The sequence below is a fragment of the Desulfovibrio subterraneus genome (assembly GCF_013340285.1).
Classification (GTDB): domain Bacteria; phylum Desulfobacterota; class Desulfovibrionia; order Desulfovibrionales; family Desulfovibrionaceae; genus Halodesulfovibrio; species Halodesulfovibrio subterraneus.
Genome location: NZ_BLVO01000001.1, coordinates 1 through 57,671, shown reverse-complemented (window position 1 = coordinate 57,671; position 57,671 = coordinate 1). Strand labels below are relative to the sequence as shown.

General features: G+C 58.1%; 47 protein-coding genes (1 of these 47 running past the window's edge). 25 read left to right on the top strand and 22 right to left on the bottom strand.

Annotation, left to right across the window (positions count from 1 at the left end; all coding sequences use genetic code 11):
- The 4 genes from HUV30_RS00235 to HUV30_RS00220 form a co-directional block, all read right to left on the bottom strand.
- On the bottom strand, window positions 1-441 hold the 5' end (the start) of the coding sequence (locus tag HUV30_RS00235) for a methyl-accepting chemotaxis protein (RefSeq protein ID WP_174403396.1). The gene continues 1,695 nt to the left of window position 1, outside the view; the window shows 441 of its 2,136 coding nt (coding positions 1-441); the start codon lies at window positions 439-441; its stop codon lies off the left edge, out of view.
- Between the two features lie 408 nt (window positions 442-849).
- Entirely contained in the window at window positions 850-2,508 is a 1,659-nt protein-coding gene (locus HUV30_RS00230) for an FAD-dependent oxidoreductase (protein ID WP_243452019.1), read from the bottom strand.
- 296 nt (window positions 2,509-2,804) lie between these two features.
- Window positions 2,805-4,286 carry an inorganic phosphate transporter gene (locus tag HUV30_RS00225; RefSeq protein ID WP_174403394.1) on the bottom strand — a complete coding sequence of 494 codons (1,482 nt, stop codon included), beginning with the start codon at window positions 4,284-4,286 and terminating at the stop codon, window positions 2,805-2,807.
- A 12-nt stretch (window positions 4,287-4,298) separates the two neighbouring features.
- Entirely contained in the window at window positions 4,299-4,949 is a 651-nt protein-coding gene (locus tag HUV30_RS00220) for a DUF47 domain-containing protein (RefSeq protein WP_174403393.1), read from the bottom strand.
- Between the two features lie 233 nt (window positions 4,950-5,182).
- On the opposite strand from HUV30_RS00220, the gene HUV30_RS00215 reads away from it, so the two are divergent.
- A complete protein-coding gene (locus HUV30_RS00215) occupies window positions 5,183-7,312 on the top strand; it encodes an EAL domain-containing response regulator (protein ID WP_243452018.1) in 2,130 nt (709 codons plus the stop codon).
- A 316-nt stretch (window positions 7,313-7,628) separates the two neighbouring features.
- Window positions 7,629-9,155: a methyl-accepting chemotaxis protein gene (locus HUV30_RS00210; protein WP_205245180.1), complete on the top strand. Its 1,527-nt coding sequence runs from the start codon at window positions 7,629-7,631 to the stop codon at window positions 9,153-9,155.
- Window positions 9,156-9,226: 71 nt separating this feature from the next.
- On the opposite strand, the gene HUV30_RS00205 is transcribed toward HUV30_RS00210, so the two are convergent.
- A complete protein-coding gene (locus HUV30_RS00205) occupies window positions 9,227-10,981 on the bottom strand; it encodes a glycosyltransferase family 2 protein (RefSeq protein ID WP_174403390.1) in 1,755 nt (584 codons plus the stop codon).
- 298 nt (window positions 10,982-11,279) lie between these two features.
- Here HUV30_RS00205 and hemW point away from each other — a divergent pair, with 298 nt between their 5' ends.
- The 4 genes from hemW to HUV30_RS00185 all read left to right on the top strand — a co-directional run bounded on the left by hemW (window position 11,280) and on the right by HUV30_RS00185 (window position 17,692).
- The gene (hemW, locus tag HUV30_RS00200; protein WP_174403389.1) at window positions 11,280-12,641 is read left to right on the top strand and encodes a radical SAM family heme chaperone HemW; all 1,362 of its coding nucleotides are present in this window, start codon (window positions 11,280-11,282) and stop codon (window positions 12,639-12,641) included.
- Between the two features lie 2 nt (window positions 12,642-12,643).
- The gene (locus HUV30_RS00195; RefSeq protein WP_174403388.1) at window positions 12,644-15,136 is read left to right on the top strand and encodes an ATP-binding protein; all 2,493 of its coding nucleotides are present in this window, start codon (window positions 12,644-12,646) and stop codon (window positions 15,134-15,136) included.
- Between the two features lie 82 nt (window positions 15,137-15,218).
- A complete protein-coding gene (locus tag HUV30_RS00190) occupies window positions 15,219-16,334 on the top strand; it encodes a sensor histidine kinase (protein ID WP_174403387.1) in 1,116 nt (371 codons plus the stop codon).
- A 113-nt stretch (window positions 16,335-16,447) separates the two neighbouring features.
- Window positions 16,448-17,692, top strand: coding sequence for an L-serine ammonia-lyase (locus HUV30_RS00185; RefSeq protein ID WP_174403386.1), 1,245 nt, complete (start codon window positions 16,448-16,450; stop codon window positions 17,690-17,692).
- A gap of 504 nt (window positions 17,693-18,196) precedes the next feature.
- On the opposite strand, the gene HUV30_RS00180 is transcribed toward HUV30_RS00185, so the two are convergent.
- Entirely contained in the window at window positions 18,197-19,666 is a 1,470-nt protein-coding gene (locus HUV30_RS00180; RefSeq protein WP_174403385.1) for an aminotransferase-like domain-containing protein, read from the bottom strand.
- A 334-nt stretch (window positions 19,667-20,000) separates the two neighbouring features.
- Between HUV30_RS00180 and HUV30_RS00175 the strand changes: the two genes are divergently transcribed.
- The 4 genes from HUV30_RS00175 to HUV30_RS00160 all read left to right on the top strand — a co-directional run bounded on the left by HUV30_RS00175 (window position 20,001) and on the right by HUV30_RS00160 (window position 23,637).
- Window positions 20,001-20,741, top strand: coding sequence for an AzlC family ABC transporter permease (locus tag HUV30_RS00175; protein WP_174403384.1), 741 nt, complete (start codon window positions 20,001-20,003; stop codon window positions 20,739-20,741).
- 12 nt (window positions 20,742-20,753) lie between these two features.
- Window positions 20,754-21,086, top strand: coding sequence for an AzlD domain-containing protein (locus HUV30_RS00170; protein WP_174403383.1), 333 nt, complete (start codon window positions 20,754-20,756; stop codon window positions 21,084-21,086).
- 132 nt (window positions 21,087-21,218) lie between these two features.
- On the top strand, window positions 21,219-22,805 hold the full coding sequence (locus HUV30_RS00165; protein WP_174403382.1) for a peptide chain release factor 3: 1,587 nt from the start codon (window positions 21,219-21,221) through the stop codon (window positions 22,803-22,805).
- A 175-nt stretch (window positions 22,806-22,980) separates the two neighbouring features.
- Window positions 22,981-23,637 carry a flavodoxin family protein gene (locus HUV30_RS00160; RefSeq protein WP_174403381.1) on the top strand — a complete coding sequence of 219 codons (657 nt, stop codon included), beginning with the start codon at window positions 22,981-22,983 and terminating at the stop codon, window positions 23,635-23,637.
- 130 nt (window positions 23,638-23,767) lie between these two features.
- On the opposite strand, the gene HUV30_RS00155 is transcribed toward HUV30_RS00160, so the two are convergent.
- From HUV30_RS00155 to HUV30_RS00130, 6 genes are all read right to left on the bottom strand, one after another.
- Window positions 23,768-24,349 (bottom strand): mobile mystery protein B, encoded by a 582-nt coding sequence (locus tag HUV30_RS00155; RefSeq protein WP_174403380.1) that lies wholly within the window; start codon window positions 24,347-24,349, stop codon window positions 23,768-23,770.
- Window positions 24,346-24,801, bottom strand: coding sequence for a mobile mystery protein A (locus HUV30_RS00150; RefSeq protein ID WP_174403379.1), 456 nt, complete (start codon window positions 24,799-24,801; stop codon window positions 24,346-24,348). Before HUV30_RS00150 ends, HUV30_RS00155 begins: the two co-directional genes overlap by 4 nt.
- Window positions 24,802-25,040: 239 nt before the next feature.
- Complete coding sequence (thrC, locus tag HUV30_RS00145; RefSeq protein ID WP_174403378.1) at window positions 25,041-26,492, bottom strand: threonine synthase; 1,452 nt, start codon at window positions 26,490-26,492, stop codon at window positions 25,041-25,043.
- Window positions 26,492-27,097 (bottom strand): glycerol-3-phosphate 1-O-acyltransferase PlsY, encoded by a 606-nt coding sequence (plsY, locus tag HUV30_RS00140; RefSeq protein WP_174403377.1) that lies wholly within the window; start codon window positions 27,095-27,097, stop codon window positions 26,492-26,494. The genes thrC and plsY overlap by 1 nt, the downstream gene beginning before the upstream one ends.
- Before the next feature lie 38 nt (window positions 27,098-27,135).
- On the bottom strand, window positions 27,136-29,211 hold the full coding sequence (locus tag HUV30_RS00135) for a ribonuclease catalytic domain-containing protein (protein ID WP_174403376.1): 2,076 nt from the start codon (window positions 29,209-29,211) through the stop codon (window positions 27,136-27,138).
- 234 nt (window positions 29,212-29,445) lie between these two features.
- Complete coding sequence (locus HUV30_RS00130; protein ID WP_174403375.1) at window positions 29,446-30,720, bottom strand: IMP cyclohydrolase; 1,275 nt, start codon at window positions 30,718-30,720, stop codon at window positions 29,446-29,448.
- 319 nt (window positions 30,721-31,039) lie between these two features.
- On the opposite strand from HUV30_RS00130, the gene HUV30_RS00125 reads away from it, so the two are divergent.
- On the top strand, window positions 31,040-31,453 hold the full coding sequence (locus HUV30_RS00125) for a hypothetical protein (protein WP_174403374.1): 414 nt from the start codon (window positions 31,040-31,042) through the stop codon (window positions 31,451-31,453).
- Here HUV30_RS00125 and HUV30_RS00120 read toward each other — a convergent pair.
- Window positions 31,373-32,812 (bottom strand): MltF family protein, encoded by a 1,440-nt coding sequence (locus HUV30_RS00120; protein ID WP_174403373.1) that lies wholly within the window; start codon window positions 32,810-32,812, stop codon window positions 31,373-31,375. The genes HUV30_RS00125 and HUV30_RS00120 overlap by 81 nt on opposite strands.
- Window positions 32,813-33,152: 340 nt before the next feature.
- Here HUV30_RS00120 and HUV30_RS00115 point away from each other — a divergent pair, with 340 nt between their 5' ends.
- Window positions 33,153-34,433 carry an adenylosuccinate synthase gene (locus HUV30_RS00115; protein WP_174403372.1) on the top strand — a complete coding sequence of 427 codons (1,281 nt, stop codon included), beginning with the start codon at window positions 33,153-33,155 and terminating at the stop codon, window positions 34,431-34,433.
- 14 nt (window positions 34,434-34,447) lie between these two features.
- Window positions 34,448-35,380 (top strand): DNA polymerase III delta subunit-related protein, encoded by a 933-nt coding sequence (locus tag HUV30_RS00110; protein ID WP_174403371.1) that lies wholly within the window; start codon window positions 34,448-34,450, stop codon window positions 35,378-35,380.
- A 108-nt stretch (window positions 35,381-35,488) separates the two neighbouring features.
- Here HUV30_RS00110 and HUV30_RS00105 read toward each other — a convergent pair whose 3' ends face one another.
- The gene (locus tag HUV30_RS00105) at window positions 35,489-35,743 is read right to left on the bottom strand and encodes a DUF3955 domain-containing protein (RefSeq protein ID WP_205245179.1); all 255 of its coding nucleotides are present in this window, start codon (window positions 35,741-35,743) and stop codon (window positions 35,489-35,491) included.
- Window positions 35,744-35,910: 167 nt separating this feature from the next.
- Here HUV30_RS00105 and HUV30_RS00100 point away from each other — a divergent pair, with 167 nt between their 5' ends.
- The gene (locus tag HUV30_RS00100; RefSeq protein WP_243452017.1) at window positions 35,911-36,723 is read left to right on the top strand and encodes a response regulator; all 813 of its coding nucleotides are present in this window, start codon (window positions 35,911-35,913) and stop codon (window positions 36,721-36,723) included.
- Entirely contained in the window at window positions 36,702-38,141 is a 1,440-nt protein-coding gene (phrB, locus tag HUV30_RS00095; protein ID WP_174403370.1) for a deoxyribodipyrimidine photo-lyase, read from the top strand. The genes HUV30_RS00100 and phrB overlap by 22 nt, the downstream gene beginning before the upstream one ends.
- Here the strand turns inward: phrB and HUV30_RS00090 are convergent.
- Window positions 38,134-38,421 (bottom strand): DUF4911 domain-containing protein, encoded by a 288-nt coding sequence (locus tag HUV30_RS00090; RefSeq protein WP_174403369.1) that lies wholly within the window; start codon window positions 38,419-38,421, stop codon window positions 38,134-38,136. The two genes, phrB and HUV30_RS00090, sit on opposite strands and share 8 nt — an antisense overlap.
- Before the next feature lie 226 nt (window positions 38,422-38,647).
- On the opposite strand from HUV30_RS00090, the gene HUV30_RS00085 reads away from it, so the two are divergent.
- The gene (locus tag HUV30_RS00085) at window positions 38,648-39,619 is read left to right on the top strand and encodes an ABC transporter ATP-binding protein (protein ID WP_174403442.1); all 972 of its coding nucleotides are present in this window, start codon (window positions 38,648-38,650) and stop codon (window positions 39,617-39,619) included.
- 121 nt (window positions 39,620-39,740) lie between these two features.
- Complete coding sequence (locus tag HUV30_RS00080; RefSeq protein ID WP_174403368.1) at window positions 39,741-40,241, top strand: hypothetical protein; 501 nt, start codon at window positions 39,741-39,743, stop codon at window positions 40,239-40,241.
- Between the two features lie 433 nt (window positions 40,242-40,674).
- Here the strand turns inward: HUV30_RS00080 and HUV30_RS00075 are convergent, their stop codons facing one another.
- Window positions 40,675-41,607: a tRNA (adenine-N1)-methyltransferase gene (locus HUV30_RS00075; protein ID WP_174403367.1), complete on the bottom strand. Its 933-nt coding sequence runs from the start codon at window positions 41,605-41,607 to the stop codon at window positions 40,675-40,677.
- Window positions 41,608-42,080: 473 nt separating this feature from the next.
- On the opposite strand from HUV30_RS00075, the gene HUV30_RS00070 reads away from it, so the two are divergent.
- The 3 genes from HUV30_RS00070 to HUV30_RS00060 are packed head-to-tail and all read left to right on the top strand — an operon-like array spanning window position 42,081 to window position 45,141.
- The gene (locus tag HUV30_RS00070; protein ID WP_174403366.1) at window positions 42,081-43,064 is read left to right on the top strand and encodes a radical SAM protein; all 984 of its coding nucleotides are present in this window, start codon (window positions 42,081-42,083) and stop codon (window positions 43,062-43,064) included.
- A gap of 47 nt (window positions 43,065-43,111) precedes the next feature.
- A complete protein-coding gene (locus tag HUV30_RS00065) occupies window positions 43,112-44,581 on the top strand; it encodes an Rne/Rng family ribonuclease (RefSeq protein WP_174403365.1) in 1,470 nt (489 codons plus the stop codon).
- 2 nt (window positions 44,582-44,583) lie between these two features.
- Window positions 44,584-45,141, top strand: coding sequence for an epoxyqueuosine reductase QueH (locus tag HUV30_RS00060; RefSeq protein WP_174403364.1), 558 nt, complete (start codon window positions 44,584-44,586; stop codon window positions 45,139-45,141).
- Window positions 45,142-45,227: 86 nt separating this feature from the next.
- Here HUV30_RS00060 and HUV30_RS00055 read toward each other — a convergent pair whose 3' ends face one another.
- The 3 genes from HUV30_RS00055 to hypD form a co-directional block, all read right to left on the bottom strand.
- Window positions 45,228-45,893: an HAD-IB family phosphatase gene (locus HUV30_RS00055; RefSeq protein ID WP_174403363.1), complete on the bottom strand. Its 666-nt coding sequence runs from the start codon at window positions 45,891-45,893 to the stop codon at window positions 45,228-45,230.
- Window positions 45,894-46,367: 474 nt separating this feature from the next.
- The gene (locus tag HUV30_RS00050; RefSeq protein WP_174403362.1) at window positions 46,368-47,255 is read right to left on the bottom strand and encodes a hydrogenase expression/formation protein HypE; all 888 of its coding nucleotides are present in this window, start codon (window positions 47,253-47,255) and stop codon (window positions 46,368-46,370) included.
- 18 nt (window positions 47,256-47,273) lie between these two features.
- Complete coding sequence (hypD, locus tag HUV30_RS00045; RefSeq protein ID WP_174403361.1) at window positions 47,274-48,359, bottom strand: hydrogenase formation protein HypD; 1,086 nt, start codon at window positions 48,357-48,359, stop codon at window positions 47,274-47,276.
- A 221-nt stretch (window positions 48,360-48,580) separates the two neighbouring features.
- Here hypD and HUV30_RS00040 point away from each other — a divergent pair, with 221 nt between their 5' ends.
- The 4 genes from HUV30_RS00040 to HUV30_RS00025 all read left to right on the top strand — a co-directional run bounded on the left by HUV30_RS00040 (window position 48,581) and on the right by HUV30_RS00025 (window position 52,447).
- Window positions 48,581-49,225, top strand: a complete 645-nt coding sequence (locus HUV30_RS00040; protein WP_174403360.1) for an HD domain-containing protein — start codon at window positions 48,581-48,583, stop codon at window positions 49,223-49,225.
- Window positions 49,182-50,102: a D-alanine--D-alanine ligase family protein gene (locus HUV30_RS00035; RefSeq protein ID WP_174403359.1), complete on the top strand. Its 921-nt coding sequence runs from the start codon at window positions 49,182-49,184 to the stop codon at window positions 50,100-50,102. The genes HUV30_RS00040 and HUV30_RS00035 overlap by 44 nt, the downstream gene beginning before the upstream one ends.
- 14 nt (window positions 50,103-50,116) lie before the next feature.
- Window positions 50,117-51,388 (top strand): 3-deoxy-D-manno-octulosonic acid transferase, encoded by a 1,272-nt coding sequence (locus tag HUV30_RS00030; protein ID WP_174403358.1) that lies wholly within the window; start codon window positions 50,117-50,119, stop codon window positions 51,386-51,388.
- Window positions 51,389-51,535: 147 nt separating this feature from the next.
- A complete protein-coding gene (locus tag HUV30_RS00025; RefSeq protein WP_174403357.1) occupies window positions 51,536-52,447 on the top strand; it encodes a hypothetical protein in 912 nt (303 codons plus the stop codon).
- 116 nt (window positions 52,448-52,563) lie between these two features.
- On the opposite strand, the gene HUV30_RS00020 is transcribed toward HUV30_RS00025, so the two are convergent.
- From HUV30_RS00020 to dctP, 3 genes are all read right to left on the bottom strand, one after another.
- The gene (locus tag HUV30_RS00020; protein ID WP_174403356.1) at window positions 52,564-53,868 is read right to left on the bottom strand and encodes a TRAP transporter large permease; all 1,305 of its coding nucleotides are present in this window, start codon (window positions 53,866-53,868) and stop codon (window positions 52,564-52,566) included.
- Between the two features lie 8 nt (window positions 53,869-53,876).
- Window positions 53,877-54,347 (bottom strand): TRAP transporter small permease, encoded by a 471-nt coding sequence (locus HUV30_RS00015; protein ID WP_174403355.1) that lies wholly within the window; start codon window positions 54,345-54,347, stop codon window positions 53,877-53,879.
- 98 nt (window positions 54,348-54,445) lie between these two features.
- On the bottom strand, window positions 54,446-55,522 hold the full coding sequence (gene dctP / locus HUV30_RS00010; RefSeq protein ID WP_174403354.1) for a TRAP transporter substrate-binding protein DctP: 1,077 nt from the start codon (window positions 55,520-55,522) through the stop codon (window positions 54,446-54,448).
- A gap of 498 nt (window positions 55,523-56,020) precedes the next feature.
- Between dctP and trpB the strand changes: the two genes are divergently transcribed.
- Window positions 56,021-57,247 (top strand): tryptophan synthase subunit beta, encoded by a 1,227-nt coding sequence (trpB, locus tag HUV30_RS00005; RefSeq protein ID WP_174403353.1) that lies wholly within the window; start codon window positions 56,021-56,023, stop codon window positions 57,245-57,247.
- Window positions 57,248-57,671: the final 424 nt, after the last annotated feature.

Here is a 57,671-nt window from a genome sequence, read left to right as displayed (position 1 = left end):
CTTGTCCATATCCTTGCGGGCGTCAAGAATGCCGGTGCTGGCCTGCTCGGTCTCATTCATGAGGTTTTCATAGGTATCCATGTTGGCTTTGAGTTTTCCAAGCCCGTCACGGAGTTTGCTCAGCGCCGGTTGTTCGGTGATCAGATTCTCCGCCTTGCGAATACCTTCTCTGACCTTTGTCAGGTAGTCCTGCCCCTCTTTAAGATATACGGGGTTATCGGAAAGTGAATAGCCCCGCATGGAATACATGGTGAGCAGCACGTTGCGTTCCAGCTCATTGATTATCACCACTTCCGGAACATAGGCGTGTGCCATGAGCTTGGCCTTGTCCTCCACCCGCCACATGCTGGTGATACCGACGATGCCGAGGATGCAGGTGATGAGGACGAGAAGACTGTAGCCCCCGCCGATCTTTGCTGACAACTTGAGGTTCTTTAACATGGTAATCTCTCTCTTGTCGGTTTCGGGCCTCATTCGCCCGATTCCGGATTTTGCAGGGGGATATAAGTCTGTGCTGTGGGTTGTTGTATTCCGTGTTCCGGGCAGTATGGAGACCATTGGCCGGGGTCCGGATGAGGTGGCGGTCATTCTTCTGTGAGAGATGGTATGGCTCTGTGTTGCGGGAATGACACCGTGCTCATATGTTTATCATTATGTGTTTTTGGTTTTTTATATCCAGTATATCATTACGCGCGGGGTCGTTTTGTATTGATGCAACACACTCGTTTGGCGTGCGTATCGGTCAAAGCCCGTATTTCATAAGGTTGTTGTTGAAAAAACGCAAAGATTTGCGCGTGCATATCATTAGCCGCTGCGCACGGAACATTTTGCTCCGTGCGCAGCGGTACGTTATGCTCTCTTTTTCCAGTAGGGGTTCTGGATGTCTTCAAAAGCGGAAAGAGCCGCTGTGGCCCCCTCGCCCACGGCGGTGACGATCTGGCGGACCCCGCCGGTCACATCGCCCGCAGCGTAGACACGGGGGATATTGGTGCGCATGCCCCGGTCCACCTTGATGGTGCCGTCTTCATTGAGGTGCACCCCGATATCCGATGCCAGTTCCGTATTGGCAATATGCCCTATGGCCACGAAAACGCCGTCGCATTCATGCAGGGTGTCTTCGCCCGTCTTCAGGTTGCGCAGTTTTACACCCTTTATCCGCTCTGCATCACCGTAGATTTCTTCAACGGTGCTATCCCAGATAACCGGAATCTTTTCACGGTTCAGCGCATCCTGCAGGGCTTGTTCCGCACGGAAGTTGTCGCGGCGGTGCACCACGGTGACTTGCACGCCGAGGTTCTTGAGGTGCAGCGCATCGGTCAGGGCGCTGTTGCCGCCGCCGATCATGAGCACCTTTTTGCCCTTGAAGGCGTAACCGTCGCACGAGGCGCAATAGGAGACGCCATTGCCGAAGAACTGCTTTTCTCCCGGCACCCCCAGGCTGCGCCACTGGGCTCCGGTGGCCAGAATCAGGGCCTTGGCGCTGTATACACCCTTGGCGGTGTATACCTCGATGCGTTTGCCGATTTTTACCTCATCAACAGTCTCGTTTTCGCGGACATTGGAATATTCCCGTGTATGCGCCGTAAGCACTTCCACAAGGTTCATGCCGCCCACATTCTTGAAACCGGGATAGTTCTCCACATTGGGGGTGACGGCTACCTGCCCGCCGATGATGGACTTGTCTATGACAATGCTCTTCAGGCCGGATCGTTCGGCATAAATGCCTGCAGTAAGGCCTGCGGGACCGGCACCGAGTATGACAACGTCATATTCCTTTGCCTCTGTTCCGTGCTCGTGGGACGGCTTTGCCTCCATTCCCCGGTCGCTCAGCGCCTGCTCGGCATCTTTCAGCGCGACCAGTTCAAGCACAAAGCGTTCTTCCGGCATCATGCCCACGCCTGAAAAGCTGTCGGTATACTGCGTATGTGGTACCGAGCCCACTTTGTATTTTGCGGAAAGATCAGGGAACTCGTCGGAATCCACGCATTCGGCTGAGACAAGGTCAGGCTTGGCAATGGCGCACTTCACGGCATTCATGAACTGGCCGGGGCAATAGGGGCAACTGGGCGAGGTGAACACGCGCGGGTTGCGGGGTTCTTTCAGTTCCTCAAGCAACTGCTTGGACGCGGCGGAAAGCCCGCTCTGTCCCATGGAAACGAGAAATACCGTCTCTATGAGCGCCCGTGCCTCTTCGCCCATGGGGGCTCCGGTGAAGCGGATGCGGTACTGCTCGGGGTTTACCAGCAGGGTGGGGGTGAGCTTCACATCGTACTTGGTGGCGGCTTCGTCTTTCACCGTATGAAATTCCGCATGTATCTTGGGCGAAAGCAGCGCAAGTTCTTCGGCAAAACGGCGGATGTAGGTGTCGAACTCGTTTTTCTGATCGCCGGACGTGAACGCTACAAGGTGGACATCCCCCTTCAGTCCCTTGAATATATCTTTAAGGTGCTTCTGCCCTTCTTCGGGGATGAGCCACTCGCGGGATTCCTTGTTCTTTTGTGCAGTCATGTCAGTCTCCGGGTATGTTGTCCGATGCATTCAGATTGTTGCATGGGATTTTGACGATTGGGAGAAGCATAGCACACAGCGGTTGCTATATTCAACGCTCAGTTGAAGAAAGATGGAAATGTATGCGCACAAAGACGGGCCTATTGCCCGCACGAATGATGCGGCGCTCCGTTTGCCAGGTCCGGCCCTCGCCATGCGGGCGGAGAGGGGGTCGGGAATATGAAAAGGGCCGGAAGGAATAATTCCTGTCCGACCCTGTATGGTTTTGCAAGCTGGCTGCAGATTGCCGACAGCGTCTATTCAGAGCCGCTTCGCAGTATATCAAAAAGATACTTGAGCTTGCGCTGACGCTCTTTGTTGAACTCGGGATCATCAGGCTTTTTGCGCCATGCGGCCGAATATTCTTCGAGCACTTCCACAAAGCTCCAGCGATGGGTGAATGCCTGGCCGACAAGAGACTCCACAGCGTCCATTTCTTCTTCGGTCAGATAGGTGTGGTCCACATTGTTCACGCCTTTTGCCGTGACGCGGAAGGAATCGAGCTCGGCGTAGTCCATGATGAGCGGAACCAGCGGAGAGTTTTGGCCAAGCCGTTGCTCCAGAGCGGTTCTGAACGCCTTGGCGTTGGGGTAGCGCTCTATCCACATGTCATCCAGCGCTTCGTGGGTGGCTTCGCTCGCCCCCGGCAGGGTGGTTATGCGGTCCCACACCATGGGGGTCAGTTCATATTCAACAGGCCGGTAGGTCTGCTGGTTGAACACGTTTTGCAGAAAGAACAGTGAAACGAAGCAGAGCACCGTGGCGAGTATGGGGGTGGTGACCCAGCTTGAGGCAATGCCGCCAAGCGTGCGCCAGCGGATGCCGCCCCCGCCCTTGAGCAGGCCCACGCCGATGACCGCGCCCACTATTGCCTGCGAGCTGGAAACCGGCACAAGGGGAATGCGGGGCAGGCCGAGGCTGTGCAGGGTGTCAGAAAGCTCCTGCGAGGAGAAGACAAACAACACCAGCGAGTGGGCCGTAACCACGATAAAGGCCGCAACGGGGCTTAACCGCACAATGCCCTCGCCCACGGTCATCATCACCTGTCTGGAGTAGGTGAACACGCCCACAGCGATGGCAAGGCCCCCCAGAAAGAACAGCTGTTGTTCGGGGGAAAAGGTGATGGTCTTGAACAGCGTTATGTCATGAAAGGGCGCAACAGGCACAAACACACCCATGACGTTTGCAATGTTGTTGGCACCCAGCGCATACGATCCGAAGGCCCCGGCAAGGATGAGTCCCCAGCGCGTCATGGTATCCAGCGTGAGGATGTGCAGGGGCAGCCGTTTGATGGCATAGGCTATGGGAATGTACATGCTCACGGCAAAAAGGGCGGAAAGCAGAGGGCAGGCCACCCACGTCATCATGATCTTGGTGAGTGACGAGGGATCGGTTATGGCGCCGGTGAACAGGTTCCAGCCTATGATGGCACCGACTATGGCCTGCGAGGTGGACACCGGATAGCGGGCCACGGTCATGAGATACACCGTGAGCGCAGCGGAAAGGGCAACCATGAAGGCCCCGGCCAGCGCATTTACCGCCCCCAGTTTGCCCAGCGTGTGCGAGGCCCCGGCACCGCCGAACACTGCGCCGATGATGACGAAGACAGAGCAGATGATAGCGGCGGTTTTGAACTTGACCATGCGCGACGCAACGGCGGTGCCGAAGACGTTCGAAGCGTCATTTGCGCCGAGAGACCAGCCCAGAAACAGGCCGCTGGAGAGAAAAATGGGCAGCATGTCGGGCTTCCGTTACAACATGCGTTTGATGGCGTAGATGCTCAGACGGTCTGCCACGTCCTCAGCCCTGTCCGCAATCTTGGAAATGCGGCGGACAAAATCCTTGAGCTGTGCTTTGTGGCACAGGCTCAGGTCGTCGCGGCGGAATATGGCCATCAGCATGCGGGTGGAAACCTTGTCCGACTCCGTTTCCCAGTAGGATACCTTGTGGATGTGGTCGGCGAATTCCGGACTGGTGCGCAAAAACGCGCGCGTGGAGCGTACGATGGCCTCGACCGATTCCGCGGAGTGCGAGGTCAGGTCGCGCAGTTCTCCATGGGCTTCTTCCGGAAAATCGGGAAGTTCTATCTTGAACTGCCAGAGCATGGCCTTGCAGCTGTCGAGCAGGGTATCAAGGCGCTCCAGAAGCTGCAGCACGTCGCCGCGCGATTCGGGGATGAGCGTTTTGATGTAAAGCTTCTTTTCGATGTCGCGTCGCATTTCATCGCCGCGATGTTCAATATGAGTGATCTGTTCAAGCTTTTCATCAAACGCTTCTTCACGTTCGGAAAGATACAGATCCACGCCCTGACGAAGCAGCAGCGACGCTTCGCTGACCTGGTTGAGAAATTCATCCAGTTGCTTCTGTAAGCCGAGCTGCTTCTTGAGAATGCCGAATGCCATGACTCTATCCTGATTGTGTTGTGGTGATGGATTATCGTTGACATCTTACGGGGATCGGGAATTGTAGCATATATCGGCATGCAGGGTCACGTCCAGAAGTCTTGAAAGGGAATTCCAATATTTTACTGGCAAAAACGTTGATCTCTTGGCATGCTTTGTGACGGTTGGATTAGCCGGTATGATTGGTCAAATAAAGGGATAGGACATACATGCAGGACGCTCCCGCACTAATCTTGACGATTGATGACGACCTGACGGTTCGCGAGAATATCGTTGCCTATCTGGAAGATAGCGGATTTGAGGTATGTCAGGCTGAAAACGGAGCGCTTGGTCTGGAAGTATTTCGCGCCAGGCAGCCCGACCTTGTGCTGGTGGACCTGCGCATGCCCGTTATGGACGGCATGGAAGTTGTCCGTCGCATGAAGGTAGAGGCCCCTGCCGTTCCCGTTATCGTGGTTTCCGGTGTGGGGGTGCTTGAAGAAGCGGTGGAAGCCCTGCGCATAGGCGCGTGGGATTTTGTTACCAAGCCCATTACGGATATGCTGGTGCTTGAGCACGCCGTGGGCAAGGCGCTGGAGCGTGCCCGCCTGCTTGAAGAGCGCAACCGCTATCAGGACAGGCTTGAGCAGGAAGTTTCCATGCGCACCAGCGAACTGCGCAACGCCAATGCCCGTCTGCTGGAAGTGCAGGCCCTGCTGCAGGAGAAGAACCAGTTCCTCGAAACGCTTATTGAATCCATCCCCAATCCCATTTTCTACAAGGATCTCAACGGCCTCTACCTCGGCTGCAACAAGGTGTTCAGCGACATGCTGGGCGTGCGGCAGGAAGATGTGGTAGGCCAGTCCTCCCACCGGCTGCTGCCGGATGAGGTCGCCTGCCGGATGTCGGAGATCAACAGTCAGGACGGTATGCTGACCAACTGCCTGATGGAGCTTTCCGCGCCGGACGGGTCCCTGCATAATTTTGTTCTCTACAAGAGCTTCTTTTTCGACCGGGACGGGGCGCGCTCCGGCGAGGTCGGCACCTTCCACGACATTACCGAACTGAAACGCAAGGAAGCCCAGATAACCTATCAGGCGCATCATGACGAACTGACCGGACTGCCCAACCGCCTCAAGATCAAGCAGGAAATAGCCGCACTGATAGCACGGTATGCAGAAACCAATCTGCAGTTCGCCGTCCTTTTCCTCGATCTCGACAATTTCAAGACCGTCAACGACAGCCTTGGCCACAAGGTGGGCGACAGGCTGCTTACCGAGACTGCCGAGCGCCTGCTCGCTCTTACGGGAGAACGCGGTATGGTCGCCCGTCTCGGTGGTGACGAATATGTGGTACTGCTGCCTCACATCATGGACGAGACAGAGGCGGGGCACTGGGCGGAAACCGTGCTCAATGCCTTCCGCAATCCTTTCATGATAAGTGAGCATGAGCTGTACCTGAGCACCAGCATAGGGGTGACCTGTTATCCCAAGGACGGCGCGGACCCCGATACCCTGATCAAGAACGCCGACATCGCCATGTACCGTGCGAAAGCCCGTGAACGGTCGAGCTGGCAGCGGTTTGATATTGCCATGGTGGAACAGGTTACCAAGCGTCTTGCCATAGAAAAGGATATCCGCAAGGGGCTTGAGAACAACGAATTTATTCCCTACTACCAGCCCCGCGTGGATATCAGAACCGGCCGGGTTGTGGGTATGGAAGCTCTGGTACGCTGGCACAAGGCAGACGGCACTGTGGGTAATCCCGGCGAGTTTATTCCCGTAGCGGAAGAAACCGGCCTTATCGTGCAGCTTGGCGAGCGCGTGCTGCGCGAAGCCTGCAGGCAGACCCGTATCTGGCATAGTGCAGGCATGGACGGACTGCGCGTTTCCGTTAATATTTCCGCGCACCAGTTCCGCGCAAATCTCGTGGATATGGTCTTCAACGCGCTGGATGAGTCCGGCATAGACCCGGAGCTGCTGGAACTGGAAATCACCGAATCCACCATGATGAGTGATCTCGGTCAGACCGTATCCCTGCTTGAGCGGCTGGCGGGAAGAGGCATTCTGACCGCCATCGACGATTTCGGCACCGGCCACTCATCCCTGTATTATCTCAAGACCTTCCATATCAACACGCTGAAGATTGACCGCTCTTTTGTGGAAGACATTCTCAACGATGAGAACGATGCCAACATAGTTTCCACCGTTATCAGCATGGCCAAGAACCTGTCTCTGCAGGTTGTGGCTGAAGGGGTGGAAACGCAGGAGCAGCTTGACCGCCTGCGCGAATACGGTTGCCCTGAAGTGCAGGGCTTCTTCTATTCCCGTCCGGTGCCTGCCGACGACTTTGAGATCTACGTGCGCAAGACGAACGGCTGGTGAAACCCCGTTCGTAAACTTAACGAACCGTAAAGCAAACGAACAGGCCGCCCCGCTGCAAGCAGGGCGGCCTGTTCGTTGTTTAGGCTGTTAAATCAAGTTGTTTCAGACTGTTGAGGGATGTCCTCTGTGTTGTAAGATTCCGGCACGATGTGTGCTTTGGTAGTGGCGGGTCTGTACTTGAGGGAGGGCCACTACCATGACGATGAAACGAAAGTTGTATCTGCTGCTTGCTGTGTGTCTGGCCGGATACCTGGGAATTTTTTGTGCGGGATGGTATGGCGAGCTGGCAAAAGGCCGGCTTGTACGGATGGAGGAAATGGCCTCCCAGGCACATCTTGATGTGCTGCAGGCCCGACGGCAGGAGAAGAACTACGTCCTGCGCGGGGGCGATAAATACATCAGTCAGGTGGCCAAACACCTTGAGGATGCCCGTGCAAATGTTAACGGCCTGTGCGAAATTTTTCCCGGTCACAGAAGGGCGGGCGATGCGCTGCTGCGCAAGATAGACGACTATCAGGCTGCGTTCCTTGCGCTGGATGCGCAGACAAGGCAGGAGTCTGATGCGCTTATTCAGGCAGGGCGTGCGCTGGAACCGCAGGTGACCGAATTCCGGGCCACGGCGGTTAAAGAGTACCATGCCACCAGCATGCGTATAAACATGCTCATTGCCGGTACGGAAGTGGCGCTGGCCCTGCTGACCGCGCTGTTCACGCTGTTTGTCATACGGGATATCACCCGCTCCATGCGCTCGTTGCAGGGCTATTCTTCGGGTATTGCCGCAGGGCGGCTTGCTACGCGTCCGCCGGAAGGTTTGCAGGGTGAATTTGCTCTGCTCGGCAGGGACGTGGCTGAAATGGTGCGCTGTATCGTGGAACGGATGGACGCAGCCAACGCCAGCGAGCGCGAAGCACGTGCTCTGGCAGAAGAAGCGCGGGCTGCCAAGGCCGAGGCCGACGTCAGCGCCGAGCGTGTACGCATTCTTCTGGACAGGATTCTTTTGGTGGCGACTGATGCCAGAGGCGTTGCCGACGACCTTGCCAAGGCTTCTGCAGATCTTTCTTCTCAGGTTGCACAGGTGACCAAGGGTGCCTCCGTACAGCGTGACAGGCTGGCGGAAACCGCTGCAGCGGTAACGCAGATGAATGCATCAGTGGGCGAAATTACGCGTAGTGCGGGAGATGCCTCCGAGGCGACACAGGGCACTTCCGAACGGGCGCGCAACGGCGCGGACGTGGTTCGTCAGGCCAGTTCATCCATGAACGCGGTCCACGATATCGCGTCTCGCCTACGACAGGACATGCATGCCCTGGGGACGGATGCCCGTGCCGTAGGTGATGTCATAACGGTGATCAACGAGATTGCCGATCAGACCAACCTGCTCGCGCTGAATGCCGCAATCGAGGCTGCGCGGGCAGGTGACGCCGGACGCGGGTTCGCCGTGGTGGCGGACGAGGTGCGCAAGCTGGCGGAAAAGACCATGCAGGCCACCCGCGAAGTGGAAGAACGCATTGCCGCCATACAGGCTTCTTCCAATCGCAATATACACGGCATGGACGAGGCGATGCAAGCCGTGGAATCGGCAACACAGCTCTCTTCCCGCTCCGGCGAGGCGCTGTCTGCGATTCTGGAGTTTGCCGAGGAATCGGCCGAGCGGGTGCGGGCCATTGCTGCCGCCACGCAGCAGCAGGCCGTTGCCACAACCCAGATTGCCCGAGCCGTGGAAGAAGTGAACCGCGTGGCCGACAGCACCGCCGAAGGTATGAATCAGTCCGGCGGAACAGTGCGCCGTCTGGCGAGCATGGCAGAGAATTTGAACAAATTGATGCACCAGTTGCGGAACTGATGAGGGGGTTCCGAACTGAAAAAGGCCGGCGCGCAGGGGCGTCGGCCTTTTGTCTTTAATGAAGGAATCCGCTAGCCGAGCAGCCCGCACTGGGCGAAAAAGGTCTTGGTGCGCGGCGTAAGTTCGGGCAGCGCCTCATGCACGCATTGTCTGAAAAAAGCATCGTCCAGCGCCTGCACCTGTCTGTCTACCTGCGCAAGGCTTTCACCGGATATTTTCATTTCCATCTTCATGTGGTTGCCCCACACATGGCCCCAGCCTGCTTCGGTGCGCGGGGCGGCCCGTCCGGCATCCTGCCGGTGCACCACGCAGACGCGTCCGTCGTATAGCACGGTTCCGCCGGAAAGCCACACCTGAATGTCGTGTTCCAGATCATCCACCTGAGAAGGGGTGAAGCGCACGTCAAAGCCCGGCACGTTCAGGCTTTCGCAGGCACTGCGGTTGAACAGATGGCAGCAGCCCATGACGGAGAGGCATGGCCGCCGGTATGTGTATTGCTGCATGTCCATGAACAGCGGGGCGTTGTTGGTGAACCTGATCATGTTGTTCGCCGTCTGTGAAAAGAAGCGGGCAACGTACTGGATGGTGGGAATGGTACCGGGGTTCACCACACGCGGGCCTATGACTGTTGCTTCGGGAAATTCGGCGGCATCCTGCAGGAAGCAGCGCAGCCAGTTCTTCGGCAGATACACGTCGTCATCAAGAAATGCGGTATAGTCTGATGCGCGCGATGATTCCATCTGCCACAGCCAGTTGCGGGCGGCGGGTGCACCTATGTTCACGGGCAGCTGGACAACCTCCACCTCTCTGCCCTGGGCCACGCCGGCAACCGCTGCGGCAAAGTCGTCCTGCGTGAAGGCTGTGGAGCCGTTGTTGAGCAGGGCGATGTGCGCGTTGCCGATGTCGGATTCCAGCAGGCTGCGCAGGGTATCCATGGTCACATCGAGTTTGTTCCATGTGTAGAACAGAACGCTGACCCGCTTGTCGGATGCAAGGGCATCCAGCGATGCGGGCTGCGGGGCGGCTTGCAGTTCATGCAGGCGCAGCAGCAGATGGGTCTGCACGGGCAGGGCGTCAAGCGAGCGGAGCAGCAGGCTGCGCGCAGTGACCGTATCTCCTGCGGATGCGGCACGTTCCGCCTTCAGATTCAGGGTGAGCGGATTGATGAGCGCACGGGAAAGCAGCCCTTCGCACAGGGCAGGTTCACCTGCGGCAAGTGCCGCAAAGGCGTAAAATCCGCTGATGAGCGGGCCTGCCTCGGAGGATGCGATGGCGCAGGCGGCATCTGTGAAATAGGGCAGATTGCCGAGTTCCCACAGCTTGACCAGACACGCATGACGCAGACAGAGGGATTCGTGATTGAGGGCCGTATTGCGAAGCAGGGTCTCGTCCCGCTTCCATTCTTCGGCCTGCTCGAGTGCTTCGCCCACGAACACGTCGTTCGTGCCGTCCAGCACCTTGTTGCAGGCACCGAGCCATGCCGTATAAATTTCAGAGGCGGGGGCCGGATTGGCAAGCTGGTTCACGACACCGCGTAAGACCTTGTCAAAGGGATTGAGCAGCAGGGCCTGCCGCAGCAATCCGGCTGCCAGCGCAATGCGTTTCTGGCCTGTTTCCGGCGGCAGGGCTTCGAGTCCCTTGAGCAGTTGTTCGCCGTAGAACATGGCCAGCCCCGGTTCCGTGTATCCGTTGACGCGGTGATTGCGGAGATAGAAGGAAAAGACGGAATCGTGCATGGTGGTGTTCCTGTCGCGTGCTGTCGTATGAAGAAATACTGCCGCCGGGTTGGCCAGCGGCTTCTGCCCGAAAAGAAGTGCTGTCCGCAAGGCGAAGCGCTCGTCAAAAGGAACTGCCCGCCAAGAGACATTGCCGCCAAGTGGCGTTGTCTGAAGAGAAGCTCTGCCCGAACAATATGATACGGCCTTCATCCTTCTACTACAAAAGATGGCTCTAAGCCAGAGGCGTTATGGCGCAATGCGGCACAGGTGGCGGCACAGGTGACGATAATGTTGCCGGAGTGCCGTACCCGGCGCATGCGGCACTTGCCGATGCATGCCATAAATGGTGCCGGTGGGCGCCTGCCCTTGCTTGACGCTCAGGCCGCGGCCTTCTAATGTCGACGCCATGCTCGTATATATTCATGTTCCCTTCTGCCGCAGCAAGTGCGGGTACTGCGCGTTTCATTCCGAAGTGCCGCAGGGCGATGCCATGCAGCGCTATGTGGATGCCCTGCTGCGTGAAGTGGCATTGTGGGGGGACAGGCTCGGTAACGTGCCGGTGGAAACGGTGTTCTTCGGCGGCGGCACACCATCCATGCTGCCTGCCCGTGCCGTGGCGGTTGTCATGGACCGTATCCGCAAGGCTTTTGCCGTGGACCGCACGGCCGAGGTGAGCCTTGAGGCAAACCCCGAATCCGTCGCCAACATGGATTACATGAAGACCCTGCTGGATGCGGGCGTGAACCGCCTGAGCATGGGCTTTCAGAGCATGAATCCGGCCTCGCTGCGTCAGCTGGGACGTCCGCATTCGGTGCGCGATGCCATCCGCACCTTCGAGCTTGCCCGTACCATGGGCTTTGCCAACATCAATCTTGATTTCATCTGGGGGCTGCCGGATCAGCGGCTCAAGCTGTGGCTGGAAGACCTGCGCGCCATTGTCCGGCTCGGTCCTGACCACCTTTCCTGCTACGGCCTGACCATTGAAGAGGGTACCCCGCTGGAACTCGCCGTACAGAAAGGCAGACTGACCCTGCCGGATGACGGCGAGCAGGGAAAGATGTTCATCTACGGCGCGGATTATCTGGAATCGCAGGGGTACCTGCAGTACGAAATTTCCAACTTTGCCCGCATGGGTTTTCAGTGCCGTCATAACATGGGCTACTGGGAAGGGGCGGACTATCTGGGCATGGGGCCTGCTGCCGTTTCGACCCTGCAGGGCAGGCGGTGGACCAACCCTTGCGCGCTGGATGAATACGCCGCCACAGTAGACGCCGGTACCATAGGGCATGATGCCGAAACGCTCACCCTGATGGAACGGGTGCAGGAGCTGGTGATGCTGCGCCTGCGCACCACGCGCGGGCTGCGCGTGAAAGCGTATCGTGAGCTTACCGGCCGCGACTTCATCAGAGACAACAAATCGCTCATCCACGCCCTGCATCGCAATCAGCTGGTGCGCATCCGCAATGGCTATCTCAGTCTCACGAGGAACGGCCTGCTGGTTTCCAATGCCATACTCGAACGCTTTTTCAGCGAAATGGAAACCGTACTGGGCGATTCCCGTCCCGTTCCTGCCAAAGAACCGGAGGTGCTGGGCAATGGTTCAGGCCCTGGTTCCGCTAGCGGCCAAGGCGACGGCCAAGGTAGCGACCGAGGACGTGGCCGAGGAAATGACCGGGGAAGCGGCCAAGAAAACCGATTGTCCGGACCGGAGCAGAAAGAAGGTTCAACTGCCGCACCTGAACACGGGCAAGGCGGAGGGAGTCACTAGCCATGCGTGATGTGCTGCGAGGTAACCCGCTTCTGGTGCTGGTCATTCTGTTCAGCCTGCTGCTTGTCTCCGGCTACTTTGGCTATCGTTCTCTCATTGAAGACCGACGGCAGATAGTAAAAACGGCCTCGCTTCGTCTCAAAGACCATGTGTGGCTGCTGCAGGAGCAGACCGAGCGCCTGTTTGACGCCATAGACAGCACGTTCCTGCAGCTCGGGCTTGAACTGGAGCAGGGGCGGCTCGAATCCATGTCCGATGAGCAGGTGCGCCTTGCCGCTTCCCGCGCACTGGTCTACCTGCCCGCTCTGACAAATTTCATGGTTCTGGACGCCACGGGTGATATCCGCTTTGCCCTGCGACAGGATTCCCAATTCAGCAACCGGCAGGCAATGGACCACTATGCACGGCACTGCGCACGTGCCGACCGTGTTTCGTTTTCCACGCTTCCACCTGAAGGCTATGCGCCGGGACTGCTTATTTTCAGCCGCCGTCTCGGGGGCGTGGGCGAAGCCTGCAAGGGTATGCTGGTCGCCACCGTGACTCCGTCTTCCTATTATGAACAACGCCCCAGAAGCCGCGAAGGCGTGGATTCCGTCATGTTGCTGACCGGAGATGGTGAGCCGCTTGCAGCATGGCCTGCGACATTGCTGCAGCACGGTGGCGGGAACTTCATCCCCGCAATGGAAAAGGCCGTGGTTCCGGGGCGAAAGGCCTCTGTGACGGAAGGAGACAACTACACGCTGGTCTACGCCGCAGTGCGGTACCCGCTCAAGTTCGTGCTTTCCGTTTCCATGGAGGGGGTGCTCTCGGACTGGCAGGCGCGCAGGGACTGGCAGACGGTACTGTTTGTCATCTTCGGCGTGCTGGGCGGGTGGGGCACCTTTGCCGCGTATACCCAGAACCGTATGCTGATAAACGCCCGCGAGGCTGTCATCCGCCGCGAAAAGGACTACCGCACGCTGGCGGAGAACTACCCCTCCGGTATCATCATGCTGTTTGACCGTTCCGGGCGCATTCTCATAGCGGCGGGGCAGGCCCTGGAATCTGCAGGCTGGAGCCGGGGTGAACTGGAAGGCAGGATGCTGGAGAATGCGCTGCCGCCGGATGTGGCTTCGCTCATGGCTGCCCATCAGGGGGTTGTGCTGAGCGGCATGCGCACCACATTCACAGTTACGGTGCGCGGCAGGGTATATCAGGCGCATGCGCTGCCGCTTCTGGACGACAGAGGGCATGTGGCCTCCGGCATGGCTGTGTTTTCAGACATCACCATGCGGGAAGAGTATGAATCGGCCCTGCGTTCGGCCAAGGAAGCAGCGGAAAATGCCAATGTGCTCAAGGGGCAGTTCGTTGCCAACATCAGCCACGAACTGCGTACACCCATCAGCGGCATAATGGGCATCACCGAGGTGGCGCTGAACGAGAATCCACCTCAGAAATGGCAGCGCTATTTCGCCATTATCAAAAATGTTTCCGACGGCTTGCTGGCCGTTATCAACGATGTGCTGGATTTCTCGCGCATAGAGGCCGGCAAACTGACCCTTGTTTCCCGCCCGTATGATCTGGAAGAAGTGCTCATGGACATATGGGTCTCCATGAGAATCAAGGCGGAAGGCAAGGGCGTGCAGCTCTCGTTTGAAATGGAGCAGAGTGTCGCCCGCCGTGTGGAAGGTGACGCGGGACGCCTGCGGCAGGTGCTGGTGAACCTGCTTGATAACGCCATCAAGTTCACCGAGTCCGGCGGGCGGGTCATTCTGAGTGTTTTCATGGCCGGCGGAACAGGCGATGTGCAGCAGGTGGCCTTTTCCGTTTCCGATACGGGAATAGGCATTCCCGCCGACAGGCTTGGCGATCTGTTCGACAGTTTTTCGCAGGTGGATGGTACCCTTTCGCGCCAGCACGGGGGCAGCGGACTGGGGCTGGCTATCTGCAAGCATCTGGTCGAAATTATGGGCGGCCAGCTGCATGTGGCAAGCATATTGGGCAAAGGCAGCCGCTTCCATTTTTCCCTCGCCATGCGTGCTCTCAAACCGGAGTCTGAAATCCGGGGGGAGGCCGGGGGGGAAGAGGATTGCGCGAACCTGCCCCCCCTGCATATTCTGCTGGCTGAGGATAATGAACTGAACCGCGAATTTCTTGCCTATTTTCTGGAAGACTACGGCCATGTGGTGTTGACTGCGGCAAATGGAGAAGAGGCGCTGGAGTGTATCTTCGCCGGGCTGGTCGATATCGTGCTTATGGACGTACAGATGCCCGTGGTAAGCGGGCTGGAAGCTACCCAGCGGGTACGCGTATCGGACAGCTTTTGCCGTAATATTCCCATTGTGGCGCTTACGGCGCATGCCATGGCCGGAGACAGGGAGCGTTTTCTCAAGGGCGGCATGGATGACTTTGTGGGCAAGCCGGTAAACAAGAAGGAGCTGTTTGCCGCGTTGACTGCGGCGTGGAATATGGCTTCCAAACGTGGCTGGCAGGGAAGGAGGCAGCGGGCGGCATGATAGACCTTTTATATGAATTTCAGCAGCCATCATTGGCTAGCTGTCGATAATTCTGTAAGGTGGTTTCAAAGGAGGGCGCAAAATGGTGAATCCGGCGGGTAACACCAAAGAGGCGGCCCAGGAAATCCAACGGTTGCGGGACAAGGTGGCGGGAGTGCTTCAGGGTTTGGTTGCGCAAACCGTGCCGATTGCTTTTACCGTTCTCAGCATGAACAGGGCAGTCGTCTACGCAAATGAAGCCGCCTGCAAGTTGTTCGGGGTGGATTCCGAGGAGGAGATTCTCGGCAGACGCCCGGGTGAAATTATCAGTTGTGTGCATGCCAACAAGCAGGACGCGTGCGGCTCTTCGGTGTGCTGCGAATATTGCGGCAACGTAAAAGCCGTGCTTGGTGTGAGCACTGCGGGTGAAGCGTGCGAAGAAAGCCGTTTGCTCACGGAGCACAAGGGACGGATCAAGGCGCTTAATCTGCGCGTGCAGGCGTACCGGCTTGAGCTGGGCGAGGATGTTTTTGCCCTGTGTTATCTGACGGACATTTCACGCGAAAAGTATCGTGAAATGCTGGAAACCTTGTTCCTGCATGATTCGCTGAACGCCCTTGGCGGTATTCTCGGTGCCGTGCGGATTATGAGGGGGCAGGTGGATAGCTGCTATGCCAACCTTGCGCAGGCAGCGGAAGAGAGAACCGACCAGCTGATACGGGAAGTTCAGTTCTTTCAGACCTTCTTTGCCGCCGAGCAGGGGGAATTCGTTCCCGCACCGGAACCTATGCAGGCCGTTGGGTTTCTGAACGACCTCAAGCTTCTGGGAGGGCTGTTCCCCTGCGCTGAAGATAAACGTATTATTGTGGACGAGGCGGAAGAGGATGCCTTTTTTGTGACGGACAGGCATCTTCTGCAGCGGTCCATGGAGAATCTGCTGAAGAATGCGCTGGAAGCCTCTTCCAAGGGGGATGAGGTGCATCTCGGTTTTATGCGCAAGGGGCGCAATGTGTTCTTCTATGTCCGCAGCCGTCCATTCATGCCGCAGCATATTCAGGCCCAGCTGTTTCAGCGCACGTTTTCCACAAAACGACGCGGCCTCGGGCTGGGCACATACAGCGCCCGCATGTTCGTGACGAACTATCTCGGCGGCAGCGTGTCCTTTGAGTCTTCTCCCGACGAAGGAACTGTTTTCTGGGTTCAGATCCCTGTTGATTGATCGTACGATCTGTTTGTGCGTCTTCATAGAGACGGAATTGCATATTTCTCATACAAAAATGAAGGAAGTTGCAATTGCCGTCTCTTGTGCGTATCTGCATGCGAGGAGCACATATGGAAAGCATCAGAGAACTGTATCGGATCGGGGTGGGACCATCATCCAGCCACACCATGGGGCCGCGCATTGCCGCCCGCGAATTTCTTGAACGCACGCCGGCTGCTGCCCGCTACAGGGTGCACCTGTTTGAAAGCCTTGGCGCGACAGGGAAGGGCCATCTTACTGACGCTGCCGTGCTTTCCGTTCTCGGAGTGGAGAGGACGGATGTGTTGTGGCGTCCGGCAGACAAGTTGCCCGAGCACCCCAACGGCATGTTTTTCGAAGCTCTGGACGCACAGGGGGCGGTCATTGCCTCTGCCACCTTCTACAGCGTGGGCGGCGGTGCCATCCGTGAAGCCGGTGCAGGCGCGGCAGAGCGTTGTATAGTGTACACCCTGCCGGATATGGCCGGTATTATGGCGCACTGCGAGGACAAGGGAATCGCCTACTGGGAATATGTCCAGCAGTGCGAAGGACCCGAGATATGGGATTTTCTGCGTGAAGTGTGGCAGACCATGCAGGAGGCACTTGCGCGCGGGCTGGATACGCAGGGCGTGTTGCCCGGTTCCATAGGCCTGCGTCGCCATGCATGGAGCTTTTACCGCCGCACCAAACTTGCCTCGCAGGATATGCAGCAGACCGGGCTGCTCACCGCCTATGCCATGGCTGTATCCGAAGAGAATGCCGCGGGTGGAGTTGTGGTGACCGCGCCGACCTGCGGTGCCAGCGGGGTAATGCCCGCCGTGTTGCGCTATCTGATGGAAACCCAGCAGCTAGCTGAACGGGATATTTTGCGCGCCCTTGCCACTGCCGGTCTGTTCGGCAACGTGATCAAGCACAACGGGTCCATATCCGGGGCTGAGGTGGGCTGTCAGGGCGAAGTGGGAGCCGCCTGTTCCATGGCGTGCGCCGCCGCCACCCAGCTCATGGGCGGTTCGCTCAGGCAGATTGAATATGCTGCTGAAATGGGGTTGGAACACCATCTCGGGCTGACCTGCGACCCCGTTGACGGCCTTGTGCAGATTCCCTGCATAGAGCGTAACGCCTGCGCCGCCACCCGCGCGGTATCCGGTGCGCAGATGGCCATTCTTTCAGATGGCACGCACCGTATCCCCTTTGACGAGGTTGTCTCAGTCATGGCCAGCACGGGGCATGATCTGCCCAGTCTGTACCGTGAAACGTCCACGGGAGGGCTTGCAAGGGCTTATGCCGGACGCAAGGGTAGTGTCGGAAGGGGGCGGTGTGCGGGGTGTAGTGGGTAGGTAGTTTTGTCAGTCTGTCCGCTACAGGCATGAGCATACTTTCATCGACTACATCAAGTCCTGGCTAATATTCCCTTTTGCTGCCGCTCTGCTGTCTTTATCCGTAAGGCTCGCAGACTCGCCAACGGCTATAGCTTCAGCAGGACCAGAAGGGGCCTCAGCCGGGGCTTGCCGTCTGGCAACGTGCGTCTGTATAGCTCGTGCCTCGCTAACAGCTGCTACTCGCTAGATTGGTGGCTGTATTGCTCCTTCTTCGCTGACATCCACTGGCACCCTTTAGCAAGGCCCCCTCTGGACTCCCTCTGCCTCGCCCCTGTCTTTTCGTTGGCCGGCGATTCTGTCCTGCCGTGGAAGCGAAGCGCTTCCAATCGGCGCGTAGGGTTGGCGCTGGGCAGTCAGAAGGCGTGGTCGGGTTTTATCCCGTACGCTGGCGGTTGTTCCTATCTGGGGGGGAGTCCGGCAGGGCATGGAATCGGTATGGGGAGATAACGGCTGGGGGGGGAACTACGCCAGCTCTCCTGCCAGGGTGCCAAGTACCTTGAGCCCATGCTCCATGCGCTCGTGCCATACACCGCAGCAGGAAAGGCGGATGTAATTGCGGAACTGATCGCGTGTGGTGAAGATGGGGCCGGGGGATATGAGAATGCCCTGCGACTTGGCCTCTTTGAACAACTGCACGCTGTCCACCTTCTCGGGCAGCGACACCCACAGAAAGCCGCCACCCTTGGGGCGTGTCACGCCTGTTCCTTCCGGAAAATACGTGGCCAGATGATGCTGAATGGTCTGCATCTGGCGTTCCGTTGCCACGCGCAGCCGTTTCAGGTGGCGCTCGTACAATCCCTGCCGCAGAAATTCCGCCACCACCATCTGGGTGGGGCTGGCACAGCACACATTGGTGGTCGCCTTTATTTCCAGCGCCTTGCGCATGATCTTGCCCGGCAGCATCCAGCCGCAGCGGTAGCCGGGGGCTATGGTTTTTGAAAAGGACGAGCACAGGGTCACATTGTCCTTCCGGTCAAAAGACTTGAGCGGTGTTGGGCGGCTGGGGCCGAAATGTACATCGCCCGCCACATCGTCTTCCACAAGCGGTACGCCGCGCCTTGCTAGCATATCCACGATCTCACGCTTGGCCTCATCCGGCATCAGCGAGCCGTCCGGATTGTTGAAATTGGGTGAGAGAATGCAGGCCGCCACGTCGAACTTGGTAATGGCCTCATGCAGGGCGGCGGGCGATATGCCGTGCTCGGGGCTGGAGGGAACCTCGATGGCCCGCAAGCCCAGATTTTCCAGCAGTTGCACAAGGCAGAAGTAGGTGGGGGACTGAATCACCACGCTGTCGCCGGGGTGGGTAAGGGCGCGCAGGGTGATATGCAGCGCCTCCATGGTGCCTACCGTGATGAGCACATCTTCCGACTGCACGGCCAGCCCCAGTTCCTGCCCGCGCCATGCTATCTGCCGCCGGAGTTCAGGGTTGCCCTGTATGACTTCGTAGGAAAGCGAATCGTAGGTGGAGAGCCGCGTGACGTCCTGCATGATGCGGGCAAGCGCCTTGCCCGGAAGCAGGGCAGGGTCCGGCGTTACGCAGCCGAAGGAAATGAGGTTCTTGTTGCCTACGGCCTCAAGCACCATCTGGATGAGATTGGTGCGGTTTTCTTCCCCGATCTCCGGCGTGCTTTGTTCCGTAACAGGCAGGGGGAGCGGAACTCCGGGCTTGCGCACGAAGTAGCCCGAGCGGGGGCGAGCTTCGATTATACCTTTGCGTTCCAGTTCCATGTAAGCATGGTTCACCGTGGCAAGGCTCACCCCCATGCTGGAGCACAGAGAGCGCAGTGAAGGCAGCCTGTCGCCTGCAGCGAACCTGCCCGATTCGATCATGGCCAGAATCTGCTGCTCCACATGATGATAGCGGAAGGTCTCGTGCGGCGTTACTGTTGCCGCGCCTGCCTTTGCCGGTGTGGTCTCAGGATGGTACATGCCTGTTCTCCGCAGTGCGAAAAATCATGGTCGGTATCTGGTTACGAATCATGACTGTAAATCTGTTATGGTCAAATTTTGTAAAAACTGTGTCTGTTATGGTGACAGCTTTTATGGTTCTCTGCAAGCGGACAGGGCGCTTTCTCCTGTGTGGAGAGTGCCTTGCCCGTAGTGCGACAGCGAGTGATATTCATATGTAATGGGACCAGACCGGATGTACTGATCGGATGTGCAGGCCAGATGCACAAACCGGATGCACAGGCCGGATGCACAGGCCGGATGTACTGACCGGATATGCGGCGGATATGCCAGGATGAACAGCGTGGAACAGGTAATGACCGAATCAAAAGACCGGACAGAAGCTTCCGGCGTGTGGAAAGGCGTGCGGCAGGCACTGCCCATTGTCATGGGCTATCTGCCCGTGGGGTTTGCGTATGGTGTGCTGGCCCGCAAAGTGGGCATTTCGGAGTGGAACACCGTGCTCATGTCCGTGCTGGTCTACGCCGGTTCGGCCCAGTTCATTGCGGTGAGCCTGCTGGCTGCGGCGGCATCGCCGGTTTCCATTGTGCTGACCACCTTCATTGTGAACCTGCGGCATCTGCTCATGTCTGCCGCTCTTGCACCCTATCTGCGCAACTGGACGCGGCTGCAGCAGGCGCTCTTTGCCTTTGAGCTGACGGACGAAAGTTTTGCCCTGCATGCGCGGCGTTTCCCTGAAGGGCGCACCGGCACGGCAGAAACCTATGCGCTTAACGTCACGGCTCAGCTTTCGTGGGTTGCGGGCAGTGCCATGGGCATATTCGGCAGCAACCTCATAGGGGATGTGAAACCGCTGGGGCTTGACTATGCCCTTTCCGCCATGTTCATAGCTCTGCTTGTGGGGCAGGTGCGGAGCAACATGCATGTTGTTGTGGCTGCGCTTTCCGCAATGCTGTCTGTCGGCTTCATGCTGGCTGGCGCAGGGCAGTGGAATGTTATTCTTGCCACTGTATGCGGCGCAACCGCAGGCACCGTACTGTCTTTCCGTAACGCGGCTGGTCACAGTAGTTCCGGCCGCAGCAATTCCGCGCACTAACAGGAGCCGGACATGATTACCTCTGATACCCTTGTCTTTACCATCATTCTCGGCATGGCAGCCGTCACGTATCTGCCGCGCCTTCTGCCCGTATGGGCGCTTTCATCCCGCGAACTGCCGCCCGTGGTCATCCGCTGGCTCAGTTTTGTGCCTGCGGCCATTCTCAGCGCTCTGCTTGCGCCTGCGCTGCTGGTGCAGGACGGGGGCATTGCACTGAACATGCATAACCTGCCGCTGCTTGCCGCTGTGCCGACATTTCTTGTAGCATGGCGCACCAAAAGTTTTTTCGGCACCGTGGCCGTGGGCATGGCCTGCGTGGCGGCCGGACGCTATTTCGGGTTTTAATCCCCCTCGGAGCTCCCGCTACGCGCCGCATGGCAGCAGAGTTGACCCCGCTTTAAGCTTGAGGCATAAACGGGGGCCTTTGCGCGTTGAACAGCCTTCACGTGCGGGAGACTTTTTGCGAGGATCGGGATCATGAACAAGGAATTGAAGCGCGAAGTAGACAAACGTCGTACGTTCGGCATTATCAGTCACCCTGACGCGGGTAAGACCACCCTGACGGAAAAGCTGCTGCTGTATGGTGGCGCAATCCAGATGGCAGGTTCGGTCAAGTCGCGCAAGGCGGCGCGCCATGCCACATCCGACTGGATGGCCATGGAGCAGGAGCGCGGCATTTCCGTTACCTCCTCGGTAATGAAGTTCGAGTACAACGGGTATGAAATAAACCTGCTGGACACCCCCGGTCACCAGGACTTTTCCGAAGACACCTACCGCGTGCTCACCGCCGTGGACTCCGGTCTGCTGGTCATTGACGTGGCCAAGGGCGTGGAAACCCAGACCTTGAAGCTGATGGACGTGTGCCGCCTGCGCAACACGCCCATTCTGACCTTCATCAACAAGCTGGACCGCGAAGGTCTTGATCCCTTTGCCGTCATGGCGGACATTGAAGAGCGCCTGAAGATCGAATGCGCGCCGCTTACGTGGCCCATCGGCATGGGCAGCAACTTCAAGGGGACGTGGAACCTTTACAAGAACGAGCTGCATCTGTTCTCCGCCGTGCATGGCGGCAAGCGCCAGAAGGGTGACGTGTTCAAGGACCCGAACGATCCGCGTCTCGACGAAATTCTGGGTGAACAGGTGCATCAGCTGCGCGAAGAGCTTGAACTGCTGCAGGGAGCCGGAAACCCCTTCAATCTGGAGCGCTACCGCAAGGGTGAGCAGACTCCCGTGTTCTTCGGTTCCGCCATCAACAACTTCGGCGTGCAGGAAATGCTGGATTCCTTTGTGGAACTCGCGCCTCCGCCCCAGCCGCGTCCCACCACCACCCGCGATGTTTCCCCCTACGAGGACGATTTTTCCGGCGTGGTGTTCAAGATTCAGGCGAACATGGACAAGAACCACCGCGACCGTATCGCGTTCATGCGCATATGTTCCGGCAAGTTCACGCGCGGCATGAAGGTGAAGCACCACCGTGTGGGCAAAGACTTCACCATCGCCAATGCCACCATTTTCATGGCGCAGGACCGTACCGGCGTGGAAGAAGCCTACCCCGGCGATATCATCGGTATCCATAACCACGGCACCATCAAGATCGGTGATACCTTTACAGATAAAGAGCCGCTCAAGTTCGTGGGCATTCCCAGCTTCTCGCCGGAACATTTCCGCCGTGTGCAGCTCAGGGACCCCATGAAGCGTAAGCAGCTGCAGAAGGGCCTTGAACAGCTGGCAGAAGAAGGCGCAGTGCAGCTGTTCCGCCCCATTGCCAACAGTGATTACATTCTGGGCGCGGTCGGTTTGCTGCAGTTTGACGTGATTGTGCACCGCCTGCTGCATGAATACGCCGTGAACGCCCTGTACGAGCCGGTTTCCGTCACTACGGCCCGCTGGATTCACAGTGAAGACAAGCGCGCGCTGGATGACTTTTCCGATTACTATCGCAGCGACCTTGCCATTGATGCGGAAGACTGCCTTGCCTATCTGGCCCCGAACCCGTGGAAGCTGGAATCCGCCATTGAGCGTTTCCCCAAGATTGTGTTCAGCACCACGCGGGAAATCAGCTAGACGCGAAAAGAAAGAGACGAATGAAAAAGGCCGGAGTGGTAACGCTCCGGCCTTTGTTTTTATTAATAGTATCATAATGGTAACTACAATACAAAATTGTGGGTACTTGTTAAAATGTCGTATGCGGTTACTATGTCTTGTCTGATTCACCCAACACAGCAAAGGATAATGAACGATGAACGTAATAGCCCTGAACGGCAGCCCGCGTAAGAAGAACTGGAACACCGTATCTCTGCTGGAGCATGCGCTGGCTGGCGCGGCATCGCAAGGCGCAGAGACTGAGCTGGTCCATCTGTATGATCTCAAATTTTCTGGTTGCATCAGCTGCTTCGCCTGCAAGAAGCTGGACCGCAAGAAGCGCTGTGTCTGCGCCGTAAAGGACGATCTCACCCCTGTGCTTGAGCGTATTGCGAGCGCAGATGCGCTGATTCTCGGTTCCCCCATCTATTATGGTACGGAAACGGCCGCCATGCGGGCTTGCTTCGAGCGCCTGTGCTTCCCCTACAATCCGTATGCGGTGGACTGGAAGTGTGAGTTCGGCAGGGTTATTCCCACCGCACTGCTGTATACGATGAACATATCTGAAGAGATGATCGACAGCTTTGGCTACCGTTCCCATTTCTCCCTGATGGAGCGGACAATGGCCATGCACTTTGGCACCTGCGAAGTGATGCTCTGTACTGATACCCTGCAGTATTCAGATTACAGCAAGTATGAATCGGCAAAGTTTGACGGAGTTGCAAAGGGGAAGCGCCACGAAGAGGTCTTCCCGCAGGACTGCCAGCGTGCATATGAGCTTGGCAGCCGCATGGCCCGCCCGCTTGCCGGTTAGCATATAAAAATCCCCCGTTGCCATAAGCAGCGGGGGATTCATTGTGCTTTGCCAGCGCAGGTGCAAACAGGTCTGCCCTTGCTGTAATCCCGGCACGAGACGTGTGTATCTTGTCCCGAAGTCTATGGGCTTAGCTCCGGACAAACTCCATGAGAAGAGTGTAGTCTTCCTTGTCCGCTGCCTGCAGCGCGGCAATATACCTCTCCCGCTCGTCCCCGTGCTGCACAAGGGAGCGCCCGCCCCAGCTGAAAGGTTCTCCTTCGAGACGTTGTATCAGCAGGTCCGCCATCATTCGGGCATGCCGTCCGTTACCGTTAGGGAAAGGATGTATTGCCACAAGTCGGTGGTGAAAACGGGTTGCGAGTTCGTCGGGCGGAAAAGAATTGTGTTCTATCTGAAAAGACACATCTGCAAAGAGGTTCCTGAGTTCAACGGGAATCATCTGCCATTCTATCCCGATATTCTTGTTGCTCCTGCGATACGTGCCTGCCCACTTCCAGGTTTTGTCGAACATCTTTTTATGAAGATCACGCACAAAGAGGTCGTCGAGCAATTCGCGCTTGTGCTGCTTCAGTGCCCAGTTCAGCCCATCCAGAATGTTCTGCTGCTCCCACTCATTGAGCGCATCCTGTGTGGTGATGTGGTCGGGAATCAGGCCGGATGCTTCATCCGCGTTCAGCGGAGTCGCGCCGGGAGGATAGGTATACTTCATCGCCACAGTTCCTTGGTCTGTTTGCGCAGCAGGGTCTCTGCCAGTTCTTCTATCTGGGTACGGGTAAGTTCGCTATCAACGAACTGTTCTTCAAGCGCCATGGTGTGGCTCACCCGCAGCACGCGTTCGCGAGCCACTTCTTTGGCTCGTTTCTGCAGTGTTTCTGCAATGCCATGTTTGGGCACGAGTGCGTATTGCAGCTCGCAATCCAGAGCTGTGGCCACTTTACGAAGGGTGCCGAGGGTGATTGAGTCTGCAGCTTCTGACGCCTCAAGGCTCAGAACACCGGCACCCGTCATGCCGAGACGTGCACCGAGAGCGGCGGAACTCATGCTGAGTGCCGTTCGTATGGCATGAATCCACCCCTTGCCGGGACGCGGAGGGAGTGCAGCCTTGCGCCAGAGGGCAAGGGCTGCATCAATTTGCCGTATTTTCAGTGTGTTATAGCTCATATCATGATCCGCAGAGAAAACTTGGTCATAGTGTTTTACAAGTTATAGCTTGTAATTCTGTCATTTGTAAACAAGCTATAACTTGCAATTAAAAAATATAAAAGAAAGCTTTAGCTTTCTTTTTCAATATTTAAAAACAAGCTATAACTTTCCTTAGTGATTTTATTGTCCGAAATAAATGAAAAATCCCCCGCTGCCATGAACAGCGGGGGATTCCTTTTATGTCGAATGCGGCGCGGCTACTTGCTGGCCAGACCGAGGCGGTCGGCAATGGCCTTGGCAGCGGTAAGGGTAAACTCTTCCGGCGAGAGCTTGTCCTTGGCTTCGGCATCCACCAGCAGTTCGGGGGCGTTGGCCAGCGACATGTCGGGCGTAACACCGTATTCCGGCGGGAAGGTGTTGGTGAAGTACATATCCTGAAAGCCGGAGAACTTCAGTGCGTGGGCGGTTGCGTCCAGCACGGCGCTCTGGCCTTCCTTGATGAGGCCAAGCTCGATGGCGCGCTTGAGGCCGGCAAAGCACTCGCCGCCCTGTGTGCAGGCGATGTGGCCGTGCATGTTTGCTTCGATCATGGAATCCATGATCTGCTGCTCGGTCACCAGAATCACCTGAAAGGCATCGCGTCCGCCGATGGCTTCGAACTGTTCCGCAAAGTGCTTCACGCGGGGGAAGGAAACCGGGTTGCCGATCATGGCGGCCTGCGCCACGGAGGGCGTTACCTTCACCGGCTTGTATTCGCGTTCCTTGGGATCTTCCACGCTGTAGTAGCGGTAGACAGGGTCGGCATGGTGCGACTGCACGCCGAACACGCGGGGCAGGGCCTTGATGATGCCGAGGCGGAACAGCTTGAGGAACCCGCCCATGACGGCGGTGATGTTGCCCGCGTTGCCGATGGGAACGAAAATGCACTTGTCGGCCACGTCCCAGTTGTACCACTGGGCCACTTCAAAGGCGTAGGATTCCTGGCCCAGAATGCGCCAGCTGTTCTTGGAGTTGAGCAGGGCCACGCGGTAGTTCTCTGCCAGATGCTCAACAACCTTCATGCAGTCGTCGAACACGCCGGGTACTTCCAGCACGGTTGCGCCGGAGCCGAGCGGCTGGGAAAGCTGCTGGGGGGTCACCTTGCCGTGGGGCAGCAGCACCACGGATTTGAGCGGCTTGCCGACGTAGGAGGCATACAGCGCAGCGGCAGCCGACGTGTCTCCGGTAGACGCGCATACGGTGAGCACTTCGTCCCAGCCGTGCTTACGCACCAGCGCCTTGAGGTAGGAGAACGCGCAGGCCATGCCGCGGTCCTTGAAGGATGCGCTGGGGTTCTGGCCGTCGTTCTTGTAGGCGAACTGCACACCGGTCTTGGCAACCAGATGCTTGCTGGCTTCCACAATGGGGGTGTTGCCCTCGCCAAGGTAGACGATGTCTTCTTCTTCCACCACGGGAGCCATAAGCTCGTAGAAGCGGAAGATGCCGCGCAGTGCGGTGTTGCGCGAGCTTGCGCGCTCATCGAAAATTTCGCGCCATTCGTCGCCGGAGGTTTCCGCCAGCTTGTCGAAGGCAAGGTTGTCCAGCATGAACACGCCGCCACAGCTGGGGCAGGTGTACAACAATTCATCCACGCCGTGGCGTTGTCCGCAGCCAAGGCAGAAATATTCCATATTTCCCCTGTATCGGGGGAACACGTCCGCGTTTCGCATTATGCCTGTTCCTCGTGTTTCTTTTTCTGCCAAGCCTTTTCTTCACCACGTGCCAGACGCCCGATGTTCTCGCGGTGCGTCCAGTACACAAGCGCCATCACCACCAGTGAGAGCGGAATATAGGACCAGCCGCCGCCAAGGAAGAGCAGCAGCGGCATGACGGTTACCAGCGTGAGGGAACCGAGAGAAACATAGCCGGAACGCCAGATGACCAGCGCGCAAGCAATGGCTGCAAGCAGGATGCTGTTGAAGGCCAGCGGAATGAAGATGCCGATGGTGGTGGCAACAGCCTTGCCGCCCTTGAAGTCGAGAAACATGGAATACACATGGCCGCCCAGAGCAGCCAGCGCCACGCAGGAGAGGAACAGGGGGCTGTCGCTGACTGCCATGCCTATCCACACGGGCAGGGTGCCCTTCAGAAGGTCACAGAGCAGTGTGGCAATGCCCCAGCGGGTGCCGCACAGGCGCGCCACGTTGGTTGCCCCCACATTGCCGCTGCCGCCGGTGCGCGGGTCAATACCGCAGGTGGCTCTGGCAATGATCAGGCCGAAGGGAATGGAGCCGACAATGTACGCAATGAACAGCCACAGAATTATACCCAGCATATTCTCTCCTCTTCAGCGAATGAAGAAATTTGTATCCGTTATTCTTCCATCACATCCAGAATCTGGATTTCGTTTTCCAGCGGATGCACCTTGCCGATGCGCACCTGCAGGTGCTGACCGGGGTACACCTTGTCGCCGAACGACTTGCGCCGTCCGCGCACGAAAATCTGTTCCCGCGGCAGGGAAACGGTAACGAACATGTCGTTGTCTTCCGTGACCACGGCGTCCCACCATACCTTGTCGCCGCGCTGCTTGAAGTGCAGCAGCTTCCAGTACCGGGGGCGGAACCGCTGAATCTGTCCCACGGCATCAAGACGGGAGCTCAGCAACGGCAACATGGCAATCAATTCATCCTTTGTCCACCGTGGAGTGCCTTCATGCAGCGTGTGCAGCACCTGCGCCACGTTCACATGGTCGGGATACCGGCGCAGCGGCGAGGTGATGGGGCTGTAGCCGTCCACGCCGATGCCACGGTGCGGCTTGGGCAGCGGTTCCAGCAGGGCGGATGAAAGCGATTTCACCACGCGGGCAATGTCGTGCGGTTCGCTCCAGATACCTGCATATTCCTTGGGCACGGCCACATCCTGCGTACGGTGCAGCAATGCCACATCGTTCTGGCGGCCCCAGAGGGATATGGCAGAGTTGGCCAGAATCATCATCTCGCTGACCAGCAGCATGGAGCGCGGAACAGGATCGGATTCCTTGATATCCACCATGGTGTCTGCACCCTCACCGGAGAGCACAACCTTGGGGTCGTCGCGGTCGATGATTACGGCACCACGCTTGACGCGGCGTGCAATGAGCAGGTCTGCCAGCTCGAGTGCCGGAAGAATCTGATCTCTGTGCGCTGCGGCGGGGGTGCTGTCGCCTTCACCCTCTATCACGGCTTCGCAGTCGAGGTAGGTGAGGTTGGCGGCAAGGCGTACCCAGGTGATCTGCGGTTCACAGGCAAGCAGGTCGCCTTCGGGCGATACGCTCACATGCAGCACCATGGAGGGACGCAGTTCTCCGGCCTTGAGGCTGTAAAAATCCGTACCCAGCAATTCGGGCATCATGTTGCCGTTGCCCTCGGGCAGGTACACACTGGTGGCGCGGCGCATCACTTCTTTATCAAAGCTGCTGCCGAAGGGCCATTCCAGCGCGGGGCAGGCTATGGCAATGCGCAGGTCGTACGCGCCGTCTGGCGCACGGGTGATGCTGAAGGCATCGTCAATGTCCCGCGTGCTGGCGGAATCTATGGAAATGTAGGTGTGCTCGTCAGGTGCGGCAGCCTTCGCGGTCACGCGCTCCTGCAGGGCGGCGATGTCCGCTGCAAACTGCTCGGCCCACTTGTCCGTGGGATCGTAGCCAGCGCGGTCGAGCCAGAAATTGTGATGCGCGGGAACCAGCTTCCATGCCTGAGCCAGCTTCAGGGCCATGTGCTGGTCTTCGGGCAGTCCCTTTGCAAGCAGCTTCCAGACCTGTTCCACCTCGTGGTTGTCCGGGTCTGCCATGCGGCCGAGTATGACCTGCTTCAGCCGGTCGCGCAGTTCGCCTTCCGGCTCTTTGCCGACGGGCTTGCCCTTGATTGCGTTGTCCCACAGGGCAAGGAAGAAGTCCTGTCCCTGCGTGACCAGCAGTTCACGCTCTTCGCGCTTCTGCTCTTCTATCTTTCTGGCTTCGACACGTTCTTCGGGATAGATTTCGAAGTCGGGGGGCGAGAAGCGGAAGTGCGTCTTGCAGCCTATCATGGCGTGGCCGAGCGCGGCGACATCATCCACATCGGGGGCGGTGAAGAGCAGTTCGGCGAACCACTCGATGGACGCCTTGTCCACTTCGCCCTGCGCGAGTTCCCACAGTTCCAGCGGATTGATTTCCGCTTCGCGCGCATCGCGGCGGCTGTGGTGCCCTTCAAGGATGTCGGCAATCTGCTGGCGGGTATGCTCGCCGGAGTAGGTGGGGCCTGCCCACGGCAGAATACGCGCGGATGCGAGTTTCATCTCGCGCTTGCTCATGGTGAGCAGCCGGAGCTTGCCTGATTGTTCTTCAAGAACCCACGCCACCTGCGCCTTGTTGCCGTGCATGAATTCCACGACGCAGCCGGGGCCCGGAAACCGGACCAGAGAAGATGTCATACTGCCTGCTTTATGTTCTGCCGCTTCTGCCGTAAGTGCGGGCGGCCTGTTGGTGAACGCTGATACGAACCGGGGTGTTGCCCCGCCCCCTGCCGGAAAGCCCTGCTGCGAAGTGCCTGCCGGTAGCCCATTCAGGGGAGAAACTATATCACGGGGAGGAACCGGAAGGCTCCTCCCCATGATGGATACTCTGCAAATGCACGTGCCGTGTGAAGGCAACGCCGCGTTGCGCGATTAGTGCTTGAACGAACGCTGGCCCGTGAACACCATGGCGACCTGCGGGCTGGCTTCGTTGACGGCCTGAATCACTTCGTGGTCGCGTACGGAGCCGCCGGGCTGCGCAATGGCGGCAACGCCGTGTGCAAGCGCGGCATCCACACCGTCGCGGAAGGGGAAGAAGCCGTCGGAAACCATGGAGGTTCCCATCAGGCCGCCCTTTTCGGCGCGGGTGCGAGCTTCAATATCGCTGAGCACTTCGGCCAGCGCGGGGTCCTTCTGCGCCTTGAGCTTGAGTTCGTACAGGGACATGTTCTGTTCATTGAAAGCGAGCATGTCTGCAAACTTGGTGTATGCCTTGTGCACGGTGAGCTCAACGCAGCCCACGCGGTCCTGCTCGCCTGTGCCAATGGAGACCGTGGCACCGCTGCGGGCAAAGATGATGGAGTTGGAGGTAACGCCGGATTCAACGGCCCATGCGAAGAGCAGGTCTTCTGCTTCCTGCGCGGTGGGCTTGCGGGCTGCTACCTGCACGCCGTTCTTTTCTGCGGTGGCAGGGATGAAGTCGTCCACGGAGAGAATGCGGTTGCGGAAGGACTGCTGGATGATGATGCCGCCGTCGGCAAGGCACTTGAAGTCGAGGAAGGGCTCGTTGACCAGTTCCTCAAGGCGGGCCATGCCGGGGATATGCAGAATGCGCAGGTTCTTGCGCTTCTTCAGAATATCCACCACACCTTCTTCGAAGTCGGGCGCTGCCACTACTTCAAAGTAGGCGCTGTTCACCAGCTCGGCTGCGGCCTTGTCCATGGGGCGGTTCACCACCACGGCTCCGCCGAAGGCAGCGATGCGGTCGCTCCGGAAGGCTTTATCCAGCGCGTCTGCAATGCCCTTGTCGGACCATGCGGCGCCGCAGGGGTTGTTATGCTTGAGGATGAGGGCAGCGGGCTTGGCAGTAAGGTACTGCAGCATGTTGATGCCGTTGTCCACGTCCGTGAGGTTGGTCTTGCCGGGGTGCTTGCCTGCCTGAATCATGTGTTCTTCAGTCAGGGCGGAAACGAGGCCCTTGCCTGCGCCGCGGAAGGTCACACCACCAAGGGTAAGGGAGCCCTCTGCCAGTTCGTACAGGGCGGCAGGCTGGTCGGGGTTTTCGCCGTAGCGAAGGCCCTTTTCTTCACCTTCCAGCGTCCAGGTGCGCTTGCGGTACACAAGCTCTCTGTCGCCGAGGCGGACGGTCATGTCTGCCGGAAACGGATCTCCGAGGATCGTCTTGTACATGTTCTTAAGGTCGCTCATCTGGTCTCGACTCCCATGGTTGTCCCGAAATTATGAAAAGCCCACGTCACTCTTGCGCGAGGCGCAAGAAAATAGCACACACCTTGCCGACGGGCAATTTTCATTTGCTGCACTTCGCGGATTAACGTAGCCTTACCGCACTGCCGGTGGCGCCGGGTGCCGGTTTTGCGCAGTGAGAGGCTTGTCGGGCGTCGGTCCGCACGGTCCCGAAATATGGCGCTTTGCTGCTGCCGCCCCCGCCGGAGTATGAATGGTTCCCCATGCGGGGATGGACATATACAAAAAAGCCCCCTTGCGGGGGCTGATATATGAGGTCGCAATGGAACGTGCATTACGCAAGCTGGCAGCCCAGCTTAACGCCTATGACGAGGCGTCCCTGATGAACCTGTGGGAGCGCTACGCCAAGGAAGTGGAGCAGTTCGAACCCACCAAGCGGTGGGAAGAGTCTGCGCTCATCTTCTCTTTCATTCAGGCTGTGCGCTGGAAGAACCAGCTGTTCAATCATCACTGGGCCCAGTCTGCCCGGCCTGACAGCATGGGGCTGCCGCCCCAGTCTTCCTTCACGCTGCTGGAAGAAGTGCCTTCTCCCGGCGGTGCTGCACAGGATATTGCAATCGCCGGTGCGTCTGGCAATACGTCCGGCAACTCGTCATCAGATGACGGGCCAGCTGGAGGGAACGGCGCTAAGAAGCGTGCCAAGGTGCTCAGCTTCCGGCCGCGCGAGTCCGACTAGTCCGTGCATGATGTAATAGTAGTAGCGAATGTTTTCCACATAGTGGACTGCTTCATATCCGCGGCTGTACCCGTATTTGGTCTGGGAATAATATTTTTCCCAGGCCAGCAGGGGCAGCACCTTTTTCAGATCATGCCATGTGCGGCCGGTGCCGCCCATTGAGCGGGACAGGTTTATGGCGTCCTGCACGTGTCCCAGCCCCTGGTTGTAACTGGCCAGAGTGAAGAACCAGCGGTCCCACGGGTCCAGATCCATGGACTCGAATTCGCTCCACAGCATTTTCAGATACTTGGCCCCGCCCTTGATGGACTGTCTGGGGTCGTTTCTGTCCACACCCAGCACGCGTGCGGTGCTCTGCGTGATCTGCATAAGGCCTTTTACGCCGGTCTTGCTGGTCGCGTCCGCATCGAAGCGTGATTCCTGATAGATGACGGCGGCGAGCAGCAGCGGGTCTATATCATACTTTTTGCTGTATTTCAGGATGGAGTCGCTGTAGCGCGGCAGGTTCGTGCGGATGGAATCCGACAGGTTCACCAGCTCATAATAATCGGCCTCTTCCGGGAGGAAGCCGAAATACCGCTCATGCAGAGTCGCAATCTGGCCATCCTGCTCGCGCTCCTGCCAGAAGGCGGTAAGCGCCTTGTGCAGGTCTTCATATTCCGAGCGCCAGAACCAGCGGTAATTGATTTCACGGTTAATGGTCTTGGCGGGCTTTACACTGAGGAAGAAGGGCTGCCAGAGGCTGTAGCTCCAGTCGTCCACAAGGGCGAAGCGGGCGCGGTCTTCATTCAGGGTGTCCAGAATGGGGGTAACCCGCACGCCGTCAACCTTGCTGGTCCACGGCACACAGTTCACGCCCTCTGCGGCATCCGAAAGGGTGTCGGCAAGGTAGCGCTGCTGGGTCGTCAGAATGGGATTATCGCAGATTTCCTGTTCATCCCGAAGGGTGTAGCGTTTTGAGCTGTGCAGCAGAATCGGGCGTGAGGTGGCGTAGGCGGGGCCTGCAACAATGGGGCTTGCGAGTGATTCCGGAGCCTTGCCGCCGAGTCCCACCACCAGGTGCACCGTCCCTTCCTCAAGGGCCTGCATTGCCTGTGCTGGGGAGTCTACTTCAATTATTTCGAGGTGATAGCCTTTTTCGGCTGCGAAAAGGGCGAGCAGTTCCTGCTCGAATCCCGGCCCGTAGGGCGAGATGGAGGCGGAAACCCGCTCTGTTTTGGGAGCGGCGACCCGCAGGATGGGAACGCCGTTCACGTGTTCGGGCTGGCGGGCGCTCCATGTAAGCATGGTGGCCTGCAGACTGATGAGCAGGGCAATGGCAAGCCATTCAACCCTGCGGACCTTGATATGCATCGTCATGTTCTTCGTCTTCCTTTGGGGGAGCAGGGCACTGGCCGCTGCGCCTTGCGACGCTGCGAGTGCCCGGGCGCCCGGGGGATGTAACGAACGGAAGTCCTGTATCTTTGGGATAGCTGGATTCCGCAGCGCGGGAGACGGTGCCTCCGGCGTGCTCCGCCGCGTTAAGCAGCCTTCGTTCATGTGGACGAAGGCGTGGGAAAAGGCATTGAAAGTATGCGATTTTCGAGCTGGAAGAGATTGACGTTGTCGCGGTCTGTGTATTAAGAGATGATGCCTTTTCTGCGTTCCGTAAACGCGGAGTCGTCGGGAAAGGGGATTTCCATGTCATAAGGAGAGGCTAATGTCAAACGTAATCGTAATGGGTACTCAGTGGGGCGACGAGGGCAAGGGCAAGATTGTCGACCTGCTTACCCGCGAGATAGACGTCATCGTTCGCTTTCAGGGTGGTAATAATGCCGGCCATACCGTCATAGTGGGTGACAAGCAGTATATCCTGCATCTCATCCCTTCCGGCATCCTGCATGAAGGCAAGAAGTGCCTCATCGGTAACGGCGTAGTTCTTGATCCGGGCGTTTTCTGGCAGGAAATTGAAAAGCTCGACGCCAAAGGCGTTGACGTTAGCCCTGCCCGTCTGAAGATAAGCAAGAAGACGCACGTCATCATGCCGTACCACAAGTGCCTTGATGGCGCTCGCGAAGAATACAAATCCGCTACCGACAAGATCGGCACCACCGGTCGCGGTATCGGTCCCTGTTACGAAGACAAGGCTTCCCGCGTGGGTATACGCGCTGGAGACCTCGCCGATCCCGAACTGCTCAAGTCCAAGATCGTGAACGCTCTGGTGGAAAAGAACGCACTGTTCACCTCTCTGTATGGCCGCGACGCCATGGATGTGGACACGGTGTTTGATGAGGTTATGGAAGCCGGTCGCAAGCTGGTTCCCTATCTCGCAGACGTTTCCACCGAAATCTGGGATGCGTTCAACGCAGGCAAGAGCGTGATGTTTGAAGGTGCTCAGGGTATCCATCTGGATATCGACCACGGCACCTATCCTTATGTCACCTCCTCCAACACCGTTGCGGGCAATGCATCCGCCGGTGCAGGTATTCCTGCCAGCCGTCTGGACCGCGTTATCGGTATTGTGAAGGCCTACACCACCCGCGTGGGTGCCGGTCCCTTCCCCACCGAGCAGATGAACGAAGACGGCGACTACATGCAGCAGAAGGGCCACGAGTTCGGTGCCACCACCGGACGCAAGCGCCGCTGCGGCTGGCTTGACCTTGTGGTGCTGGGTGAGACCACCCGCCTGAACGGGCCCACCGAGTTCGCCCTGACCAAGCTGGACGTGCTGAGCGGGCTTAAGGAACTGAAGCTGTGTGTTGCATACGACTACAGAGGCGAGCGTGTTTCCGTTGTTCCGCAGGAGCAGAACGCCATGGCGCACGTGACCCCCGTGTATGAATCCATGCCCGGCTGGGACGAAGACATCACCGGCATTACCGAGTGGAGCAAGCTGCCCGAGAACTGCCGCAAGTACGTCGAGCGCATCGAAGCACTTACCGGTGTGCGTGTGTCCCTCATTTCCGTAGGTCCTGAACGCGACCAGACCATCTTCCGCTAAGGGATATTGTCCGCATGTCTTCGCACACATCCGTGGACGACACAGCGGCGCGTCCCTCGCTGGAACTCGAACATATCATGGCCCCTGCCCTGGCGTCCCGTCACGCCAGGGTAAGGGGCTTTCTGCATCGTCTCGCGGCCAACCCACCGCAGGTGCTCCTCATGGAAGGCGGCACCGTTGAAGAGCGAGCTGCCATGAGTTTTTACTGGGCGGCGCTTCTCAACTGCACGCTGAACGAGTCGGAAGGTCCGCGTCCCTGCCTTGCCTGCTCGGCCTGTGCCCAGATGATAGCCTGCCGTCATCGTGACATGTTCTTTCTGGACGGCCGCGAGGAATCCATAAAGATAGATGATGTGCGTGCCGTGCGCGGCGTGTTGGGAGAACCTCCCCGCGACAACGGCCAGCGCATGGTCATTTTGTGCGAGGCGCAGTCTCTGGGGATTGAAGCGGCTAACGCGCTGCTCAAATCGCTGGAAGAGCCCCGCCCCGGCACCAGCTTTGTCCTGCTGGCCCCGCAGCGCGAGCGCCTGCTGCCCACGCTTGTTTCGCGCAGCTGGGTGCTGACGCTTGCATGGCCGGAATCGCACGGGGCAGAGGCTTCGGCCGACCCGCTGGAAGCGCAGGCCGCAGAATGGGGTGATGCGCTTGCAGAGTTTGCCCGCACGGGTACGGGCTGGTTTCAGCGCACTGCCTCGAAAAGCTCGCTGGATAACGGCGTTGCCCAGCGTGTGGTGGTGTACTGTCAGCGCGAACTGGTTGCCGCCATTACCGGCAATGTGCATTCCGAGCTGGCCCGCCTGTTTGCCGGAGTGGACAGCCTTGTGCATCGCAGAGTTGATGAGGTGCTGGCAGAATGTCAGGAAAGCCTTGTCTACAACGTGAATCCCGCCATCGTCATGGACTGGCTGGCCACCCGCGTGGCCCTGCTGTGCAGCGCACGGCGGTAACTGGTCCTTTCTGACCGGGCTTCCCGGCGGCCTGTCTGTTGCCCGGAACGATCTTACTTCCTGTATTCCTCTTCCCTGAATGACAGCCCGTGGGCTGCTTGCGGGTGCTTACCCGTTCCCTTCCTTCGTAATCTGATCGTCCTGACAGCTCACACGGGCTCTGGTCAGCCACGCGGTCAGGCAGAGCAGTATGCCTATCGCCAGCAGAAAGAGTCCCAGTGGGATGAGGAAGAAGGGCTCATGCAACATGCCCTGCGCATCGACCCTGGGTTCAATGAGCACTGAAGCCACAAGGCAAAGGCTGCCTGCAAGTGCGGAAAGGGCAGCCAGCCTGAAAGCTATGGCGGGGAAGCGGGCGGACATGGAATACCTCCTTGGTGTGCGCAAATGGGCGGGCTGCAGCAGAGTAGAGCGCTACTTGCTAATCTGCGTGTTCCCGAATTGTATTGCCTCCAAATTCTGCCAAGTGTATAGTAGAAAAGGTGGCTGATTATTATTTGATATGAACTGCAAGACTCCACAGGCCCTGCATGAGCGATACCTATACCATGGCCGATGCGCCGAGAACTGTGTTGATTATTGAGGACTCTCATGTGCAGTCCAAGATTATCTCCAAACAGATCAGAGCCCTGACTCAGTTTGAAACTGTCGTCGCCAATACCATGGAGGAAGCTCGCTATCTCCTTGAAAATTCACGGGAACAGATTTTTATTGCGGTCATTGACCTGAACCTGCCCGATGCGCCGGATGGCGAAGCCGTGGACTTGTGCCTTGAGCACGGGGTGCCTTCCGTGGTGCTTACGGCCACGTTCAACGAGAGCATCCGCAAGCGGTTTCTGGAACGCAATGTAGCAGACTATTTTTTCAAGGGCAGCATTCAGGATATGGACCCGCTCATGCACAGTCTGGAGCGTGTGTTCAAAAATCAGTTTGCCGCCGTGCTCATCGTGGATGATTCGCGCATGGCGCTTGCCCACATGCGGCACCTTCTTGAAGTGCAGCGGTTTCAGGTGCTTGAGGCGGATGATGGCGATAAGGCGCTTGAGATGCTGGAAATGTATCCGGATATCAGCCTTGTCATCACCGACTACAACATGCCGCACATGGACGGGTTTGAACTCGTCAGAAATATTCGCTCCCGCCACAAGGCGCATAAAAAGGCCATCATCGGCGTTTCGGCTGCCGGTTCAGGCACTCTTTCCGCCCAGTTCCTCAAGAATGGAGCCAACGACTTCATCACCAAGCCCTTTGAGGCAGAGGAATTTTACTGGCGGGTCAACCAGACCATGGAAATGCTGGATATCATGGCCAGCCTCAGCGCATGTCAGGAAATCACGGACTAGTTCATCCGGGTCGTATCCGGGGTCTGCGTTCCCGGATGCCATCTGATGTTCAGGGCGGCCCTGTGCTCTACTGGATGCACAGGGAGCACCGTTGTCGTGATAATTGGGCGCTCATCCATGCTCTTGACGAGGCAAAGCGGCGCGGCGTGCCGTGTGCCGTTGCCTACGGCCTGGCTCCTTCCTTTCTCGGGGCGTGCATCCGGCAGTTCGGCTTTCTGCTGCGCGGGCTGGAACAAACCGCCGCCGAATTGGCAGCGCTGGGCATTCCCTTCATTCTCATCCGCCAGTCACCGGATACCGCCATTCCCGAACTGGCGCGTTCCGTCAGCGCATCGCTCATCGTGACTGATTTTGATCCTCTGCGGCTGAAAAGGTCGTGGGTGCATGCGGTGTGCGCTGCGGCCCCGTGCCCTGTGGACGAAGTGGATTCGCGCAACGTGGTGCCGTGTCAGGTTGTTTCCGGCAAGCTGGAATACGCCGCCCGTACCATACGCCCCAAGATTCACCGCCTGCTGGACGAATATCTGGACGACCTGCCCGAGCTTTCAGAGCTGGCGGCGGATGTGGTTCCGTGGCGCTGGCAGGTGCCTGCCGTGGACTGGCAGACGCTGCGGGACGGCCTTGGCGTGGACAGAACCGTGCCTGAAGTGCCGGCCCCCTTCGGGCCGGAACCTGGGGAGGATGCAGCCGGTGTTGTTCTGCATCGTTTTTTAACGGAACGGATGGCCTTGTACGAAAAGCGCAACGACCCGAACGTTGCCGCCCTTTCCGGCCTTTCTCCCTATCTGCATTTCGGCATGATATCCGCACAGCGGGTGGTGCTTGATACCCTTGCCCGTAACGGAGCACGGCGGTCGGTTGCGCCTGCCGAAGCGCGGGAATCCTTTCTTGAAGAGCTTGTTGTGCGCCGTGAACTTGCCGATAACTTCTGTCTGCATATGCAGGAATACGACAGCTGGAACGCCTTCCCCGACTGGGCGCAGCGTACGCTGGACAAGCACCGGAACGATGGGCGCGACTATGTGTATGATCTGCAGTCGCTGGAAGCAGGCAAGACGCATGATCCGCTGTGGAATGCCGCGCAGAGCGAGATGCGCCTGACAGGGACCATGCACGGCTACCTGCGCATGTATTGGGCAAAGAAGATTCTGGAGTGGAGCGCCTCGCCTGAGGATGCCGTGCGCCATGCCATATGGCTGAACGACCGTTACTTCATCGACGGGCGTGATTCAAACGGCTACACAGGGGTTGCGTGGTCCATGGGCGGGGTGCACGACAGGCCGTGGCAGGAGCGTCCCGTGTTCGGGATGGTGCGCTATATGAATTACGCGGGGGCGCGTCGCAAGTTCGACGTGGATCACTATGTGTTCCGCATGGGCGTGCTGGAGCGCCGGATGCGGGAAGAGGGCGCTATCTAGTTTCCGTTTGCGCGGCAGGGCGTTCCATCACCTCAAAGGGAATGGTCTGCTGCATGCCCGCCAGAAAGGCGCGCATCTCCCGTTCCTGATGCGGAGAGAAGATTATCTTCAGCACCGCTGCATACTTATCCACAACAGTGGCATAGCCGAGGTTATCTTCCGCTTCCAGCAGGAAACGGAACATGCCTATGTATCTGGGCTCCAGCGTTGCGTAGAGCATCTTCGACCAGCGGGGAGCGGGCAACGGTGGGCGGGGTTTTCTGGGACGCGGTTTTGCCATGGTATTCCTGAAAAGTGTTTGCCCTGCTTTGCCCCGTATGGGCGCGCCTGTCAACGTGTGTATAAGCGCAGGCCGCCATGTGACCCCCATGCGGGTCTGGCGTAACGGCGGGGCATCTGCTAATCTGCCGCCATTCCGGCAACCGCTACGAAACGGGCAAGAAACCGGCACGAAAACCGGCACTGCCGGAGATGTATTTTGAACAGCAACAGAAAGGGGATTCGCCATTAGCTCGCCATTTCTCGAAATCCGTCAGGTTTCACGCGTGTTCAAGCTGCGCAGGCAAATGTTTGCCGCCGAGGCGCAGACAGTGCGCGCAGTGGATAACGTCAGCCTTTCCCTTGAACGGGGGCAGACGCTGGGACTGGTAGGAGAGAGCGGGTGCGGTAAATCGACCTTGGCGCGTATGGTTGTGCGGCTTCTGGAACCGTCATCGGGCGATATTCTGCTCGACGGGCAGTCTGTCTTTCATGGGGAAGATGCCTTTCTGAAGGCCCTGCCAGGCAGAATGCAGATGGTGTTTCAGGACCCCGTCTCCTCGCTGAACCCGCGACGCAGCGTGGGCAAGTCCATTCAGGAAGCGCTGGATATCCACAACGTGGGCAGCAGTGCGGAGCGTCGCGCCACCGTGGAGGAAATGCTTTCTCTGGTGGGCCTGCGCGCCGAGCATTATGCACGGTATCCTCACGAATTTTCCGGCGGCCAGCGTCAACGCGTGGCCGTGGCCCGTGCGCTCATCATGCGGCCCGAGCTGGTGGTCTGCGACGAGCCGGTCTCATCGCTCGACGTATCCGTGCAGGCGCAGGTGCTGAATCTGCTGGGTGAATTGCAGAAGCGGTTCAACCTTGCCTATCTGTTTATCTCGCACGATCTTTCCGTTATCGGGCATATCAGCGACCGTATTGCCGTGATGTATCTCGGCAGCATCGTTGAAGAAGCAGATGCAGACGCGTTGTTTGCGAATCCGCTGCATCCCTACACCCGTGCTCTGCTGATGGCCGTGCCCGTTCCCGGGCCGGATGCCCGCAGGCAGCGGCAGACTCTGCATGGCGACCTGCCAAGCCCGCTTGCACCGCCGTCGGGGTGTCCCTTCCATCCCCGTTGTCTGGAGGTCATGGACCGCTGCCGCACCGTTGTGCCGGGGTGGGATATGCCGGAAGCCGGTCACAGGGTAAGCTGCCACCTGCACGCAAAGTAGCCCTGTTTACGCGGGCTGCGGCCTGATTGTGAAATTTGGTACTTGACGCACACTCATCCTGTGTCCATATTTACCCACGTCGGGACTTTTCCGGCAATACAGGAATACAAGGAGGCCCCGCATGGCCGCAACCGAATTCGGAAAAGCCGTTGAAACCATCAGCGAAGTATTGATGTTTGAAAACTGGCTGCGTTTCTATTTCATCGCCGAAGATGGCGAGAAGCTTTTCATTCGCGTGCCCGAACAGGGGCAGATGCGTATTCGCGAAAACCACCCTGCGCTGTTTGCGCTGGTTGAGGATATGAACGACAAGGAAGTGACCCCCGAGACCTCCCGCATGGCCGTGTGCAACTTCATTTCCAGCGAAGTTGAAGGCAGTGTGATCAAGGCAGGCATGGGCGGCCGCGTGTTTGACAGCCAGACCTTCCAGTTTGAAATGCATCTTTTCGGCACCTGGGTGCAGTCGCACGAAGAGCAGCTCGACAAGAGCTTCCTCGACTTCAACACCTGGAAGACGCTGTATGAAGAGTGGAAGAAGTCTGACAAGGTGCGGGCGCATGTTGAAGAGCTGCGCGATGCCATGAGCCGTTCTTCCCAGCCTGACAGCAATCTTGAGCAGTAGTCGGGATTTTCATTTGATCTTCAAAGCCGGAAGCGCTCAGCTTCCGGCTTTTTCTTTTTGGAGATTCAGAATTCATTCACTTTTTCGAAGGGGGCTTTCCCTGAACGAACATGCCGATTGCATACGCTTCGTATGCTGGCAGGGGGAAGGGCGGCTGAACTGTGTCGGTAAGCCACAAAGTATATGTGCCGTGTCCCTTTGCAATCGTCTCGGATGTCATCGCGGGGCTACCACCCCAGCCGTACCCTCGACAGCAAAGGGATACGGACCGGTGGTCGTTGTTGCCAAAGATACCATCTGGAAGCTGGCAATCAACTGAAGTGACGTGAGATCTCAAGAAGAAGGAGAGGGGAGGGGCTTGCGCTTGCGAGGCAATAAAAAAAGGCCGCCCTTGCGGACGGCCCTTGAAATCATATTCCATCAAAACGGGATGCTAATCTTCGCACAGCCCGCCATCATCGTCGGCTTCGTCACCGTCAACGGGGCCGATGCCGCCGCACAGCGCATCTTCGGGGATGGAGCTGAGTCCGAGACGTTCCAGACGGGCGGCTTCCTGCTTGCGTTCGCGGGTGCCGAGCGACTTCTGGGCGTTGATCTCTTCAAGACCTTCCTGATGACGGCAGAAAATGAGGAAACCGGTATGCGCAACCATGCGGTCTGAAGGACGCATGCGGTCGGGAACAGGCTTCCATTTGCGCAGCAGCAGTTCGGAAACTTCCACTTCGTCAAAGGGACCCTTTTCCAGTTCCACCAGCAGGCTGGAAACCTGATCGATGGTGGGCACAAGGAAACCGCACATGGCGCCGGGCTTCACCGCAGAGGGGATGTGACGGACATATTCCCACGGATCGCGCACGTCGAGGAACAGGGCGTCCGCATCATTGATGAGAAAGCCGTTGGAAATGTCGTGGTTATACAGGGTTACGTTCTGCCCCACGCCTGCCCAGTCGAGGTTGCGACGGCACAGGTTCATGAATTCCAGACGGGCTTCATGGGTGTGAATCTCGCCACGATCGCCTGCGAACCAGCTCAGGGCCATGGTCAGGCTGCCGGAACCGGAGCCTGCTTCGATGATCTTGGTGCCGTTGCCTACACCCAGCTTCATGCAGATGTAGCCGATATCCTTGGGGTAGATGACCTGCGTCTGGCGCTTTACGCCGGTGACAAGGTCGTGCAGCGCAGGACGCTGTACACGGTAGGGCTTGCCCTTGTGCGTGTAAACGACGCTGCCGTAGCCCGCTTCCATGATGTCGGTCATCTTGAGCAGACCGTCTGTGCCGTGGATGTCGTTCTCCGGCTCCACGCGCCGCATATATCTCTTGCCTCGGGGGCTGATGAGCAGTACCAGTTCACCTTGCTTTGGCATTGTTAATCCTCCGTGGTTGGTGCAACGCCGTACTGTGCTATGCCGCGACTGTCAAGGATAGTCGTATGCCGGGCGTATCCTGTCCCGGTGTATGGCGTTTTTCCGATACGTTTGCGGTGGACTCCGGCGAAGCTGCGAGGCGTTCGTTCTTGCACGCTGCGTCCCTGCATCCGGCCGCTACGCCTGCGGTGCTCATCCTGTGCGCGGCCGCAGAGACATTGCCGGGAACCGGTCGCGAGTCTGTAGCAGATCTGGAGAAGATCTGGGGCGGATCTGGTGCGGAGCAGGTGCAAACAAGTTGCACCCCGTTTGGCCAGTCGTACCGGTTGCACCGGTTGCCTGTCCGGGCAGAGTGATTACTTGCCGTGCAGAGAAAACCCGTTTTCATGATCCTGCGGTGAAATAATCGTGTTGTTTTTTGCGGCGACGCGCTATACTCAGGATTATCACCGACACAAGGACAGATAAACGTAATGACGTTTACCTATATATTTGGTCCCGTCACTTCCAGCAGACTTGGCCGTTCTCTCGGTCTGGACCTGCTTGGGCGGCGTGTGTGCTCCATGGACTGCCTGTACTGCGAAGTCGGCAGAACGGATGAGCTGACCATGCGCCGCGCCCCTTACGTTCCGGCGGAAGTCATTCTGGCGGAACTGGAACAGTGGCGGGCGGAAAATGAAATTTTACCGGATCACGTGACCCTCGGCGGAGCAGGCGAACCCTGCCTGAACAGCGAGATGGGAGCCATTATCGATGGCTGCCGCCGCATTCTGCCCGAAGTTCCCGTGGCCGTTCTTACCAACACCACGCTGCTGTCAGATACATCAGTATGCGCGGAATTGGCGGGAGCAGACATTGTGCTGCCCTCGCTCGATTCGTTGGTGGAAGAAGAATTTATCAAGCTGAATCGCCCCTGCGGGGGGCTTAGCGCCTCAGACATAGCCGAATCGCTTTTGCAGTTCAGGGCCATGTTTAAAGGCAGAATCTTTCTTGAAATACTGCTGGCGCAGGGAATTAATGATTCCGAAGAGAATCTTGCCCTGCTCAAGGACTATGTGAAACGGCTTTCACCCGACAGGGTGGACGTGACGACACTTTCCCGCCCCGGAGCCTATCCGGTTGCCAAGGCTGTTCCGCCTGATGTGCGGGCGCATTGGTGCAGCGAGCTTTCTGCCGCATGTGCCGTGACGCCCGAAACACCCGGAACCGTTTTTTTGCGCACGGGGCAGCGTGCAGACCTTGTGGAACGAGACCAGAAGGCTGTGACGGAAATTATCGTTCGTTCACTGCAACGGCGGCCTCAGACACCGGACCAGCTTGCGCTGGCCCTGTCTTTGTCGCTTGAGAAGGTGGAATCGGCCCTTGCGGTACTGGTGCATCAGGGCGTCATCCATGCGGTGGATGCCGATGCTGCCGGGCTGCCCGGAGCCAATGGACCGTTTTACTCCTGCCGGTAGCGCCGTGCCGACCGCAACGGTGCGGGGAACTTTTTACGAGGAAACATATGAGCAGCTCCCAGAAAAAGGGCAGACGCAAACTGTTTATCAGTGTGCTGCCCGGTGAGCAGGTAGAGGTGTCTCTCGCCGAAGAGGGTTCCGTCCAGGAATACTATGTGGAAATGGTCCACCAGGCGAAGACCAAAGGCAATATCTATAAAGGAACAATCAACAACATCGATACGAACCTGCAGGCGGCCTTCGTCAACTATGGCGCTGAAAAGAATGGCTTTCTGCAGATAGACGAAGTGCATCCGGAATACTATTCCTCGCCGCACGACCCCAACAAGGGGCGCAAGTATCCGCTTATTCAAAAGGTGCTCAAGGCGGGCATGGAAGTGCTCGTGCAGGTGGTCAAAGAACCCACCGGAACCAAGGGCGCATTTCTTACATCCTATCTTTCTCTTCCCGGACGTTTTCTCGTCCTTACTCCCGGTCGCGACCAGATTGGCGTTTCCCGCAAGGTGGAAGACGACAAGGAACGCCAGCGCCTCAAAAAGCTGCTGGAAGGTCTTGATCCCGGCGAGAACCTTGGCGTGATCGTGCGCACCGTGAGTGTGGATCAGCCCAAGACCGCCATGCAGCGCGACTTGAGCTTCCTGAAACGCCTGTGGAAGGATGTGCGCAAAAAGGCCACCACCGAGCCTTCGCCCAGCCTTATCTATCAGGAACGCGACCTCGCCACCCGTTCCATCCGCGACTACCTTACCGACGATGTTACCGAGGTGTGGGTGGATGACGAAAACACCGCCAAGGCTGTGGAAGAATTCGCAAGCCTTGTGTTCCCGCGTCGTGGACTGCAGGTGCGCCTGCACACCGCTCCGGAAATTTCGTTGTGGGAACGCTTCAACCTGCAGAAGCAGATTGAGCAGATCTATTCGCGCGAAGTGACCATGCCCTCCGGCGGCAGACTGGTCTTTGACCAGACTGAAGCGCTCATGGCCGTGGACATCAACTCCGGCAAGATCGCGGGCAAGACCAATTTCGAATCCATGGCGCTGAAGACCAACACCGAGGCGGCGACTACCATTGCCCAGCAGCTCAAGCTGCGCGACATAGGCGGGCAGGTGGTTATCGACTTCATTGAAATGCGTGATCGCAACCATTGGCGCGAGGTGGAAAAGACCCTGCGTCAGGCCATGAAGAACGACCGCGCCCGTCACGACGTGGGCAAGATGAGCCGCTTCGGCCTGCTGCAGGTCGTGCGTCAGCGCCTTGGCTCTTCGGCCCTTTCCATCAGCTCCGAGCTGTGTCCCTGCTGTGGCGGTTCCGGCACGCGGCGCAATATGGAATGGCAGGCACTGCAGGCGCTCAAGGATATTCTGCAAAAACTTACTCACAGCAAGCCCACTGGTCCCATGCGCTATGAATGCAATAGCGAACTGGCCTTGTATCTGCTGAACCACAAGCGCGAACGCCTTTTCGAGATGGAGCAGAAATATGATCTGCGCATCGAGGTTACCCCCAAGAAGGATTAGTCGTGGCTCGTGTGTTGCTCCATATCTGCTGCGGTCCCTGCGCCATTGCACCGGTGCGTCGTCTGCAGGAAGAAGGTTTCGAGGTGACGGGGTTCTTCTGGAACCCCAACATCCATCCGTTGCAGGAATATATCCGCCGGCGGCAGTCGGCTGCCGAAATGGCAGAGCAGCTGGGGATTTCCATCATCTTCAAAGACAGCGAATATGATCCCAAGCTCTGGTTCCGTGCCGTGAGCTATCGGGAAGAAAACCGCTGTTTTCACTGCTACGCCCTGCGGCTGGAACGTGCGCTTTCCATCGCCAAGCGTGGCAAGTTTGATTATTTCTCGACTTCCATCCTCTATTCCCGAAAGCAGAAGCACGATGTTGTGCGCCAGCTGGGTGAGGATATGGCTTTGGATGGCCCTGTTCAGTTCCTGTATCGCGATTTTCGCGAAGGCTGGGAGGAGGGAATAGAAACCTCCAAGGAATGGGGCATGTATCGCCAGCAGTACTGCGGGTGTCTGTATAGTGAGACAGAGCGGTATGCCCGCGAGTTGCGGGATTTGGGAAAGAAATAGTCCGGCCTGTCCATTGGCAGAGAATGTCGGGACGGGGTATACAGACAATAAAAGCCGGAGGCACCATCCTCCGGCTTTTTTCATTGTTATCCTCTGAGCAAGCCTTCGGCGACTTCTGCCCAGCGGGTGAAGGGGCGGGCGGTTTCGCCGCGTTCCTGCAGTGACTGCATGAGTTGGCCGCGTGCGAACCGCAGGTGCGGGGGAACACACAGTGCGGCGGGAATATCGGTATGGCCGTCGCCTGCATAGGCCACGGTTGCGCCGTTCTGCTGATGAAAACGGACAATGGCAGCCTTGTCCACGCCCGTTTCCGGCGAGTGGAAGGGGGAATCCACAGGGGCCATCAGTTTGAGCCCGAAGCTCGGGTTATATTCCCCGGGGTTGGTGTGCAGCTCCAGATCGCCATCCGGCCCGATGCTGACTCCGGCTTTGTCGAGAATGCGCTCAATGTACCAGCTGCAGCCTGCGGAGACCACAATCACACGCCAGCCCGCATCGCGCAGGTTGCTGATGCAGGCAGCAAGAGTCGGCTCGGGATGGGCTTTGTCTGTCAGGGCGGCAAGTTCATGCTCCGGCACACGGATTTGCGCGAAGGTGATGCGCATGGCGTCAAAATGGGAAAGCCTGCCTGCGCGGTGTTCATCCCATGGAGTCTGAACATCCGTGAAGAAGCCGCTTTCCGCAGCCAGAGCGTCAAAGTCATGGGCGGTGATCGTGCCGTCGAAGTCGCTTACGAGTATGAGTTCGGACATGTGGGCCCCGTTGGGTTGTCGGGTTGCTGGGTCGGTGCCTGTTGCATGCGGCATCGGGGGGAGTGTACCAGATGAGGGGGGCAGCGCAAGTCACGCCGTATCCTGCCATTCAGATGTGTTCCGGCACGGATGTTTAATTCTGATGTTCAGTTCAGACATTCAATTCAGATATGCAATTCTGACGTTCAATTCAGATGTTCAGCCTCGATGTTTCGGCCCCGATGTTATGAAAGAAAAAGGCTCCGCGGGATGTTCCGGCGGAGCCTTTGCGTAATGACAAACCTTCGATTTTAGTACAGCCGCATTCCCGTTAAGCCGGAACTGAAGCCCAAAAAGCGGATTTTCATCGCATATACGAGGTGCAGGAACGTTAGGTTCCTGCCCGGCGGAGCCTTTTGCGTATCACAGCCTGTGGCGTTAACAAGGGCGCTACTAGGGTGCTACCATGGAGCTACCGAGGTTCTTACCATGGTGTTAACAGATACGCGGCAACTGTTCGCCTTCAAGCATGGAGAGCAGGCGGTGGCCGCCGAGCGGGGTTTCCAGCACCACCTGACCGGCCTTGCCGGGGCCTTGTTCGCCGCTGCGCACGGTGCCAACCTGAGTGGCATCCGCCCCGTAGGGCATGGAGCGCATCAGTTCCAGCGCGGCCTGCGCCTTTTCCTGCGGCAGAATGCAGATGAGCTTGCCTTCGTTGGCAAGGTAGAGCGGATCAAGGCCGAGGAATGAGCAGCCGTTGCGAACGGATTCGCGCACAGGCACATCCGCTTCACGCAGGTTGATGCACACGCCGGACTGCCCTGCGATTTCATTCAGGGTGGTGGCGAGTCCTCCGCGGGTAGGGTCGCGCAGCACATGGATGTCGCCGATTTTGGAGATAAGCGCGTCCACCATGTGGTTGAGGGGCGCGGAATCGCTCTTGATATCCGTGGCAAAGTTCAGCCCTTCGCGGCCGGAAAGCACGGTAAGGCCGTGGTCGCCCATGGTGCCGGAAACAAGCACGGCGTCGGCCATGGAAGCCACAATGCGCTCCAGCGTTTCCATGGGCAGGCCTTCTTCAAGGATGAAGCCGCAGGAAAGGTATTTGGGGCGCGCGCCCATCATGGCCACGTCGTTCACGGTGCCGTGCACGGCAAGGGTGCCTATGTCGCCGCCGGGAAAGAAGATGGGGTCAACGGTGTAGCTGTCCGTGCTCATGGAGAGGGGGCCGCTGATTTCCAGCCGCGCCGCATCGTTCATGGCATTCAGGATGGGGTTGTCGAAATATTTGAAGAACAGGCTGCCGATGAGACGGTTGGAGGCCTGTCCGCCACTGCCGTGGTCCAGAAGAAGGGTCTGATCTGCAAGAGTTGATTTGCTCATGATGATTCGTCGCTGGCGTTAAACGGAGTATTTGTAGTAGGCGGCGCAGCTGCCTTCAGTGGAAACCATGCAGGGGCCGACAGGTTTTGCGGGGGTGCAGGCCTTGCCGAAGAGGGGACAGTCGGCGGGCTGCATTTTGCCCTTGAGCACTTCGCCGCATTTGCAGCCGGGGGTGGGCGGCGCTTCGGTGACGGTCACGTCCAGCGCCTGCAGTGCATCAAAGTCCGCGAACTCGTCCCTGAAGACAAGGCCGCTTTCGGGAATGCAGCCCACGCCGCGCCACAGGGCATCGGCGGTGCGGAAGACGGAGAACATCACCTCGCGGGCGCGGGCGTTGCCGGAATCGGCCACGGCGCGCTTGTACTGGTTGACGATGCGGTAATCCTGCTTCTTGCGCTGTTCCACCATGATGAGCAGCGATTCCAGAATGTCCACTGGGTCGAAGCCGGTGATGACGCCGGGCGTCTTGTAGGTCTGCGCCACGAACTGATAGGGCTCCAGCCCGAGAATGGTGGAAACGTGGCCGGGAAGCAGAAAGCTGTCTATGGCGCATTCCGGATCGTCCAGCAGCACCTTGAGGGCCGGGGGGACCAGCTTGTGGAAGGAGAGCACCTTGAAATTTTTCAGGCCCTGCTGCTTGGCCATGAGCACTGTTCCGGCAACCGTGGGGGCGGTTGTTTCAAAGCCCACGCCGAGGAACACCACCGTGTCGTTGGGGTTCTTGGCGGCAAGCTGCAGCGCATCCACAGGGGAGTAGACGATTTCGATGCGGGCGCCTTCGGCCTTGGCAAGCTTGAGATTGCGTCCCTTGGGGCCGGGAACGCGCATCAGGTCGCCGAAGGTGGCGAGGATTACGCCGTCTCTGCCTGCAAGGTCGAGAAAGGCGGCCACTTCGCTTTCGTGCGTTACGCACACGGGGCAGCCGGGGCCGGAAAGATGCGTAATTCCTTCGGGCAGAAGCGGGCGAAGGCCGCTCTGGAAAATCGCCACGGTATGCGTTCCGCATACTTCCATGAATCTGAGGGGCTGGTCCATTTCCGAGTGGAGGCGTTCGAGAAGCCCCTTGCAAAGCGCGGGGTCTTTGAAGGAATCAGCTACGTTCACTATGGGCCTTCCTTGCAGGATAGGGGGTTGTGGCAGGCAGCCGGCCGGGCACCGCTCCCGTTTGGCTGTTTCATTGTGCTACGCGCCAGCCGCACCCCTGTCAACGGTGTAGAACCTGCTTGAATTGCCAAACAGTTTTGCATTTTGCATACATACTTGCTAAAGCCGAAGGGCGGCGCTACTCTGCCCGCATAGAACCGTGAACAGCACAGGACCCCTTCATGACAGGTCAGCAAGCACAGCAGAAATCATCTCTGCATCATGAATCCACGCCGCCGTTGCAGTTTTCAGACAACCCCCGGTGGCTGGTGCCCGATGCGGCCATGTGCCGCACGTTATGGGGCAAATACGCCATGCCGGACCACATCCGCGAACATAGCGAGCATGTGGCCATAGTGGCGGAATTCATCGCCTCGGCCGGAGCACAGGCGGGCATGTCCGTCAATGTGCCCGCCGTGGAGGCCTGCGCACTGCTGCACGACATTGCCAAATCCTATACCATAGTGCACGGGGGTAACCATTCCCAGTTGGGTGCAAGCATTGTCATGGAGGTGTTCGGCAACCCGCACATCGCGCAGGGCGTGCTGCACCATGTGCATTGGCCGTGGCATATTGATGTGGATGCGTGGTGTCTGCCGCTGTGCATCATCTATGCGGACAAGCGTGTCATGCATAACCACGTGGTGACGCTGGATGAACGGTTCGACGATTTGTACGTCCGTTACGGCAAAACGGAACGGATCCGCCAGCGGATACATGAGTCGTATCTGCAGGCGGTAGCCATAGAAACAGCCTTCAGCAGAAGAATGGGAATTCCTCTCAATGCGTATTCTCTTGATAGCGGGCGGATGGTCCAGCGAACGTGAAGTTTCGCTCTCCGGTGCCCGCGGCATAGAAAAAGCGCTTATTGCGCTCGGTCACAATGTCACGCGGTTTGATCCCGCGACCTCCATGGATGGACTTCTCGAAGCCGCATCCGCTCATGACTTCGCCTTCATCAACCTGCACGGCTCGCCCGGTGAGGACGGTCTGGTGCAGGCGATGCTCGACGCAGCCGGTTGTCCTTACCAGGGTTCCGGACCTGCGGGCTCTTTCCTTGCGCTGAACAAGGCGGTGGCCAAGCAGATTTTCGTGCGCCACGGCCTGCCTACGCCGGAATGGGTATTCCTGCCCGTGCTGCCCGCAGAAGCATGGCAGCCTGCGCTTGCCTACCCCCTGTTTGTCAAATCCAATACCGGCGGTTCCAGTCTCGGGCTTTCCCGCGTGGATTCGCAGGCAGACCTGCATGCGGCACTCAAGGCCATATTCGAAACCGGCGACGAGGTGATTATAGAGCCCTCGGTTCCCGGTATGGAAGTGACCTGCGGTGTGCTCGGCGACCGGGCATTGCCTCCGGTGCTGATTCTGCCGGAAAGCGGCGCAGGATTCTTCGACTACAAGGCCAAGTATACACCGGGGGCAGCCCGCGAGGTATGTCCCGCTCCCATCCCCGAAGAGGTGACGGCCGAGGCCCAGCGCATGGCCCTGACCGCCCACAGGGCATTGGGGCTCTCCGGCTACAGTCGTGCGGATTTCATTCTCGACCCCGATGGCAACCTGCACCTGCTTGAGGTGAACACGCTGCCCGGCATGACGCCGACCAGCCTGCTGCCGCAGGAGGCCGCCGCCGTCGGGTACAGCTTTGAGGACCTTATCGCCGAACTCATCAAACTGGGCCTCGCTTCCGCGCAGCGTCCATCCTAAGAAAAGGCAGTTTCATGACGCTCAGCTTCTCCAACTCCCTGCTGCTCAAGGCCTACAGCTCTCTCTGGACCATTCTGCGCCCCGTGCTCGAGCGTAACAAACGCCTGCGGCACGGACTGCCCCAGCGGCTGGTTCCCGACGACTGGGCATCCAAGGCCGACGTGTGGGTGCAGGCCGCATCGGGGGGAGAAGCCTATCTGAGCTGGGAACTGCTGCGGCAGCTGCCGGAAGACAGAGGATTCAACCTGTTGCTTACCACCTGTACGCTGCAGGGGATGGAGGTGCTGGAAAGAGCAAGGGCATGGTGCGCGGAAGAAAGACCGCGTTTCAACGTGCAGCTGCGCTATTTCCCTTTTGATAAACCGGCGCTGATGCGCAAGGCCGTGCGTCTTGCCGCCCCGCGCGCCGTGGTTTTGCTGGAAACGGAATTGTGGCCGGGCCTGCTGACGGCCTGTGATGAACGCAATGTGCCTGTGGCCGTGCTGAACGGCCGCATGACCACACGCAGCCTTGCCGGATATCTTGCCACGCCTTCGTTGTGGAAGGGGTTGCGGCCGGAGACGGTGCTTGCCATCTCAGAGAATGATGCGCGCCGGTTTGCCGCCCTGTTCGGCGAGCAGAGCATGCATGTCATGCACAACATGAAGTTCGACAGGGTGCATCCTGCTGATCCTTCTGCCCCCAATCCGCTGCAGGATACGGTAATCAAGGAGAATACTTCCCTCGTGACCCTCGGTTCCGTGCGCATGGAAGAAGAGGCAGAGGTGCAGACGCTCATCCGCAAGCTGCGTGAGGCGCGCCCCAAGACCAGCATTGCCCTTATTCCGCGCCATATGGAACGTGTGGTTTCGTGGGAGACGTGGCTGCGCCGCGAAGGAATTCCCATGGTGCGTCGCAGTGCCGCCGACGGCCCGCCCGCACCGGGAACCGTTATCCTGTGGGACGAATTCGGTGAGCTGAACCACGTGTATGCGCTTTCCCGTGCGGTGTTTGTGGGGGGCAGTCTTGCCCCGCTTGGCGGACAGAACTTCCTTGAGCCGCTGGCCTTCGGCATATCGCCGGTTATCGGTCCTTCCTACAGCAACTTTGCCTGGGCGGAAGGTCTTATTGATGAAAAACTGGTGCACGTTGCCGCAGATACGGAAGAGGTGTTTGAACAGCTGCTGCGCAATCTCAAGCGCCCCGCACCGCGTGAGAAGGTTCAGGGGCAGTTTGCCGACTGGCTTTCGCAGCGGCAGGGCGGAACAGCCGCCGCCGTGCACGCGCTACTTTCCCTGATACAGTGATTTGTTGATGGTATGCATGTCTTCTGTCCCCGCCCCGTGCGGGGACTTTTTTGTTATCCCCCGGACCGTGGTGAAGAACTAAGCAATGGCGCAATGATGCCAAAAATGGTACACTTGCAGGGATATCAAACGGCTGTGAGGCAGCGCATGGAAAAAACAAGCAAGCATCTCTACGATTTTATCGACCCGAAGAGTGGCGGGGCCGTGCTGGGAGAAGTCCTGCATATTGCCGCGTTACTCGGTCTGGATGAAATCGGCGATGAGCTGGCGGCTGTTCATGCCGATGTGGTGCGTCTGTTTGGCGGGCTGTATCCGGGCTACCGGAAGAGCACTGCCAAGTACCACAATCTGGAACATACATGCTCGGTGGTGCTGGCTACGGCTCGCTTGCTGCACGGGTGTGTTCTTGACGGCAGAAGCACGTTCTCGGCGCGCGGCTTTCTGCTTTGCGTGCTTGCGGCCTATTTTCATGATGTGGGTCTTATACAGGAAGATGGAGACATAGACGGCACAGGCGCCAAATACACAGTAGGACATGAGGAACGCAGTGTCGGCTTCATGCAGCGGTATCTGGCTTCGCGCAACTATGCCGCAAATGAGATTCGCGACTGTGCGGATATGATCCGCTGTACCATTCTGGCCAAGTCACCGGATGAGCTGGCCTTTGCTTCGGAAGAGGCGGGCATGCTCGGGCGGGTGATAGGCACGGCTGACCTCGTGGCGCAGATTGCGGACAGAACCTATCTTGAAAAGCTGCGCCTGCTGTTTCTTGAATTCGAAGAAGCGCAGCTGCCCGGTTTTGCGTCCGAGCTTGAGCTGGTGATGCAGACAGAGGCGTTTTATACCAACGTGGCGAAGAGCCGGCTGGAGGGCGGGCTGCACGGGCTGAACGTGCATATGCGCAGCCATTTCAGGGAACGCTGGGGCGTGGACGAAGACCTGTATCAGAGCGCCATAGAAGGCAATATTGCCTACATCTCCATGCTTGCGGATACCTGCACCAAGAATCCGGAATGCTATGAAGAGTTGCTGCGCCGGGGTGTTCCGCCTACGGAATGACCCTGTTCCGCGCAGACACATTTGATGAAAAAAAGGCCGGAGGAATGATCCTCCGGCCTTTTATTTGTTACTTGAAGTGGTATCAGCTGCGCAGCCGCGTTATCTGCATAATCGCGTTAGCCGCTCAGGCCCAGCAGGGCAGGCATGAACGTGGACAGCGACGGAAACGCCACCACAATGGCCAGCGCGATGAGCGCCGCCAGAATAAGCGGCAGGGCGGGCTTGCTTATCTCTTCCATGGTCAGGCCGGATATGTTGGCCCCCACGTACAGGTTCACTGCGACAGGGGGCGTAACCTGCCCGATGGCGAGGTTGATGGTCATCATCACCCCGAACCAGATGGGGTCCCAGCTGAAGTGTTTGATTAGCGGCAGCATGATGGGCAGGAAGACGTAGTAAATGGATATGGCGTCCAGCACCATGCCTGCCAGCAGCAGAATGATATTGATCATGAACAGGATGATCCACTGGTTCTGCGAAATGCCCAGCAATACCGACGATGCCTTTTCGATAAGTCCCACGGTGGAACCGACCCACGAAAACAATCCCGCGCAGGTTACCACGATCATCACCACGGCCGTGCCATGCACTGTTGAGGCAAAGATCTCGAACAGTTCGCTGACCGAGGTAATTGTCCTGTAGATGAAAACGCCCACGAACAGGCCGTAGAAAACAGCCACGGCAGCCGCCTCTGTGGGGGTGAATACCCCGCCGTATATGCCGCCGAGAATGATCACCGGCGTCATGACACCCCAGAAGGCGCGGCGGAATGCCTTGCCGACAGAGGGAGCATCCGGCTCGCAGGTGCCACGATAGCCGTGCTTGTGGCTGATGATCCACACTGCCGTGACAATACACAGCGCCACCACAATGCCAGGTATGAAACCGGCGGCGAACAGGGCCGGAACAGAGACGTTGGCAACGCCCCCGTATACGATGAAGGCAATGCTCGGTGGAATGACAATGGCAAGGCCGGATGTCACCGAAACCACCGCCGTGGCAAAGGGCTTGTCGTAACCGGCACAGGCCATGCCGGGAATGAGAATGAGCCCCAGTGCCGCCACGGTTGCCGGACCGGAGCCGCTGACGGCTCCCCAGAAGGTGGCAACCGCTACGGTGGCTATGGCCAGCCCGCCGGTCATGGAGCCCACCAGCGCCTTCATCAGGTCAACAATGCGTGCGGCAATGCCCGCCTTTTCCATGATGATGCCGGCGAGGATGAAGAAGGGTATGGCCAGTAGCGGAAATTTGGCCACACCGGCGTAGAAGTTGTACGAAAGCATTTCGTACCCCAGATCCCAGTTCCATGCCACGGCAAGGGCGGCACCGCCAAGTGCCACGGCAATGGGAACCCGCAACAGCAGGGGGATCACGAAAAGCAAAAGGGCCCAGAGGGCCGGATCGTGCAGCAGAGCTTCCATGGTGTCCCCTAAATATTGCCACTGCGCCAGTCGTGCCATGCACGCTGGAGTATGCGGATGATGATCAGCAGAGAAAAGGCCGGAGTGGCAATGGTATACCACCATACGGGAATGGCGAGGGATTCAGTAGTGACCTCAAGGTCTATTTCGTCCCGCACTTCGGTCAGGCCCAGATAGAAGAGCACGCTGAAAAAGCCCAGCGATGCGGCAAGAAATATCACATAGCAGAGGCGCTGCGCCCATTTGGGCATGCCGTCGTAAAACATGGTCACGCCGAGGTGGCTGTCGTTGCGAAAGGCGAACGATGTGCCCAGCAGCACTACCCAGACAAACAGGTTTACGGTTATTTCCTCGGTCCAGGCGAGGGACATTTTTATGCAGTAGCGGGTGATAACATTGATAAAGGCAATGCTCACCATGACAAGCAGCAGAACCGATCCGAGCAGTTCCTCGAAACGGTTGCATATGAATCTGATCATGCTTCAAATCCTCAAAGGCGGGCAGAGCCCCTAGGTCACAGCGCGGAAAGTGCAAAAGTTAAGGGGCGGAAGGCGCACTTCCGCCCCGTTCAGGTCGCTTATTGGCGGACGGAAGCCATGTCGGCTTCTGCGGCCTTGACCAGATCTTCGCCGATTTGCGGAACCCAGCGTTCACGCACAGGGGCGGTGGCATCATAAAAAGCCTTGGTCTGTTCAGGTGTGAGCTGGATGACCGTCATGCCGTTGCCTGTCAGAAAGCCGAAGGGGTCGGCAATCTCGGGCACCATGTTGATGCTCTTGAGATAGGCAAGCGATTCGCCGTTATCCATGCCGATGCGGGCAATGGCCTTGCTGTACAGTGTGGCTTCTGCGGCACTTTCCAGCAGAATCTTCTGGTCTTCGGGGCTGAAGGATGCCCACACCTTGGGGTTCACGCCAAGGAGCAGCGGGTCGATCAGGTAGTGCCAGTTGGTCAGGTACGTGTGGTAGTTCCAGATTTTGACGGGAATGCAGATGCCGTTGACCGGGTTTTCCTGCCCGTCCACAACACCCTGCTGAAAGCCGGTGGTGGCTTCTGCCCAGTTCATGTTCACGGGGTTGGCGCCCAGTTCTTTGAAGGCGTCGATGAAGATGGGGCTGCCCACAACACGAATTTTCAGGTCCTTCAGGTCGGCAGGGGTGGCCACGGCGCGCTTGCTGTTGGTCAGTTCGCGGAAGCCGTTTTCTCCCCAGCCGATGATCTTCACGCCCTTCTTTTCAATGGCTTCGATCATCATTTTGCCTGCCTTGCCCGCTTCAATGGCGTCCAGCGCCTTGTAGCGGTCCGGCTCCATGGCGAGCATGAAGGGCAGGGCGGGCAGGTTCAGTTCCTTGATCTGGGGAGACCAGTTGATGGTGGAGGCAAGGGCGAAGTCAATGGCGCCGTTGCGCACCATGAGAAATTCCGAAGTCTGCTTGCCTGCCAGCAGCTGGCTGGAAAAATACGGTTTGATGACGATGCGTCCGTCGGTCTTCTTCGCCACGAGATCGGCAAAATACGTGGCGGAAAGCCCCCACCCGGAAGTCGCACCCGGAACCACACTGAGCTTGTACTCTTCCTTGTATCCGGCAGCGGCCGGCATGGAAGAGAGGGCCAGAACGAGCAACGCAATGGCAACATGAAGCACCTTTTTCATGGATGACACACTCCCTTTGAATGACCTTATGATTTGCAATACCGTGCAACCGGCGCGAAACAGGATTGCACGCTGCTTCCCCGTGGCCGCCTGCACGCCGGAAATGGTGTTTCCGTAGCAAGCGTTCACAACTGCGCTTCAATATGTATGTGCGTTTTTACAATATTGCAATATAAAGAGAGGGGCCTGCGAAGATGCTCTTTGCAGCAAAAAGAAAAGGTTAAACAGCGTATTGCAGCAACGGGCAGGAGGGGAGGTTCAGACAGGCTTGACAAGGTTGTCAAAGCGAGGGTAAGTGATTTGCCTATGAAAAACGTACCCGCCTGTTTCATTTCTCTTCGCAATTGGTGGTGGCGCTGGTAAACAGCGCCGTGGGGACGTTATTGTTTTGCGAAAAGTGAAACGGACAACGTAAAGTTAATGCTAACCGCGGCAGTCAAAGACTGGCCGCGGTTTTTTATTGGCCGGTTACCTGCCCGCATCAAAGGAGATTCCGCGATGACTACTTCTGCTACCCTTCCCAATGCTGACGGCTTCTTTGGCGAGTTTGGCGGCCAGTATGTGCCCGAACCGCTCAAGCCCATCCTGAACGAGCTTGCTGCCGCGTTTGAAAAGTACCGCAACGATCCGGAGTTCATCCGCGAATATAATTACTACCTCAAGCAGTTCTCCGGCCGCGAAACTCCCGTGTACCTGTGTGCCAACCTGACCGAGAAGCTCGGCGGGGCGAAGATCTATCTCAAGCGAGAAGACCTCAACCATCTCGGCGCGCACAAGGTGAACAACACCATCGGGCAGATCCTGCTGGCCAAGCGCATGGGCAAGAAGAAGATTATCGCTGAAACCGGTGCGGGGCAGCACGGAGTTGCCACGGCGGCCACAGCCGCGCTCATGGGCATGGAGTGTACAATATATATGGGCGCGGTGGATGTGGAACGCCAGAAGCTGAACGTGTTTCGCATGCAGATGATGGGCGCAACGGTTGTTGCGGCGCAGAGCGGTCAGCGAACCCTCAAGGAAGCGGTGGATGAGGCGCTTGCAGCATGGGTGCAGGACGCGGAAAACACCTTCTATCTGCTCGGCTCCGCTGTCGGACCGCATCCCTATCCGGCCATCGTGCGTGAATTTCAGTCTGTTGTGGGCCGGGAGGCCAGACGGCAGATGCTGGAGTCGGAAGGCCGTCTGCCCGATTACTGCATCGCCTGTGTGGGCGGTGGCTCCAATGCCATTGGCCTGTTCACCGAATTTGTGGGAGATGCCGGGGTCAAGCTGGTCGGTGTGGAGCCGGCAGGGCGGGGCCTTGAATATGGGCAGCATGCGGCGAGCCTCTGCCTAGGCGGGCCTGGCGTGATGCACGGCTTCAACTCCTATATGCTCAAGGATGATCAGGGTGAACCCGCCGAGGTCTATTCCATCTCCGCTGGTCTTGATTACCCCAGCGTCGGTCCTGAGCACGCCTATCTTAAAGATGCCGGCAGAGCGCAGTATGTGTATGCCAGCGACAAGGAGGCAACGGATGCCTTCTTCATGCTGTCGCGCATGGAAGGGATCATTCCGGCACTGGAATCGTCCCACGCGCTGGCGCACGCCATGAAGCTTGCACCCACCCTGAGCAAGGACGATATCATACTGGTGAACCTCTCCGGGCGTGGTGACAAGGACGTTGCGCAGATCGAAGCAATGGTTGCCGACGGTTCCGTGGTGCCGCCCTGTATTATACGATAGATGCGAACAGGAAAGAGGAAGGGGCGTAAGCCCCTTTCTTTTCATGCTATTTAGAACGGTTGCGCAGACGTAGTGAAAAAAAATGAAAAACAGGTTGACGTGTGGGGTGGTTTTGCATAGAACCGCTCTCGCTTCGACGGACAGCACTGAAACCGAGGCCGCAAGGATCTCGATGTGTTACCGCGGAGCCGTTCTTTTTACAGCCGAATGATTACGAAGCCACTTGAAAGAAAAAATGAAAAAGTGGTTGACACGGGAAAGAGAATGGTGCAGAACCCCTTCTCGCGCTTGCTGAAAGCGAGCGGCCCGGTCGGTCGTAAGAATCGGCGGACTTGAGGTTCTTTGACAATTAAATAGCGAGTTGGACAGAAAGATATCAGCTAGCGTGATTAAGGGAATTAGCCCCCTTGATCATGAAGACACA

What these genes read in the sequence shown, in the direction of transcription:
- HUV30_RS00230 (WP_243452019.1), bottom strand. Translation starts at nt 2,508, where the DNA reads ATGACTGCACAAAAGAACAAGGAATCCCGCGAGTGGCTCATCCCCGAA.
- HUV30_RS00225 (WP_174403394.1), bottom strand. Translation starts at nt 4,286, where the DNA reads ATGCTGCCCATTTTTCTCTCCAGCGGCCTGTTTCTGGGCTGGTCTCTC.
- HUV30_RS00220 (WP_174403393.1), bottom strand. Translation starts at nt 4,949, where the DNA reads ATGGCATTCGGCATTCTCAAGAAGCAGCTCGGCTTACAGAAGCAACTG.
- HUV30_RS00210 (WP_205245180.1), top strand. Translation starts at nt 7,629, where the DNA reads ATGGCCTCCCAGGCACATCTTGATGTGCTGCAGGCCCGACGGCAGGAG.
- hemW (WP_174403389.1), top strand. Translation starts at nt 11,280, where the DNA reads ATGCTCGTATATATTCATGTTCCCTTCTGCCGCAGCAAGTGCGGGTAC.
- HUV30_RS00195 (WP_174403388.1), top strand. Translation starts at nt 12,644, where the DNA reads ATGCGTGATGTGCTGCGAGGTAACCCGCTTCTGGTGCTGGTCATTCTG.
- HUV30_RS00190 (WP_174403387.1), top strand. Translation starts at nt 15,219, where the DNA reads ATGGTGAATCCGGCGGGTAACACCAAAGAGGCGGCCCAGGAAATCCAA.
- HUV30_RS00185 (WP_174403386.1), top strand. Translation starts at nt 16,448, where the DNA reads ATGGAAAGCATCAGAGAACTGTATCGGATCGGGGTGGGACCATCATCC.
- HUV30_RS00180 (WP_174403385.1), bottom strand. Translation starts at nt 19,666, where the DNA reads ATGTACCATCCTGAGACCACACCGGCAAAGGCAGGCGCGGCAACAGTA.
- HUV30_RS00175 (WP_174403384.1), top strand. Translation starts at nt 20,001, where the DNA reads ATGACCGAATCAAAAGACCGGACAGAAGCTTCCGGCGTGTGGAAAGGC.
- HUV30_RS00170 (WP_174403383.1), top strand. Translation starts at nt 20,754, where the DNA reads ATGATTACCTCTGATACCCTTGTCTTTACCATCATTCTCGGCATGGCA.
- HUV30_RS00165 (WP_174403382.1), top strand. Translation starts at nt 21,219, where the DNA reads ATGAACAAGGAATTGAAGCGCGAAGTAGACAAACGTCGTACGTTCGGC.
- HUV30_RS00160 (WP_174403381.1), top strand. Translation starts at nt 22,981, where the DNA reads ATGAACGTAATAGCCCTGAACGGCAGCCCGCGTAAGAAGAACTGGAAC.
- HUV30_RS00155 (WP_174403380.1), bottom strand. Translation starts at nt 24,349, where the DNA reads ATGAAGTATACCTATCCTCCCGGCGCGACTCCGCTGAACGCGGATGAA.
- HUV30_RS00150 (WP_174403379.1), bottom strand. Translation starts at nt 24,801, where the DNA reads ATGAGCTATAACACACTGAAAATACGGCAAATTGATGCAGCCCTTGCC.
- thrC (WP_174403378.1), bottom strand. Translation starts at nt 26,492, where the DNA reads ATGCGAAACGCGGACGTGTTCCCCCGATACAGGGGAAATATGGAATAT.
- plsY (WP_174403377.1), bottom strand. Translation starts at nt 27,097, where the DNA reads ATGCTGGGTATAATTCTGTGGCTGTTCATTGCGTACATTGTCGGCTCC.
- HUV30_RS00135 (WP_174403376.1), bottom strand. Translation starts at nt 29,211, where the DNA reads ATGACATCTTCTCTGGTCCGGTTTCCGGGCCCCGGCTGCGTCGTGGAA.
- HUV30_RS00130 (WP_174403375.1), bottom strand. Translation starts at nt 30,720, where the DNA reads ATGAGCGACCTTAAGAACATGTACAAGACGATCCTCGGAGATCCGTTT.
- HUV30_RS00125 (WP_174403374.1), top strand. Translation starts at nt 31,040, where the DNA reads ATGGAACGTGCATTACGCAAGCTGGCAGCCCAGCTTAACGCCTATGAC.
- HUV30_RS00120 (WP_174403373.1), bottom strand. Translation starts at nt 32,812, where the DNA reads ATGACGATGCATATCAAGGTCCGCAGGGTTGAATGGCTTGCCATTGCC.
- HUV30_RS00115 (WP_174403372.1), top strand. Translation starts at nt 33,153, where the DNA reads ATGTCAAACGTAATCGTAATGGGTACTCAGTGGGGCGACGAGGGCAAG.
- HUV30_RS00110 (WP_174403371.1), top strand. Translation starts at nt 34,448, where the DNA reads ATGTCTTCGCACACATCCGTGGACGACACAGCGGCGCGTCCCTCGCTG.
- HUV30_RS00105 (WP_205245179.1), bottom strand. Translation starts at nt 35,743, where the DNA reads ATGTCCGCCCGCTTCCCCGCCATAGCTTTCAGGCTGGCTGCCCTTTCC.
- HUV30_RS00100 (WP_243452017.1), top strand. Translation starts at nt 35,911, where the DNA reads ATGAGCGATACCTATACCATGGCCGATGCGCCGAGAACTGTGTTGATT.
- phrB (WP_174403370.1), top strand. Translation starts at nt 36,702, where the DNA reads ATGTCAGGAAATCACGGACTAGTTCATCCGGGTCGTATCCGGGGTCTG.
- HUV30_RS00090 (WP_174403369.1), bottom strand. Translation starts at nt 38,421, where the DNA reads ATGGCAAAACCGCGTCCCAGAAAACCCCGCCCACCGTTGCCCGCTCCC.
- HUV30_RS00080 (WP_174403368.1), top strand. Translation starts at nt 39,741, where the DNA reads ATGGCCGCAACCGAATTCGGAAAAGCCGTTGAAACCATCAGCGAAGTA.
- HUV30_RS00075 (WP_174403367.1), bottom strand. Translation starts at nt 41,607, where the DNA reads ATGCCAAAGCAAGGTGAACTGGTACTGCTCATCAGCCCCCGAGGCAAG.
- HUV30_RS00070 (WP_174403366.1), top strand. Translation starts at nt 42,081, where the DNA reads ATGACGTTTACCTATATATTTGGTCCCGTCACTTCCAGCAGACTTGGC.
- HUV30_RS00065 (WP_174403365.1), top strand. Translation starts at nt 43,112, where the DNA reads ATGAGCAGCTCCCAGAAAAAGGGCAGACGCAAACTGTTTATCAGTGTG.
- HUV30_RS00055 (WP_174403363.1), bottom strand. Translation starts at nt 45,893, where the DNA reads ATGTCCGAACTCATACTCGTAAGCGACTTCGACGGCACGATCACCGCC.
- HUV30_RS00050 (WP_174403362.1), bottom strand. Translation starts at nt 47,255, where the DNA reads ATGAGCAAATCAACTCTTGCAGATCAGACCCTTCTTCTGGACCACGGC.
- HUV30_RS00040 (WP_174403360.1), top strand. Translation starts at nt 48,581, where the DNA reads ATGACAGGTCAGCAAGCACAGCAGAAATCATCTCTGCATCATGAATCC.
- HUV30_RS00035 (WP_174403359.1), top strand. Translation starts at nt 49,182, where the DNA reads ATGCGTATTCTCTTGATAGCGGGCGGATGGTCCAGCGAACGTGAAGTT.
- HUV30_RS00030 (WP_174403358.1), top strand. Translation starts at nt 50,117, where the DNA reads ATGACGCTCAGCTTCTCCAACTCCCTGCTGCTCAAGGCCTACAGCTCT.
- HUV30_RS00025 (WP_174403357.1), top strand. Translation starts at nt 51,536, where the DNA reads ATGGAAAAAACAAGCAAGCATCTCTACGATTTTATCGACCCGAAGAGT.
- HUV30_RS00020 (WP_174403356.1), bottom strand. Translation starts at nt 53,868, where the DNA reads ATGGAAGCTCTGCTGCACGATCCGGCCCTCTGGGCCCTTTTGCTTTTC.
- HUV30_RS00015 (WP_174403355.1), bottom strand. Translation starts at nt 54,347, where the DNA reads ATGATCAGATTCATATGCAACCGTTTCGAGGAACTGCTCGGATCGGTT.
- dctP (WP_174403354.1), bottom strand. Translation starts at nt 55,522, where the DNA reads ATGAAAAAGGTGCTTCATGTTGCCATTGCGTTGCTCGTTCTGGCCCTC.
- trpB (WP_174403353.1), top strand. Translation starts at nt 56,021, where the DNA reads ATGACTACTTCTGCTACCCTTCCCAATGCTGACGGCTTCTTTGGCGAG.